Raw genomic sequence first — 57,671 nt, forward strand, 5'->3', positions numbered from 1 at the left:
TCAGTCCGCTCGACTTGCATGTATTAGGCACGCCGCCAGCGTTCGTCCTGAGCCAGGATCAAACTCTCCGATAGAAGTTTGACTTGCTCATTTGTATAAGAACCATGTTCTTACGTTGTAAATCTTTTAGAATTAACGTTGACGTTTTGTCTTGTTCAGTTTTCAAGGTTCAATGTGTCCGCTCCGTTTGAAGCGACTTTATTATCTTACCATCTCATAGTCATTTATGTCAACAACTTTTTTTGAAGTTTTTCAGTCGCCACTGACCGGTTTAAGGACGTCGTTCAGCAGCGACGTTTATTAATATATCAACTCTATTATTTAAAGTCAATACAATATTGATATTTTACTATAATTTTTTCTTAACTCGATAATATCGATGAAAAATCCCTTGTCCTTTTGTTTCTACATTCACGACTTCAATCACATTTTTTTCTGTCAGAAACTCTATTAGCATTCCTAAATCAACCGAGTAGTGTTTGATTTCTTCATGATTTTGCAGCTCTTGAAAACTCCATTGCTCTTTTTCCCTCATCACAACTAATAGATGTTCCACACTTGTATTTGTACGCGAATGGATTAAGAATTCACTTGCTATAAATAATAGCTCCAACCTTTTTTGCAGGTCTTCTTCGCTGCTTACCAGCTCTTCATAGAGTTTAAAGATTTCTGGTTCGATTTGTTTTACTTGATTCCATACCGTTACTTCAGGGTGGAAACCATTTTCGATTACGGCCAATCTTGCTAAATGATGGAGAGAATGAACAATGTGGTTATAGGCATCTAGATAATGTTTGTTTTCGAAAAAAACTTTTCCATCCATATATCTTCTTATTAGCTTTGCAAACTCCAAGCCAATTTTAATTTTTCTTCCATAGAAGGGAAATTCCCTGAGCTCTAATTTAAGGTTAGTAATATACTCATTGCGATCAAAGAGTATTTTTCCGTTAAAGATCCAATCGATGATTCTTCGATTGGAACCAAGAAGCATCCATTCTTTCAGTTGATCTTTACTGACAATATGCATGGCAGCTTTTTGATTTAGATAAGTGTAATGTTTAATGAATAGCGGCTGTTCCGCCTCTTTAACAATGATTAATAATACGATATCAAATGTATCTGTAATCGGGCTTCCCTTTTCTCTATAATCAATCATTAAAACTCCAAGAGTATTGGGGTGGCTCGCCCTTTCTTGATAGATAGGACGTAAGATATCCTCCATAAAATATTCCTCCACTCACTTTCAATCTTTCGGTTATTATTTCGACAGACAGTGAAAATATCCTTCTTACATTATAGTCAAAGTTCGACATTTGCCCACTTTTTATTCCAATAAGGACATAGAAATATGGTATAGTATTGGACTAGGAGGGACAATAATGGCAAAAAAATATTCAAGTAAAATTAATAAAATCCGCACATTCGCGTTAAGTTTAATATTTATTGGATTTATCATTATGTATGGCGGAATCTTTTTTAGAGAACACCCTATCGTTATGACGATCTTTATGCTTCTCGGACTATTAGCGATTATCGGGAGTACAGTGGTTTACTTTTGGATTGGGATGCTTTCGACTAAAGCAGTACAAGTCGTTTGTCCTAATTGCAAAAAGCCGACAAAGGTTCTTGGAAGAGTGGATATGTGTATGTATTGTAATGAACCATTGACATTAGACCCTAATCTCGAAGGACAAGACTTTAACGAGGACTATAATAAAAAGAAAAATCATTAAACACCAACTGACCCAAAGAAATGTATGGGTCAGTTTTTTCTTGTATTTGTGATGAAATCGATTTTTTAGTTGGTGGTACCCTCAAAAAAAAGAACTGCCCCTACAATGGACAGTTCCTATCATTATTAATGTTCTTTTTTTGTACTGCAGTCACCGCAGGTTCCGTAAATCTCCATGCGATGGTTATTTACCTTGAAGCCTGTTACATGTGATGCAAGATGTTCTACTTCATCGAGACCTGGATAGTGGAAATCTACAATTTTGCCACAATCTTCACAAATCACATGATAGTGTTCTGTCGTTACGAAGTCAAAACGACTGGAAGCGTCCCCATACGTGAGCTCTTTCACCAAGCCGACTTCTTTAAAAACACGGAGATTATTATAGACTGTAGCAACACTCATATTTGGGAATTTCCCTTCAAGAGCTTTATAAATATCATCAGCTGTAGGATGTGACATGGATTGAATTAAATACTCCAAAATCGCATGACGTTGAGGAGTAATTCGGACTCCCGTCTGTTTTAGCGTGTCAACAGCTTCTTTTAATTGAATCTCTGACATCGTCATGCACCTCTTTTCCATAAAAATTATTACTTTATAATCTTTATAAATAGTGTACTAATGAAACTTGCCTTTTGTCAATCATTCCTTATTTTTCGCTTTGTTCATGAAGATTTTTCTCTGTTTCACCTAAATGATGGTTGGTATATCGTGCTGCTACAAAAAGGAAATCAGATAGGCGATTTAAATAGGCTAAAACGAGTGGATTCACTTCATCTTCAATAGAAACAGCTTCTCTTTCCGCTCTACGGACTATTGTTCTTGCGTTGTGGAGTGCTGCTCCAGCAGGATGCCCTCCTGGCAGGATGAAATTTTTAAGTCCAGTAAGCTCTCGATCCCAGCTATCGATCACTTCTTCAAGATCCTTAACATCTTTCTCATCTACTTTCCACTTTACTTCTTTTCCAGAAGGAGTCGCGAGCTCCGCCCCAACATGAAATAATGCCGTCTGAATCTTGTGGAATTCTTCAAGAAATGAATCCTTTTGTTCGAAATACTCATTTTTTAAATAGCTCATTCCCAACCCTATCATAGAATTTGCCTCATCACATGTTCCATATGCTTCTACGCGTGGATCTGATTTGGATACTCTACTACCATACACTAATGAAGTGGTGCCTTTGTCTCCCGTTTTTGTATAGATCTTCATTTAATAACCCCTCTCCACATCAACAATGTTTATATAGTCTCCCTTATTATGAATATATGTACGGAGATTATGTTTTAAAATATCAAATGCTCTCGGCACGTACATTTTTGTAGTACTTGAGATATGCGGTGTGACGGTGATATTCTTCATTTTCCAAAAAGGGTGCCCCTCTTTAAGAGGTTCATCAATAAAAACGTCTAAGAAAGCATGCGTAATGTCCTGGTCTTCCATGACTTTAAGCAGTACACTTTCTCTTATAACATCTCCCCTTCCTAGATTAATAAAAACGCTACTGGCTTTCATCATTTCAAAGTGTTTCTTTTTTAAAATATACCTTGTTTTATTAGTACTTGGTAAAACAGATACAAAAAAATCAATTTCAGGTAGCAGCGATTCCAAATTTGCTATAGTCTCGATACGATCAAAATACTTAACTGGAGTACCGCTTGTGTTTACTCCAATGGTAACCATTCTAAATGCTTGAGCTAATCGAGCAATTTCTTGTCCTATTGCACCAGTTCCTAGAATCAGAATCGTTTGGTCACAAAGCTCACTTGTCGGTAACCGCCTGCTCCATATTTCCTCATGCTCCTGCTCGTTAAGCGGGATAAATTGTTTAGCATGCTGCAGCATAAGTCCAATCGTGAATTCAGCCATTGGGATCTTATGAATCCCTCTTGCATTGGTTACGAGGATTCCCTTTTCTTTAATTTTCTCAAAAGGCATCATTTCCATTCCTGCTGAAGTGACCATAATCCATCGTAAAGAGGTCGCTTCTTCAATATGATGATCCTCTAAATCCTCTCCCATTGTTACAATGACTTCTGCTTGAGAAAGCAGCTGACCTGCATCGTTTATTGTTTTCACAAAATCGTATTCACACTGCGGAAACGTCTTAATTAATTGGTTTCTTAATTCTTTTTCGGGATCAAATGTAAATAGAATCTTCATTAAGTGGACTCCTTATGAGATGTTTTACTTATTTTATCATTTCTAAAAACATTCAGACAATTATCACGAAACGATAAAAATGTCTGTTTTCTTAAAATTGGTGTTTTTTGCTGTCTGATTGGTTCATTTTAATACGATCAGACGGCTCATTGTTAGAGAATTCACACGAAAATCATTTTAGCTCACACCACGAATAAGGAGAATCATCTTTACCTTAACTTGAATGTAGTAATGCACAACTTTTTGATTTTTTGCATGAGATTGGTTTGAAAATGCACAAGAACCTAAATCTATACACAAAAATGACTTGAAATTGCACGAGGCCTCAAATTTATGCACAAGCTAATTGGGAGGGAACGTATCAAAATTTATTCTCCTGAAACCAGGGAGTCAGAAACCAAAGCTTCAATCCATGAGTGGTTCTTATCCCCTTTTTGAACAGCCCTTTCAATTCCGACCTCTCCCTTCTATCATTAAGCATTGAAAAGGATACAGCTATTTGCTCATAGCAGCAAAGTTTGCGAAAACAGCCATAAAAAAGAGGCCGACCATTGTCGACCTTACATCTAGACTTATATGAGGAGGTATGCCCTACTATAACGTATGAACGTATAACAAAAATGCATGGACAAAAGCCTCCTGTGATGCAAAATAGGCGAAAAAATTTTACATGTTTTCATGGATATATTCTAATGCTTCATCCACATGACCTTTTACTCGGACTTTTCGCCACTCTTTTACTAGATTTCCTTCTTTGTCAATGAGGAAGGTCGAACGTTCGATCCCCATGTATTCTTTTCCAAAATTCTTCTTTAGCTTCCATACATCATAATCTTCAGCAACTTTATGATCTTCGTCCACTAATAGCAAGAAAGGAAGACCATGCTTATCGATGAACTTCTGATGTTTGTCAACTGGATCTGGGCTAACCCCTAGAATTACCGCATTGACATCCTTGAACTCCTCATGCTTGTCCCTAAAATCGCAAGCCTCTGTTGTACAGCCTGGTGTCATATCTTTTGGATAAAAATAAAGTACGACATTTTGCCCTTGAAAATCGGATAGCTTAATAATTTCACCATTATTTGCTTGCATTTCGAATTCTGGTGCTTTCTTTCCAACTTCTACTGACATTTGAATACCTCCCTATTAGGTTTGTATTGTTAGACTACCCAATATAGAAAAGAAACTCAAACGTTAGCTATTTTTATCCATGAGAAATGTCTTCACGACAAAGGCTGCTGGAATTGTATAACCAAGCCAGGATTCTACCAACGCTATTCCGCGGCCAAATCCTACTGGTGATAAATCTCCATATCCAACTGAAAATAGCGTGATTCCACTAAAATAGATTCCTGTAAATAGATAATCAAAGAAATCACCGGTAAAAACTTCGCCATTTTCTATTAATATCGGCACTCCTTCAAGCTCTAGCAGGACATAAAGCAGACCAAACCCTATCATGATCACAATATATGAAATCCCTAGAAATAAGAAATTTTGGAAAGACAGATTTTGCTCTTTCCATGTAGGTAAAAATAATGTGATAATACTCATCATCATACATCCAATGATGGCCAGAACGATAAGATAAATCACCCGTATCACCCCTTATAGCTCGTCTTAACATTCTACGCTGTCATGGGCGAAAAAATGTTTGTATAAAAAGAAATAAAAAGGCTCGCTTCCATTTAAAGAAAGCGAACCATTCATTAATTCCCTGCCCCTCGATACCGCTTAACTCCTTCATTCCAAAGAAAGATGGAGAAAAAAAAGAAGGCGAATCCAATGAGAGGAGTCAGGAAGGAAAAATAATACCATTCTTCTTTCCCCAAAAAATAAGCTGACGGATAAACACCCACAAAGGCAAAAGGTAATATCCATGTTAAGACAAATCGAATCGCCTTATTATAGATATCTACTGGGTATCGACCATAGTTCCCGATATTGTACATCATCGGCATAATCGATGTTTTCGCATCAGACCAAAATCCGATACTCGCTAACGCTACAAATATCCCTGCATATACTAGTGTTCCGCCAATAACAAATAGAACAAACAAGATTGGGTCGAGCCAATTGATCGTTAATCCAAGCTGACTTCCTGAGTAGAACATAATCACTAAACCAGTGATGACTCCAAATAGAGATTCAAGTTCCATTCTCTCAAGGATGACCTGAAACAAGCTATGAATCGGTCTCGTTAAAATTCTATCCATTTCACCCTTTACAATATATCGCTCATTAAAATCCCAAATATTAAAAAACGAAGAAAAGAATGCATAGGGTACAAGGAAAAATCCATAAATAAAGATTATCTCATACTGATTCCAGCCACTTAATAATTGGGTATGCCCAAAAACAACTAAAATAAAGATTAAATTAACAGCTTGAAACAAAAGGTCCGAGATCATTTCTACAAATAAGTCCATACGATATTGCAGTCTAGTTTTCATATACTGGGCAACATATTGAAAGAAAATCGTCACGTAAAACATGTTCACCCTCCTTGAATAACCATTTGTTTTTTCGCCAATACCCACAGAATTTGAATGGGAATGAGTAATAAGATAGCCCATGCACCTTGAAGGAGAATGGCTTCCCACATCTGAGCCCCTTTATATCCCTCCGTAAAAATCATACTCGGAACATAACTGATGCTTTGAAACGGCAGAAACTTCATAATATCTTGTGCCCAAAGCGGGAAGAAGCTGATTGGCAGTAATAATCCTGAAAACAAATCGATCACGACACGCTTCGCCCGAATTAGCCCATCATTATTAAATAAGAAAAAAGTAGTCATACCTGTAATCAAGTTAATTTGCGTATTGATGATAAAGCTAAACACTAATGATAAAAAGAAAGTTCCCCACGTTACTAGGTTTGATGATAGTTCTAAAGGGAAAACGAGAGAAACAATGACCATTCCAGGCACAGAAAAGAAAAGCAACCGAAAGATCCCTTCTCCCAGCCCTTGCATCGTCTTCATCCCCAGATAGCTGTACGGTCTTATAAGCTCGACGGCTACCTTCCCTTCTTTAATCTCCATTGCAATTTCCCGATCAATATTATTAAAATAAAATGCTCTGGCCATCCAAGCGACAGCAACATAGGTAGTCATTTGGATAACCGATAATCCTTCAATATCTTCTTTCCCACTATAAATCGCTTGCCATAGAAAGTAATAGGCGCCGATATTAATACTGTATATTAAGATTCCGCTATAATAATTGGTTCGATACGCTAACATCATTAAAAACCGAATACGGATCATTTCAATGTATTTTGCCAATGAAATCCCTCCTTACCTGTGAGTTAATTGGAGGTGTCTACGAAAGGAATCACCACTTCTTTTAAGTCCTACAACTTAGCACCTGCATAATTTATTCCATAAGCCCTATTTATTTGTCCAAATAAGACTATAGATCTCGAACCGACATTGCTCTTCAAAATCCGACACAAATTCCAACAACTCTACACTGTCCCAACTTCATATATATTCCGAATAATTTCTTCAGTCGTTGTTTCTAGTATCTTCATATCTTTTACTTTATGAGTTGATACAACTTTAGTAATCAATGCAGAAATCCGCTCTTCATCTGCAGCAACAATGGCTTCATATCGCTGTTCCTTCGTATTGTACCCCCACTCTACTTCCATATCATTTGTAAGGTCTATTAAAGATGCAAGTGAAGTGTCTTCGAGAAACTGAAAGTGAATTTCCCTTTGGTCACCCCAATTTTCTTTCAGTCTTTTTAATGGACCATCATAAATGATTTTTCCTTCATCAAGCATGACAACTCGTTCGCAAAGTGCTTCAATGTCAGATAAATCATGTGTGGTCAGGAGAATAGTAGTGTTATATTTTTTGTTTATTTCTTTTAAAAATTGACGAATCTTCAATTTAACAAGAACATCCAGCCCTATCGTTGGTTCATCTAAGAACAGTAGTGGTGGATTATGCACTAGTGCTGCTGCAAGTTCGCACCTCATTCTTTGGCCTAATGAAAGCTTTCGAACAGGCTTGTCCAACAACGGACCAATATCTAAGGTGGATATGACATGATCCATATGAGATTTGTATTGTTCGTCCGGAACATTATAGACTTTCTTTAACAGCTGAAATGATTCTTGAACGGCGATATCCCACCAAAGCTGAGATCGTTGTCCAAAAACAACCCCAATGGACTTTACAAACTTTTCTCTTTCTTTATATGGAATCATTCCATTCACGACTACATTTCCAGATGTAGGTGTAAGGATGCCTGTTAGCATTTTAATGGTGGTCGATTTTCCCGCTCCATTTTCCCCAATGTAACCAACCATTTCTCCTTGTTTAACGGTAAAACCTATATTGTTTACTGCTGAGATTACTTTATAATTACGGGTAAATAAATCCCGGAATGCTCCTTTTAAACCTGAACGACTAGAATAGGATTTAAATTCTTTCTTTAAGTCTCTTACTTCTATTGCATTTGTCACCTGATTCACTCCTTCCTTTAGATGCCATTCAATAGTTTACCACAGTTAATAAAGAAATTGAGTTTGCTAGGCTTACAAGCTAAAAACAGGAAGTGTTGACTATTTGCGCAATGGGGATGGGAGTACTACAATGAACAATGAAAGTTCACTTAGAGGAGGAAATGATATGGATTTTCGTCAATCCGAGATTTTACATAATATGGCTCAAGAACATATAGTCGGGGGCGTCAATAGCCCATCACGATCTTTTAAGGCTGTCGGCGGCGGTGCACCTGTAGCAATGGAAAGAGCAAATGGTGCCTATTTTTGGGATGTCGATGGGAATCAATACATTGATTATCTTGCTGCTTATGGTCCAATTATTACAGGTCATGCACACCCTCACATAACGAAAGCGATACAAAAAGCAGCGGAAAACGGTGTATTATACGGTACACCTACTCCACACGAGGTACAGTTTGCCCAGATGATAAAAGAAGCGATGCCTAGCCTTGAGAAAGTTCGGTTTGTGAATTCTGGTACAGAAGCGGTCATGACAACGATTCGTGTCGCTCGCGCCTACACAGGAAGAGATAAAATCATTAAATTTGCAGGATGTTATCATGGCCATTCTGACTTAGTGCTCGTAGCAGCTGGCTCTGGGCCTTCTACACTCGGCACACCTGATTCTGCCGGTGTTCCAAAAAGCATTGCACAAGAAGTTATTACGGTCCCATTTAATGATATCGAACCTTTTAAGCAAGCCATGGAGAAATGGGGAGATGAAATTGCCGCAGTTTTAGTTGAGCCGATTGTAGGAAATTTCGGGATCGTCGAACCAAAGCCAGGATTTTTAGAAGATGTGAATAAGGTGACACATGATGCTGGAGCATTAGTAATTTACGACGAGGTCATTACCGCATTCCGATTTATGTATGGTGGTGCTCAGGATATGTTAGGTGTGAAGCCTGATCTAACCGCTTTAGGAAAAATAATAGGCGGCGGATTACCAATTGGAGCTTATGGAGGAAGAATCGATATTATGGAAAAAGTCGCTCCACTTGGACCAGCCTATCAAGCCGGAACAATGGCAGGGAACCCTGCATCGATTTTATCAGGGATTGCCTGCCTGGAAGTTCTAAAGGAAGAAGGCGTTTACGACTATTTAGACCAATTAGGAGCTCAGCTAGAAGAAGGAATTCTCCAAGCTGCTAGAGACTATGAGATTCCGATTTCGATTAACCGGCTAAAAGGTGCTCTTACACTGTATTTCACAAATGAAACGGTTGTGAACTATGAACAAGCAGAGGCCACAGATGGCGAAATGTTTGCGAAATTTTTCAAGCTTATGCTGAATAAAGGAATTAATTTAGCACCATCGAAATACGAAGCTTGGTTTATTACCATTGCCCATACAGATAAAGATATTAAAGAAACCATTAAAGCAGTTAGAGAAGCTTTCCAAGAATTGAATAATGTATAATAATTCATTTGGCGCAAGAGGCTATTAGCCCTATGCGCCTTTGTTTATGAATTTCATGTAAACGCTTTCAATTTAACTCTTTATGTATATTAATGAATATTCATACTAATGAATAAATAATTGAATTCAGAAAATTCTTATGATATGATTATATTATTGTACAGATACTTTAATTAAAGCAAAAAAGCGCCCTTTGTAAGGAAATAGTTCCTTGCGGGATATTTATATATTTCTAAGAGCGGGCGCTATTTTGGCCAAAGCCATAACCACTTTAAAATACATTTCATTTTTTGAGCTCTATGACTGATTCCATCTCATTACTCTTCTATCATTCTCCCATTTCATTCATTTTTAATTTCTCGGAGGTGTTTTATTTGAAAAATGCAAACCAAAACTTTGGACCACATCTGTTTAAAGACTTCCACAAAGACGTTCATGATGCGTGTGGAATTGTCGCCTCAATTGAAAAAGCAAAGCATCCTACTAAAGAAAATATTGATCGTTGTATTCAAGCTTTAATAACCATGGATCATCGTGCTGGTTTTATCAACGGTGAAGGTGATGGCGTTGGTATTCATGTCGATGTACCTAAAGGACTATGGGAAGAGAAATTATCAAATGTAAGGAAAAACCCCTCGGTTGTCCATTCTTCTCGCTTTGTGGTTGGGCATTTTTTTATTCAGAGAACGTTTAATGTGGACAATGGTGAAAAGGAAATTCTAACAAAGCTTCAAGAAGAAGGATTTGAAATCCTTCATGTTGTGAAGGATTCAGCGAACCCAGAAAGCTTAGGACCTATTGCTCATCAAGAAAATCCGTATTTCTTTCAGGTTGCTTTGCTAGCGCCTACGAATAAACCACAAGAAATATATTCAAAAACCTTTAAAGCAACTATTCATATCGAAGAAAATGAAAATATTCACGTAGCTTCTCTAAGTCCCGATTACGCTGTATATAAAGTCATGGGCGCAGGAGATATTTTACCAAAATATTACCTGGACCTGACACACCCATTAATGGCCTCTACTATGACTCTCGGACATAACCGTTATTCTACCAATACATTATCAAACTTTTTCCGTGTACAACCTTTTAGTGTTCTCGGCCATAATGGTGAAATCAATACGATTTCTAAATTGCGGGATGAAGCGGAAATGATTAGTATCCCACTTGTTAAGGGTGGTAGTGATTCACAGGACTTGAACCGGATCATGGAAACACTGATTGCCCGCGATGGCTATTCATTATTTGAAGCAATGGAGCTAATCTTTCCTCCGATTGTGAACGAAATCAAACAATACCCTTCAGAATTACAGGATCTATATACTTATCTTCGAGAAGCATGGGGACATTTCGCACAAGGTCCGGCAGGTATTATTTCCCGTTTTGGAGATGAGGCCGTCTTTAGCGTAGATTCTCTTGGTCTTCGTCCACTTTGGATGATGGAAATTGAAAGCTCCTATGTCTTTGCATCTGAACCAGGCGTCATTCCTTCGACTACATTTATCAATGACCCTAAACCACTGGCACCTGGAGAAAAGGTTGGATTTAAATGGGATGGAAATTCGGTTGTACTTTTCGATTACGATCACTATCAGAAAGAAGTCTATAAGCGTTTTTCACATAAAATAGAATTTAAGGGACACAGGAAGCACTTAGCTATCCCGAAAATCGAGAAAAATATTATGATGAGTTATCCTTCCAAAGTTGAAAATGGACAATATAATGCTTTCGGCTGGGAACGAGATCAAGTCCAGCTTGTTGAACAGATGGCAGAAAAAGGAGCAGAACCTATCCGTTCTCTCGGGCATGACTCCCCACTAGCAGCCTTTAATCCAAACAGAAAAAATGTTGCTGATTTTATAAAAGAAAGTGTTGCAGTAGTTACAAATCCAGCGATTGACCGCGATCGTGAAACAGAGCATTTTTCAACGAGATCGATTATTGGTAAGCGACCTTCTTATTTGAAAACAACAGAAAGTAGTCCGATTCTTGAATTGCAGTCTCCTATTTTAATAGAAGGTAAAGTAGGCTACGAATGTTCTGAAACTCTTGAACAACCTAGCTACGATCAGTTAATAGGATATTTTAATAAACATGATCTCACTCATCATCTCTCCGTTACATTTTCGGAAGATGAGAGTATTAAGAATGCACTAAGTCGTTTATCAGATGATGCTGCTAAAGCTGTGCAATCAGGTAAAACGATCATCGTTTTAGATGACGGTAATTCACATCAGGAGAATAAATATTGGCTCGACCCACATCTAGTCCTTTCTGCCATTGATCAGGAATTAAATCGAAAATCATTAAGACGGGAATGTTCCCTTGTATTAAGGTCTGCAGCGATTCGTTCATTACACGACTTAATCCTTGCCTTTGGATTAGGAGCAAACGCCATTAGTCCTTACTATATGTTCTTGACGATATTAGAAGATGACACTGACGAACCAGTTCTTAATCTATACAGCGCTTTACAAAAAGGGCTAGAAAAAGTCATTTCTACCATTGGCATCCATGAGCTTCGCGGATATGGAAGACTCTTCTCAAGTATTGGATTAAATAAAGAAGTTTCAGATGTTTTAAGTATTGTAAACTTCTTTGGAGCAGAGAATTTGCAATACAATTTCTCAAAAATGAAAGAAGATGCCATTCAAAGGGCAAAAGATTATCATGATGAGAAACAACGAATCGCCAAAAGCTTCAACCTCTTCCCAAGAATTTGGAAGTCTATCGGAGATGTGGCTGCATCTGGTAAATACGATGAATATCGTGAAAAGATTACGGAACAGGAAGAATCAAAGCCTGTTACACTAAGACATCTTACTGCATTGAAAACGGCAGATAAACCAGCTGACAGCCAAAAAATAGATATAAGTGTCGGTGCTCATGACCTCCCATTCGTTATCGCTTCCATGTCATTCGGCTCTCAAAATGAAACGGCATTTAGAGCCTATGCTGAAGCGGCCGAGCGATTAAATATGATTAGTATGAATGGTGAAGGCGGAGAAATCAAAAACATGCTTGGAAAATATCCCAACACTCGTGGACAGCAAATAGCTTCAGGTCGTTTCGGGGTTAACGCTGAATTGTTAAACTCCTCCAATTTACTAGAAATAAAAATTGGCCAAGGGGCAAAGCCAGGTGAAGGTGGTCACCTGCCAGGCTCTAAAGTAACAGCCAAAATTGCAGAAGCACGGAATGCAACCATTGGTTCTGATTTGATTTCACCATCTAATAATCATGATATCTACTCCATAGAAGATTTAGCTCAAATGATTCATGAATTAAAAACAGCTAATGACCAAGCAAAGGTGGCTGTTAAAGTACCTGTTGTCCCTAATATAGGTACGATTGCTGTTGGAATTGCGAAAGCAGGGGCTGATATTATTACGCTAAGTGGATTTGATGGCGGAACTGGAGCAGCAAGAATTCATGCCCTGCAGCATGTTGGTCTCCCTGTTGAAATTGGTGTAAAATCTGCCCATAACGCACTCATTGAATCAGGCTTACGAAATACAGTCGAGATTTGGGCGGATGGCGGAATTAAAAGTGTTCAAGATATAATCAAAGTCATGCTCCTTGGAGCCAATAGAATTGGATTTGGTACATTATCGATGATTGCTATTGGCTGTACAACTTGCAGAGGCTGTCATCTTGATACTTGCCATGTAGGGATTGCTACTCAAATTGAGTCTGAAGCCCAAGCGAAAGACCATGGCTTGCGTCGTTTCGTCCCACGTCAATTTGATTTAGCTGTTCAAGGATTGATGAATTTATTCACTGCTTTTGGGAATGAATTAAAAGAACTGACTGCTTCACTTGGTGTCGAGCGTCTTCAAGATATTGTCGGACGTTCTGACCTACTGGATCAAGTAAAAGGCAAAGAACAAATAGATCTATCTTCCCTGCTATCTACTCTTGAGGTTGGCCAGTTCATGAAAGAAGCGGCAGTGTCAAAGGAGGAACCCTCTATATCAATAGCAGCAGGTGCTGAGTATTTGGACCATTGTATCGATGAGCTTCACACCTCCAGAGAGTTTTCAAATGTGATCTCAAACCAACGGGTCCTTGGAAGCAGGGTTTCCTGCCACCGTGTTAGAGGAAGACTAGATGGTACCTATCGCGAGCTTCAACCTGTAACACTTTCCTATAAGGACTCGTCGATACCAGGTAATGGTCTTGGTGCTTATAATTCCGAGGGGATCAACATCATAGTAAGTGGAGGAGCACAAGACGGAATTGGAAAAACATCCTTTGGCGGCAGTATTATTGTAACGAAAGGGAAAAGCAAGACAAACCAATTTTTCAATGGTGCTGTTGGAAAAGGGTTTGGATATGGTGCACAAAAAGGATTATTAGCCGTTCAAGGGAATGCTGACGCACGTGCTGGGATTCGTCTATCAGGAGCCGACATGATCATAGGTGGACTCCTCAAGAACCCGATCCCAGCCAATGAGTTTGGAAATATCGGATCAAAGGCCAACATAAAAGGTTTCGCGTTTGAATATATGACAAACGGACGTGGCCTAGTCTTAGGAGACCCAGGACCATGGATTTGTGCCGGTATGACAGGTGGAGTGGTGTATCTAAGGCATCAGCCTGAAATGGGATTAACGAAAGATGCCTTAACCCGAAGAATTGCTAAGGGTGCAAAGGTTTCCCTTGAAGAACTAAATCTACAAGGTGTAAAGGATATTAACGAATTATTAAGTCGCTACATCGAATACCTTGAAGAAGAACAATCAAGTGAAGCAGAACAGCTTAGATTACTGCTTGAAAATGTTGAGGAGCATTTCTTGCAAGTGATTCCTGCTAAGGAGCAAGCAGATCCTTCTGTATCGACGGAGTAAAAGTTATAAATTAAGAAAGAGATTCCAAACGTAGCTGTCCCATAAGGAGTCCGGAACCTATATAGTTGACCATATAGAGAAGATGTCCGTGAGCTTTTCTTCTATATATGGAAGCTGTAGTTCCGGACTGCTTGTTTTTTTAGACAGTCTCGTTTTTTATCTCCTCTTTATCTTATATGGCTTTCAAATCACAAAACTTGTGTTACAATCCTACTTGATAGAGTAGGTTTAGACTTTTGCCGTGGAATTTAACGTTGAAATTCATATGATGGTTACGCTAGAGTGCCTGAAAATATTGCTTGATTCTTATTTTCAATCCATACTAGGAATACTATTGATGAAAAAATGTGCCATTTACACTATTTCACTTGTAATTTTTAAATTGTATAGTACATTATTGTTTAACAAAAAAACATATGTGTTAAGATGTACAGAAGAAATTACACAAAGAAAGGATTTCAACGAAATGAAGCTTGGAGCCCGGATCCTTAAAACGGGGATTGCCATTGTTTTAGCTTTACTTGTTTCACAACTTCTGCATTTACCGACTCCGGTATTTGCAGGAATCGCTGCTGTTTTTGCCGTTCAACCTACTATTTATCGCTCTTATTTATCGATTATTGAACATATTCAGGCAAATCTAATCGGCGCCATCACAGCAGTATTATTTGTTCTGTTATTTGGAAATAATGTTCTAGTTATTGGTTTAGCTGTCATTATCGCCATAACAATCATTTTAAAATTAAAATTAGAGAATACAATTGGGTTAGCCCTCGTGACACTAATCTCGATAATGGAATCGCCACAGGATGATTTTATACAATTTGCGGCCATAAGATTTTCAACGATTATGATTGGGGTATTTTCTTCTTTTATTATTAACCTAATTTTTCTTCCACCTAAATATGAGACAAAGCTTTATTATAATATTTCTGATGTTACGGAAGAAGTTTTGAAATGGATTCGTTTAAGTTCTAGGCATGCCTCTGATTTTCATTTACTCAAAAAAGATTTAGAAAAAATGAGGGAAAAGCTAACTAAAGCTGAATCTGTTTACTTGCTTTATAAAGAAGAGAGAAATTATTTTAAGTCAAATAACTTAGCAAAAAACCGAAAGCTAGTGATATACAGGCAAATGATTTCATCAGCACGGCGCAGTTTTGATATTTTAAGAAGGCTAAATCATTATGAAAATGAAATGGCTCATTTACCTGAAGAATTACGCTCATTAATCCAGGAGCAGTTAGATTGGCTCCTTACCTATCATGAGCAGCTTCTTTTAAAGTTTATAGGAAAAATGCATTCACAATCAGAATCAGAAGTTCCTCATCATGTTAGCTTAAATAGAGGCGAAATGATGAAGTTATTTATGGAAGAGTTTAAACATTCGTATCAGGAGGAAGATCTAAATACGTTTCATCTTCTATACATCTTCTCAGCGATCTTTGAGTATGATGAACAGTTAGAACATCTAGAAAAGCTTATCACGAGCTTCCAGTCTTATCATATTGAAGATAATGAGGTAAAGATTGATGATGAAGAATAGCAAAAAGCTCCCATGCTGGGAGCTTTTTGCTATTAGTTCTTCATTTTAGGGTCGAGAGCATCACGTAATCCATCACCCATTAAATTAAAGCCTAATACCGTTAGCATGATCGCAAGTCCCGGAAAGATCATTGTCCACGGGGCTTGTAATAGAAATGAGCGGGCATCGGAAAGCATTTTCCCCCACTCTGGAGTCGGAGCTTGTGCACCTAAGCCTAGAAACCCAAGAGCTGCCGCTTCAATGATAGCGGTTGCAATCGCTAACGTTCCTTGAACAATAATGGGTGCCATACTGTTCGGAAGAATATGACTGAATAAAATCCGCTTGTCCTTCATTCCTATAGCTTTAGCAGCCATGACGTATTCTTCCTGTTTTACACTGAGGACTCTTGATCTGATAAGACGCCCGAAGTTCGGAACATTGATAATGGCAATCGCGATTAAAGCATTTCTTAGAGATGGCCCTAAAGCTGCCACAACTGCAATCGCTAATAAAATACTTGGAAAAGCCAGCATAATATCAAATATACGAGAAATGATCGTATCGACCCATCTTCCATAGTATCCAGCAACAATCCCTAAAAGACTTCCAACAGCAGCTGATCCAACCACTGCAAAAAATCCAACCCAAAGTGAGATTCTCGCTCCATGAATAATCCTAGAAAGAATATCCCTTCCAAAGTCATCAGTTCCTAGCCAATGCTCCCCAGATGGAGCTTGTAATCGTTTTGAGAGGTCTTGTTCATTGATACCTTGTGGAGCAATGACGGGAGCAAACAATGCAATAATAATAAAGAAAAGAACAATCCCTAAACCAACTAATGCTATTTTATTTTTACGGAAGCTTCTCCAGGCTTCTCTCCAAGGTGATATTGTCTCTTCTTGTACATTCTGCTTAACATCGCCTGTATTTGGTGCTAGTTCTGCCATGTTAGTCACCTCTTACTTCCTTAGTTATACTTAATTCTTGGATCTACGGCTGCATATAGTAAATCCACGATTAAATTAATGGTTACAAAAATGGTTGCGACTACAAGGATTCCAGATTGGATGACAGGATAGTCACGATAGCTAATGGCATCATAAATATACCTACCGATTCCCGGCCAGCCGAAAATCGTTTCTGTTAAAATCGCTCCTCCCAGAAGTAACCCCATCTGTAAGCCGATTACCGTTAACACTGGTATAACGGCATTTTTTAAAGAATGTTTGTAAACGACTAAAAACATTCTTAACCCCTTCGCACGTGCTGTACGGATATAATCTGAACGCATGACTTCCAACATGCTTGAACGTGTCATACGGGCAATAATCGCCATTGGAATCGTTGCTAAGGCAATTCCAGGTAAAACAAGATGTTTAAGCACGGCTCCAAGCTGATCAAATCGCCCTTGAATGATCGTATCGATTATGTAAAGATTGGTAATCGCATTAACCGGGTCCCGAATATCTTCTCTACCAGTCGTTGGCAGCATATCGAGCTTGATTCCAAACACCCATTGTTCCATTAAACCTAACCAGAAGATTGGCATCGATACACCAATCAAAGCAAGAACCATGGCTGTATAGTCAAACCAGGAGTTTTGGAACCATGCACTAATGATGCCAGCATTTACTCCGATCACAACTGCAATGATGATCGCTACAATTGAAAGTTCAAATGTTGCCGCTAAATATGGCCAAATTTCTTGAGCCACTTCTGTTTTAGTTCTAATGGATTCACCAAGATCTCCTTGGAACAATCCTTTTAAATAATCAAAATATTGGATATACCAAGGGTTGTCCAATCCTAATTTTGAACGTAACGCCGCAATCGCTTCTTTTGAAGCCTGCTGCCCAAGAATGACCTGTGCTGGGTCACCGGGAATGGCACGAATGATAGAGAAAACGATTAGCGTCATTCCTAGTAATACAGGAATTAACTGAAACAACCGTCTTACGGTGTACTGAAACATGTTTATTCACCTCATTGGTAAGGTTTTTTCTAAGAGGTTGTAAAAAATGAATGATATAGAAAGGGGAGAAATCAACGAAATCTCCCCCTTATTTCTTTTTATTCAAATTCTACTTCACCTAGTTTGTCTGAACCTGTTGGATGTGGATAGAAATTCTTAATATTTTCTTTACCCGCTAATAATGGAGTAGAGTGCGCGAGTGGAACCCATGGTGCATCAGCATGAATGATTTCCTGAGCTTTTTTGTATAGCTCTTTACGCTTTTCTTCATCTACTTCAGATTGAGCTTCGATTAAAAGCTTGTGCAGCTCATCATTGCTGTAGTAAGTGTAGTTATTGCTTCCGATATTGTCTTTATCTAATAGAACGTATAAGAAGTTATCGGCATCTCCATTATCACCTGTCCAACCAAGTAAGAATGCGTCCGCTTCTCCTAAACGAGCTTTCTCAAGATAGGTTGCCCACTCATATGAAACGATTTCTGCTTTAACTCCAATCTTTGCGAAGTCAGCTTGAATCGCTTCTGCCACTTTTTGACCATCTGGCATATATGGACGAGGAACTGGCATTGCCCAAAGTTCCATTTCAAATCCATCAGGGAAGCCTGCTTCAGCCAGAAGCTTCTTCGCTTTTTCAGGGTCATATTCATACCCTTCAATATCGTCGTTATAACCTGCAATTACTGGCGGCATTGGATTTTTCGCTGTTTCAGCTTTACCCTCGAAGAAAGCATCGATGATCGCTTGCTTGTTCACTGCATGATTTAGTGCTTGGCGTACTTTCGGATTATTAAATGGTTCTCTTGTAGTTGTCAATCCTAGGTACCCTACGTTCATAGAAGGACGCTCAAATAGCTTTAATCCTTCTGCATTCTCAACTTGTTCCGCATCACTTGGATTAACACCATCAGCTAAATCAATTTCCCCTGAAATTAGAGCATTTAAGCGTGCAGAGTTTTCAGGAATTGATTTGAAGATAACTTGCTCAAGCTTTGGATATCCTTCTTTCCAATAGTCTTCATTTTTCTCAAGAACGATTTTGTCGTTACGCTTCCACTCAACAAATTTAAATGGACCTGTACCAGCATCTTTCGGGTTTTCAGCTAGCTTATCCCCTAATTCTTCTAGAGCTTTTGGACTTACAATCCCGAATGGACTCATTGCAAGGTTTTTCAAGAATGGTGCTTGTGGACGTTTTAGAGTGAATTCAACTGTATGCTCATCAATAGCTTTGACCTCTTTGATGACATGTCCCTCATCACCTTTAAAGCCTCCAAACATCGAAGCATAATAATAGAATTCGTCTTTAGTTCCATTCGCCCATCTTTCAAAGTTTGTTACAACGGCATCAGCATTGAAATCTGTACCATCTTGGAACTTTACCCCTTTACGAAGCATGAAGGTGTAAGTTAAACCATCTTCAGAAATCTCCCAGTCTTCAGCGAGTGCTGGGTGAATTTCGGTATCCTGTTGACCGAAATCAACAAGGGTTTCAAATATGTTCTTCGTTACTTTAAATGATTCACCGTCAGTAACTTTGATTGGATCTAGACCAACAGAGTCTCCACCACGACCAAAAATAAGCGTTTCCTGACCGCCTTTACTTTCTCCCCCACTATCGTTGTTTCCGCCTGAAGATTCAGATCCACAACCATAAAGTGCTGTAGAGACAACCATTAATAATGCAAATACGATTGCCCAACTTTTCTTTCTCAAAATGAACCCCTCCTAGTATCTTTTTTTAAAATATATGTCTCTGCCCCCTAATAAAGGTGGCAAGCTACATAATGCCCCTTAGATTGTTCTTTAAATTCTGGTGTCTGCTGCTTACAGATCTCTGTCGCATGTGGACATCTCGTATGAAATGCACAACCACTAGGTGGATTTGATGGGCTTGGAATATCTCCCTGCAACAGGATCGTATCCCTTTCAAACTTAGGGTCTGGGATCGGGACAGCAGAAAGCAGTGCTTGTGTATAAGGATGTAGAGGCTTATCATAAAGATTTTCACTCTCACTAAGCTCTACCATCCTACCTAAGTACATGACTCCTACTCTGTCACTTATATGACGAACAACTCCTAAGTCATGTGCGATGAAGAGATACGTTAAGCCAAATTCTTTCTGTAAATCCTGCATAAGATTTAATACTTGAGATTGGATCGAAACGTCTAAAGCTGACACCGGTTCATCTGCAATAATCAACTTCGGCTTCGTCATTAACGCCCTAGCAATACCGATCCGTTGACGCTGACCACCACTAAACTGATGAGGATAACGTTTGGCGTGATAACTGCTTAATCCTACGATTTCTAATAATTCATGAACACGTTTTTTTCTCTCTTGAGGAGAGCCAATCCCGTGAACAATGAGAGGTTCTTCTAGAATTTTCCCAACTGTATGTCTCGGATTAAGGGAAGCAAATGGATCCTGGAACACCATCTGCATATCCCGTCTCAATTTGCGTAATTCAGAGTTTGATAGTTTTGTAACTTCCTTATCTTCGAAACTAACTTTTCCTTCTGAAGGTTCGATCAGCCTTAGAAGCATTCGCCCAGTAGTTGACTTACCACAACCACTTTCCCCTACTATTCCAAGGGTCTCACCTTTTCTTACTTCAAAAGAAACTCCGTCAACTGCTTTAACATGACCGACTGTCTTCCCAAGGATCCCCCCTGAAATCGGAAAATGCTTTTTTAGACCTTCAACCTTTAGCAATGTTTCTGTCATAGGCTATTTCCTCCTTGCTGTCATACAAAAAGCAACGAGTGCAATGACCCTCTGCCGTTTGATAGAGTTCAGGCGTTTCTACCAAGCAGCGATCAAATGCATGCTCACATCTTGCTGCAAAACGACAACCCTCTCGAATCGATCCTGGCTTTGGTACATTTCCCGGAATAGAATACAATCGTTGCTGCTTATATCTCATATCTGGTACAGATGAAATGAGACCCTTTGTATATGGATGTTGAGGATTATTGAATATATCCTCGACCTTCCCTTCTTCTACCACCTTGCCTGAATACATGACAACTAGTCGTTCACAGGTTTCAGCTACTACTCCAAGGTCATGGGTGATAAGAAGAACTGCCGTGTTCAACTCTTTATTCAATTTTTTCATAAGCTTTAAGATTTGTGCTTGAATCGTTACATCAAGAGCTGTCGTTGGCTCATCTGCTATCAGGACTTTAGGGTCGCAAACCATTGCCATGGCAATCATGACACGTTGCCTCATGCCGCCAGATAACTGATGAGGATAATCTTTTAATAATTCTTCCGCTCTCGGAAGACCGACGAGTTTCATTATTTCAATAGCTCTTTCATTCGCTTCTGTCTTATTACATTTTCTATGTATGCGAATCGCTTCCGTTAGTTGATTTCCTATTGTAAATACAGGATTTAAAGAGGTCATTGGTTCCTGGAAAATCATCGCAATCTCATTTCCTCTGATCTCTCTCATCCTTTTCTCTGAAGCTGTGGTTATGTCTTCTTCTCCAAAAAGGATCTTTCCCCCTACAACTTTTCCAGGAGGACTTGGCACTAACCCCATAATCGATAAAGACGTAACACTCTTCCCACAACCTGACTCCCCAACAATTCCAAGTATTTCCCCTTCGTTTACATGGAAGTTGACATTATCTACAGCAGGAACTTCTCCATCATCTGTAAAAAAAGATGTCCTCAAACCCTCAACCTTCAACAGAGGTGGCTTTGTACTCATAGTTGCTAACCCCCAAACAACATTTTTTATTTTTTCTAAACACTCTTTAATTTCAGAATATTGTCCGTATTCTATTATTACATCTTGTCTAACAATTATCAATATGCAAAAAAGAAACTTAATAAAACGAAGAGAGATACCGTATAAAAAGGATTGAATCACACTCTCTTCAAAAAACTCCTCTTCTCTAACGTGGTCCAGTACTCTCACGTCATAAGCATAGGGTCCGTCACTACTTAAAAATCCTATTATTTTAATTTATATGAGTTACAATCCTATTCAAAAATACGCGCCTTTGATGGGAGCGACTGACACCACGATCTTGAGGAAAAACACTCACTTAATGAATTGCAGAAGAGTTCAAAACGCAGATAGATTCCATATAAATGGCATGCAACACATACACTCTTCAAAAACCATCCCTCCGATAACAGGGTCCAGCACTTCTACGTCATAAGCATAGGGTCCGTCGCTACTTAAAAATCCTATTATTTAATTTATATGAGTTACAATCCTATTCAAAAATACGCGCCTTCGATGGGAGCGACTGACGCCATGGTTTTAAAGAAAAGGCATTTTTGTTTCCTAAAACCTCGCTATCTCTTGTCGAAATTTGTACAGAAATCGATAAATACCTTAAAGTTGAAAATGAACTCTTGCCAGAGAACAAAAATTGATGAAAATACTTTTCAACAATTTTAATGCTATTTGAGTGTACTTTCTTAAAAAAAGGGATTAATATCATAAAAACAAATAATGTCAGCCTTTTTATCTCCCGCCAATGTAAAATAATTCAAAAGGTAAAAATAATCCCATGTTACACGCACCTTTCAAAAGTACGACCTCATTCGGCTCCTTGGAGGACGTCATTTTTGCTTTTCTGGATTTTCACGACCTCATACGACTCCTTGAATTTTACATTCCTCCATAAAAAGGATCAGTTCACTCACTATAGAAGCATAGGGCCGTATTATCAAAAAGATTAGTTATAATTAAATAAGTCTTATCCAAAAATCTGCGCTTCGATGGTAGCGCTAACACTACGAACTTAAAAATAAAGAATACGCCCATTAGCGGTACAAAAAAACGACCCCGATAAAGAGTCGTTCCATTCATCATCCATCTAACTGCTGTACTTGAAATAATTTATGATAATGCCCTTGTTTGTACATAAGCTCTTCGTGCGTTCCCATCTCCACGATTTCTCCATACTCCATCAATATGATTCGATCTGCATGGGTTATGGTAGATAGTCGATGAGCCACAATAAAGGTAGTTCGGTTTCTAGCTAGTTTTTGCATGGCCTCTTGAATAAGGTGTTCACTTTCAAGATCTAAAGCAGATGTGGCTTCATCTAATATTAGAAGTGGGGGATTTTTCAAAAATACCCGGGCAATGGCAACTCTTTGCTTTTGTCCGCCTGAAAGTTTGACGCCTCTCTCCCCAACTTTTGTATCGTATCCATCTGGAAGATTGAGAATGAATTCGTGTGCATTGGCTGCTTTTGCGGCAGCAACGACCTCTTCTTCAGTAGCATTAGGGTTTCCAAAAAGGATATTACTTTTTACCGATTCACTAAAAAGGATATTATCTTGTAATACCATTCCAATTTTGTCACGGAGGCTTCTTACTTTAAATTCCTTAATATTTGTGTCGTCTAAAAGGATTTCGCCCTGTGTCACATCATAAAAACGCGGGATCAAACTAACAAGTGAGGATTTTCCTCCCCCGCTCATCCCAACCAGAGCTACTGTTTCACCTGGGTGAATTTCAAGGTTTATATCTCGAAGAACCTTTTCTTCCTCTTCATTATATTGAAAATAGACATTTTTGAAGTCGATTTTCCCTGCAACCTCTTTGCATTCCTTCGCATTTGGTTCATCGTCCACATCATATTTTTCATCAATTAGTTCAAACACACGATCCATCGAAGCGATTGATTGGGTCAGTGTTGTCGATGAGTTAACAAGTCTTCTAAGTGGATTATATAGTCGATCAATGTATGCAATGAAGGCTGCCATGACACCAATGGTCAACTCACCTTGAATCACTTGATAACCTGCATAACCGATGACAATTAGCGGGGCTATATCTGTGATCGTATTTACAACGGCAAAAGCCTTTGCGTTCCAGCTTGTTTGAGTTAACGCTTTCTCTAGGAAATTAGAGTTATGTCCTTGAAATTGCCCTTGTTCATGGTCTTCTACGGCAAAGCTTTTGATCACTGCCATCCCTTGAACCCTTTCATGCAGATAACTTTGGACCTCTGCCAATGCCTGAGATCGGTCTCTTGTTAATTGTCTGAGATGACCGAAAAAATACTTTACTGAAATCGCATAGAACGGAAATGCAATCAAGGATACTATGGTAAGACTGATATCGTATGTAAACATGATAGAAACAGCAATAATGATCGTTGCAGCATCTAGCCATAAGTTCATTAAACCTACAATTACAAAGTTTTTTGTTTGTTCGACATCATTTATGACCCTGGAAATAATTTCTCCTGCCTTAGTATTTGAATAATATTTAAAGCTTAACTTTTGAATATGTCCAAAGAGCTTATCTCTTAGATCATATAGAATCTTACTCGCCGTCCATTGGGCAAAATATTGGCGATAATATTCAACTGGTGGCCTTATTAAAACAAATAATACAATCATTGCCCCCATAATGGTGAGGAGCTTTGATGTTTTATCTTCTGTCGTCATACTTGAACTACCAAGTATATCATCAATTACATATTGAATGAGAATCGGGATTAATAGGGGGATGATGAATTTTATTATTCCAATGATTAGTGTTCCAATGATTTGTAGTCGATAAGGTTTAACAAATTTCATATATCTTTTAATAATGCTCATGTTTTTCCTCCTCTCTCTTATCTTTCCTTTTTAAAAGGTTATTTTCGTTGCAACGAAAGGATGCTCACATACCGCGGGGCGGGCGGTAAGCCTCCTCATTTCCTTGCCCCAGCAGAGGTTTACCTGTCCCGCTACTTCCGCAGGAGCCTCGCACCTGCAGCGGAGGAACAACCTTGTTACAAAAAGAATACAGCCTTTAAAAATTAAAAAACCTGTTGAAACATTTCCAACAGGTTTTTTCTAACCTCTGTAAAATAAAAACCGTTCATACCAAATATCAATGAAATCTGGGGCAAATGGACCTTTTCTTTGTCTTATCCATCTTACGAGCTTGTCTACATTTCTTTGAAGAATTTGATCAATGACATCAGGGTAACCCATCAATTTTCCGTGTGCCTCATACTCATCTTCATCTAGAAGAGTATAGGTCATATCAGGGAATACCTTAATATCTAAGTCATAATCAATATATTTAAGTGCTTCGTGGTCATAAACAAATGGTGAGCTTAAGTTACAGTAGTAATAAATACCGTCTTCTCTAATCATGCAAATTATATTAAACCATAGTTCAGCATGAAAGTAGCAGATCGCTGGCTCACGCGTAATCCAAGTTCTTCCGTCAGATTCCGTCACCATTGTTTTGTCATTCCCGCCGATTACAAGGTTTCTAGTTCCTTTTAGAACCGTCATCTCATCCCAGATTCTATGGATATTCCCATCATGTTTATAACTATGTATTTGAAGCTTTTGACCTTCATTGGGAACCGCCATGGATATCCCCTACTTTCCTTGCAAAATTATCTATTTTATCATTATAACGTTTTCATGAAGAATTTAAAACAAAAGAGGCTGAATCTAAATAAAGTGTCTGAAATCACAACTTTAAAAAGATAAAAAAAAAAGTTAAGGCTGCGATTAATATTTGAATCATTTTTGTTCTTTCAGACACTTTAGATTCAGATTTTCTACATGACCATTTTTTTCTCATGGTAAGAGCGAATCACTTCATTCGTTTGTTCTTGAAACCTTTCCTGAACCTGCTTCAGCTCTTTTTTCATTTCAAGAATTTCTTTTGAAATGGAACGAAGCTTCTTGCTTTTCTCTTGAAGTCCGATGAGCTCCTGTTCAATTTTCTGACAGCGCTCAATCTCCGACTGAAGGAATAACAGTTTATCCATAGTCCTCATCTGACTCGTTACCAGCTGCTCAAATTTTCCCAACACCTTCACCGTCCTAATTAGGTTCTCCTCTACCTAAATTCGATGAAGACTCCTCAAACCCTTTGACTACTTCTGTCGTAATCCCACCACTTTTGTCGTGACACATTAAAGCACTAAGGGACGGTTCTCGATCGCGTTAAAGCATTGAGGGACGGTTCTCGAATGCTTCACAGCTGTGAAGCATTCGAGAACCGTCCCTCAGCTCGTTAAAGTGATAAAGGCACCCCCGGTTGTTAGGGGTGCCTTGTTTGTTTGTAATTAGCGTTGTTGACCTTGGTTTTGACCACCAGAAGCTTGAGCTTTCTTAGCTGCTGATTGTTGGTTTTGTTGTTTTACTTCTTGAGCATTTGTTTCTGATGCAAACTCAGTACCGAATTGTTGCTGAGCTTGACCAGCTTGAGCGTTTTGTTGTTTAACGTGTTGAACGTTAGTACCAGCTTGAGTTTTGTTTGGTTGTTTTGCCATTGTAATCACCTCCACGCTAGTTAATGTAACCAGCGTAAAAGGTTATTATCCAAAAAAGTTCAGGAAATTTTTTCTTATACTAAAAGTGAACGGCCACCATCGACAATAATCGTTTGTCCTCTAATCATCGACGCTTGGTCTGATACTAAAAATAGCACGGAGTTTACAAGATCTTCAATCTCTACCATTCTTCCTGCGGGTGTGTTCTTTCTAGCATCTTCAAGAAGCTCTTCTCGATTCGGGAAGTGTTTTAACGCCTCAGTATCAATGGCACCACCAGATACTGCATTTACGACGATATTTTTAGGAGAAAGTTCTACTGCTAAATAGCGTGTAAGTGCCTCTACTGCTGCTTTTGATACTCCTACAGTTGTGTAGTTATCCAAGTATCGAATCGATCCTAATGAACTGATGCTTACGATTTTACCACCTTTGTCCATTAATTTAGCCGCTTCTTGAGCACAAAAAAGCAAAGCCTTACTATTTATATTCATTGTCCAGTCCCAATGAGATTCTTCTAATTCCATTGCAGGACGGAGAACACCAGAGGCTGCATTAGATATGAATACATCTAATCGGCCGAATTCTTCTGTTATCTCGGCAAACATTCCTTTAATTTTCTCTACATCTCCAACATTTGCTCTGACAAGCATCGCTTTTTTTCCAAGCTTCTCAATTGCTTCTACTGTTTCCAAGGCTGCTTTCTTACTACGTGCATAATTCACAACAATATCATAACCTTGTTCTGCTAATCGAAGCGCAATAGCCTTTCCTACTCCTCTACTACTTCCTGTTACTAATGCCACTTTTTGAGACATGTTTAAACATCCTTTCATTCCATTGTTCATTGTTTATTCGAGCATAAACAAGCTGTAATTACAAACACTATAAAAAACTACAAGGAGTGATTAATATGTACGTTGGAAGAGACATGACTGAGTTATCGATGATGTCTAAACAAGAATGGAAAAGTAGTGAATTGGCCTTTTTCCATCATGCACTCCAACAAGTTGTCCCTTACTTAAACAGTGAAGGACAAACCATCCATAGAGAAATTGTTGAAGAAATCGAAAACCGTGGCGGGTTAAATCATGGTGAAGCCGATTATACACACGGTACCAAAATTTCATACGACTAATTCAAAATAAGATATTCGTCCGGAACCACATAATGTTCAATATGTAGAATTTTACTAACTTTCATCTATATAATGATGTTGTGGTTCCAACCCTAATTCAGGATGCCTCTTTCGTCTACATAACACTTCCAAATTTTTTGATGTGACACAGGGAAAGCATATTTTGCAAGCTCTTCTTCTGTTACTATTTCCATTGAAGAATCGTTTGGTTGGTCACTCTGATTTATTTTACCGAAATATACATTTATATTCCATTTAAGATGTGAAAAGATATGGTCAATTTTCGTTTTCACACCATTTTCCAAATCTACTTGCAGCCCATATTCAGTTAGAAGGAACTGTTCTAATTGCTTTCTGGCAGTGGAAAAATCGCCTATTTCACAATTTGGAAATTCCCAAAGATTCGCTAGAAGGCCTGTACTAGGGCGCTTATGGATAAGGAATTCACCATTTTCGTTTACAAGGACTGCTGCTGCTAATGACACCGATCGAGTGCTTTTCTTTTTGGTTTTGATCGGAAGCTCATTCTGAACCCCTTCATGGAATCCATGGCAATGTTCACGTACAGGGCAGAGTAAACATTTTGGAGAAGTGGGAGTACAGATTAAGGCGCCTAATTCCATTAAAGCTTGATTAAAAAACGATGGGTTCTCATGTGAAATCAATTTACGAATGGCCTCTTCAAATACTTTTCGGGAGGAAGGTTTTGCAATGTCCTTCCAGATGGAAAGAATACGTGACAAGACTCGCATGACATTTCCATCTACAGCAGGCTCAGGTATCCCATAAGCAATACTTAAAATGGCGCCTGCTGTATAGGGTCCTACTCCTTTAAGTTTTGATATTTCGTTAGGAGTATTAGGCACTTGACCATTATACTGTTCATGAACTTCTTTTACAGCACTTTGTAAATTTCGTACTCTTGAATAATACCCTAGCCCTTCCCACGCTTTTAGAACTTCCTCTTCTGGTGCAGCGGCTAGTGTAGCAACTGTTGGAAACTTATCAATAAAATTCAAAAAATACGGAATGACCGTATCAACCCGTGTCTGCTGGAGCATGATTTCTGATACCCAAACTTTATAGGGATCTTGGTCTTTTCTCCATGGAAGGTCTCTCTGTTCCTCTGTAAACCATCCAATAAGATCGGATTGGAACTGAGTAATATCCGTATGTTCTATATGTTTTAATGTATTTTCTTTCAATTTTGTACCTCCAAAATGTTAAACCACTTCGAATTTAGGGAATATAATATAATACTTTAGTTTTTATAAATGTCTGTCTTATGTTGTTTTTAATAAGCGGGGAGATTTCTAATAAAGAAATTGGCATTTCACCCATTTCACTCGAGTCCGACCTCTCCCTTATGACATCAAGCACACGAATGATTTAGGAAATACACTTCCTGACTAGCAGTAATTTAATTTGCGAAGTCATTCTTAAACATAGACATTTGTAACGAAATAGTCATTGTAATCTTCTCCTTTTTACCATATCATGTTCAAAAACAATACAAAAGCGGAATTATATTAGGAAAAGGTAGAAAAGTAAAGATATTCAACAATAAAAAATAGACCTTAACTAAAGGAGGATCCCTATTTGGATACTGGTACACATGTCGTAATGGGCTTTGCTATTGGAGGGCTTGCGACATTAGATCCTGTAGTAGCTGAAAGTACAGCTACATCACAAAGTATTTTAATTGCAAGCCTTATCGGCTCTCAGATTCCTGATATTGATACCGTTTTAAAACTAAGAAATAACGCTGTTTATATACGCCACCATCGCGGCATTACCCATAGTATACCTGCCGTAATACTCTGGCCATTAGTTATATTAGCCGTTATCTACCCATTCTTTCCTGAAGCAAATTTGCTTCATTTATGGTTATGGACATTTGGTGCCGTCATCCTGCATGTATTTGTAGACATATTTAACGCATATGGCACGCAAGCATTACGACCATTCTCGTCTAAATGGGTTGCGTTAGGTGTGATCAATACGTTTGATCCCTTTATATTTGGAATTCATATCGTTGGTTTAATTCTTTGGGGATTCGATTTTCACCCGGGTTATACCTTTATAGCGATATACTTTGTGATATTCATTTACTATTTGATCCGTTTTCAGGTTCAACATGCAGTCAAAACAGCTGTAAAAAAGAGAATCCCAAATGCTGAAAAAATTATTGTTTCTCCAACGATTAAATTTTACCAATGGAGACTAGCAATTATTACCAGGGAGCATTTTTATGTCGCCAGAGCTTATGGAAGATCGATTACCATCTTTGATGAATACAAAAGAGTAGAGATCCCAGATCATGCAGTCATCCACGCTGCTAAACACGACAAAAACCTGGCTGCCTTTCTATCCTTTTCACCTGTATATAGATGGGAAATTGATGAATATGAAGATTTTTATGAAGTTAAATTTATTGACCTAAGATATAGAAGTAATGGGCATTATCCATTTGTTGCGGTTGTTCAATTGGATAATGAATTTAATATTGTCGGTTCATATACCGGTTGGATTTTTAGTGAAGAAAAGTTAAGGAAGAAGTTGGAAATCATTCCAGATTAAAAAACACCAATGGGACATTCCCCACTGGTGTTTTTAATGTTTTAATTCTTCATCGTCAGTCAAAAGATGCGCATATTTTGGATTTAACGCAGCGAATTCATGGAGTTTGCTCCCATATTGAGTAATCCATTGTCTTACGACTTTTTCTGTCACTTCTTTTCCTTTGTATTGATAGCCTGCTTTAGCATAAGTGGTTTCAAAATCTTCCCAAAGTAATTCTACCCATGTTCGTGCACGTTGTTCATTTATATTTCGATTATGCTGAAGTAATAAATTAGTTAATGACTCAAAAACCTTCTCCATTTTATCCCCTCCATTCCCATAATTTAATGACTTCCACTTGTGATAATAAACATTAAATATATCATACTAAAAGTACGTGATGAAGTTTTTTACCATGACTTCTTCACGATTTTCTAAATTTCTTGTCTAGTTCCAGTGCCTATATTGATCCAGGCATCTCCACTTTTATTTTTAGGAGGCTAATCATGAGAAATAAAGTAAAAGGTTTTCCAAATCAAAACAATAACAAATTTGAAGGAGAACCAAGAGCCAAAGCCGAATATGCCTCTAAGCGTGCAAATGGGACCACCAATACTCACCCACAAGAGCGGATGCACGCATCGAACCAGAGAGAACACGATTCCATTTAGTTTCTTTAAGATCATGTTTGAAACCTAGTCTTCCACTAATGGGAAGCCTAATGATTTAATGAATTAAAACATTAGGGGGTAATCGTAATGGGTAACATGAAAAATAATTTTTACAATAATAAATACAGCAGCCCCTTTAACAAAGGCTGGTATAACCCAAAACATGCTCACTCTCAAGCGAATGGGCAAACGACCCAATCTCAAGATTTGATTATACTTGAGGCACAAACAAGAAAAAGATCATAAAACGGAGCGGCTAGATCTTGCCGTTGGAGCTAGATGCAGAAAGTAAACAAAAGCTAAAGAAACAAGGTGGAATTGTCCCCTTGTTTCTTTAGCTCATGATGATTTTTTTCTAGTTAAAAGTGAAATGGGCAGCGCCTCTTCTTTTCCATCCCCACCAAGACGGTATCCCCAAGCAAACACTCCATTTAAATAGTCTATTTTAAAATAAGTTCCAGGATCCCCTTCAATGCCATAAATTTCACCTGCTGAAAAATCATTGGGATCTAATAAATAGGCTTCTGCCATAAGTGCTTTACGTTCTAATACAGCAAATTCATTTACAATGCCAAGTTGCTCCGCTTTACGAGCTTTCTCTTTAAGCTCTGCAATTTCTTGTTTTAATTGGTATTCAGTTAATTCACTATATCTTTTTTCTTGTTCCATATTGATCCCTCCATCAGAATAAGTATAGAGAAAATGATAAAATAAAAAAAGGTTTTAAAATTGAAAGGATGAGAAAAATGAAGTCTGTCGTAATCTCTGGTGGCGGCTCAGGGCTTGGCAAAGAGCTTGGTGTCCTGCTTTCGAAAAAAGGTATGCAAGCGATCCTTCTGGGTCGAACAGAAAAAAAACTTTTAGAGACTAGTGAAATCATAAAAAAAAATGGCGGAGAAGCAAGTTATTATGTTTTAGATATAACGGCACATGCTGAAGTGAAAAAGACAGTATGTGAAATCAACGAGAATCATGATGTAGAAATGCTGATAAACAATGCTGGTGTTGGTTATTTTGGTCCAATTTTAGAATCCACTGATCAACAACTCCTAGAAATGTTCCAGACGAATGTATTTGGATCAATTTATTTAACCAAAAGCTTTTTACCGATGTTTTTAAAAAATTCAACTGGCACGATTCTAAATATTATCTCTACAGCAGGACTGCGCGGAAAGAAAAATGAAGCCTTATACGTATCGAGCAAATTCGCTTTAAGAGGCTTTTCCGAGAGTTTACAAAAGGAATACGAAGGTGATGCATTAAAAATTGTGAATGCCTATATGGGTGGAATGGACACGCCATTTTGGGATGAATCAGATCATATCACTGATAAAAGTCGAATGCGGACTCCAAAAGATGTTGCTGAAATGATTTTAAAAGAGCTCCCTATGAAGGACAAGATTGTAATTGAATCGAAGAAATAGAAATGTTGCTTTTAAAGAAAGACCTTTTTTGAGACAACTTAAAGCGTTCATAGCTCATATGAAAGACCATTCTATAATTGCTCGACCTTAGTCGGGCCTTCATCACTCTAATGAACGACCTTTTTCTTGAGTACCGACTTTTTTTGGGCGTTCATAGCTCTTATGAAAGACCTTTTTCTGGTTGCTCGTCCTCATTCGGGCCTTCATTACCCTAATGAACGACCTTTTTCTTTCGTACCGACTTTGTTTGGGCGTTCATAGCTCTTATGAAAGCCCTTTTTCATGTTGCTCGACCTCATTCGGGCCTTCATCACCCTAATGAACGACTTTTTTCTTGCGTACCGACTTTGTTTAGGCGTTCATAGCTCTTATGAAAGTCCTTTTTCTTGTTGCTCGACCTCATTCGGGCCTTCATCACCCTAATGAACGACCTTTTTCTTGCGTACCGACTTTGTTTGGGCGTTCATAGCTCTTATGAAAGCCCTTTTTCTTGTTGCTCGACCTCATTCGGGCCTTCATCACCCTAATGAACGACTTTTTTCTTGCGTACCGACTTTTTATGGGCGTTCATAACTCTTATGAAAGCCCCTTTTCTTGTTGCTCGATCTAATTCGGGCTTCCTTACTCTAATGAAAGACCTTTTAGCCGACTTAGTTTCACCTATTTTTCGAAACAATCAAAATAAGAGAGGGAAGACTCTCAAAGTCATTCCTCCTCTATTTCGTCTAATACTTTATCAATGCTCTCTAGGGGAAAACCTTTTCGATATAAAGTCTGTTTCATTTTTTGCTTATATTCAAAGCCGGTAGCTTTTTTACTAATACGTTGATGTGCTTTCTGTGCTTGTTTATAAAGGGCTTCCCACTCTTCATCCGCATTTTTTTCTGTAGATGCCTCCTCCCAAGCCATTCTAATGATCGAGGAGGAATACCCTTTTCTTATAAGATTTTGCTCGACTTTTTGTTTTGCTTGTACTGAAGACTCTTTCTTGTACTTCTTCACTAGTTTTTCCGTTAAATCTATTGCTTTTTCAATCTGAAGTTCTTCAGGATAACTTCTCAAAACCTTTTCAATGATTTCTTGATGTACACCTTTATTCACCAGTTCTGTCTTGACCCAATCTGGTCCCTTATCAGAAGTTCGTATGTATGTATTTAAAAAAGATTGGGCAAAATCTTCATCATTAAGATATCCGTATTCATGAAGCTTGTGAATCACTTCTTGAACAAGTGTTTCTTCGACCTCTTTTTTCATTAGGTACTCTTTGACTTCTTTTTCCGTTCTCATCCGAAAAGAAAGATATTGGATGGCAGAATGAAATCCCTTCCTAATATCATCCTCATATTGGATTTCAGCTATCAACAAGTCGTCAATCTCTTTTCCCTTTAGCAGCCCGTAGCGAGCAAGAACTTCTTCATCAACACTAAAAGCGTATTGATTATCGATAAAAATATTATATCTCTCATCATTTTTAACCTGTTTTGTCATTTTCGTTATCGTTTTCAAATGCCTTCACCTCATTTTTACTTTAACATAGTGATTAGATAAATAGATATCAACTGGAGGGATGAAAATGAGAGTTGTCATTTCAGGTGGAACGGGATTTATTGGGAATGCATTAACAGAGGAATTAATCTCATATGGGCATGAGGTTTTTATTCTTACTCGTAGTCCAGAAAAACAGAATGATTCAGAAAAGGTTCACCATATTCAATGGGTAAAAGACGGAGCTAAACCAGAGAAAGAACTTGTAAACATTGATGCATTTATTAACCTTGCCGGAGAATCAATTAATAGCGGAAGATGGACGGCTAAACGAAAACAACGAATTTTAGAAAGTAGAATTGAAGCGACTCGAGAAATGATTCGATTGGTAAAAATCATACAACCACATACGTTTATTCATGCAAGTGCAATTGGGTATTATCAACCATCGAAATTAATCACCCATACAGAAACATCTCAGGACATAGCTAATGACTTCCTTGCTCAGACCGTAAAACGATGGGAAGAAGAAGCAAGCGAAGCCATTAATTTAGGAGTACGAACGGTATATACTCGGTTTGGGATCATTTTAGGAAAAGAAGATGGTGCACTTCCACGAATCGCTATCCCTTACAAACTTTTCGCCGGAGGAACAATCGGTTCAGGAGAACAGTGGGCGAGCTGGATTCATCTAAAAGATACAGTTAGAGCCATTAGGTTCACACTTGAAACGAATGATATTCAAGGTCCAGTAAATATTACTGCCCCTTCACCTGTTACGATGAAAGAACTTGGTCAAATCTTAGCTAAAGTTATCAATAGACCTCATTGGTTTCCCACTCCTTCTTTTGTAATCAAAGCTGTATTAGGGGAAATGAGCACGTTAGTTTTGGAAGGTCAAAAAGTTATTCCTTCAGTACTGATGGATCATGGATTCTCATTCATGTATCCATCCCTTGAAAAGGCATTAGTAAATATTTATAAGAATCAAGATTGAAGTATGAACTTTTTTCAGTAGGGAAAAATAGAAATATATCCCACTGATGAAAGGATGTGTTCTTCAATGGAGAAAAAGAAAAGAGATAAGGTAAAATCTGTATTGTCCAGTGCTCAGGAAGTTACCTATTCAAGAGAATTTAAATCCGCGGACAGAGCTGGCGGTTATACGAACAAAAAGCATTAAAGTTTTTCATAAAAAAAAGATATTCTACAGATAATAAAGGTACGAAGAGCAATGATTGCTTTTCGTACCTTTATTATCTGAGAGGGGTCGGTCGTATTGGGTAGAGCACATGGACAAAAAACGCGTGACAAAAATAAAAACAAACTTCCTCAAGTTCCTAAACAATTAAAGTCGGATGGGATTGACGAGGAGTATTCTAGAGAACTTGCAGACCAAGAAGATCTAGAAGCTCAAGCACGAGCCAATGCAGCCAATCAGCGTCAGAGTACTCGCAGGAAATAAAGAAGATAGATGACCTAAAGTGCCAGGTTGAAGTTCCAGCACTTTAGGTCACTTTTTTTACAGAATCAGGGACCTACTTAATAATTTGTCCATTTTGGATGATCATTTGTCCGAAATAGTGTTTTATCATCCGTTATTAGCGGTTTTTTGTCCGTTGAAGGCAATATATTGACCATTCGACAAAATACAGCATTTTTTTCGCCAAAGGCAATATTTTTCCTATACACTCTCCTAACAAAAAAGGACCGCACTCATCCATGCTAGTCCTCCTCAGATTGATCAAAAAATGTCCGGAACCATTGACTTGTTCTATTCTCAATAATTCAGGAAGAGGGCTCATCCATTTTTCGAAGTCCTAGTTCTTGACACTTTTTTGGGGATCAAATCCTTCTTATGCATCGTAAAAACCTCTAATTAATACTTTTTTAATCTCATTTATTTCATTCTTCAGTTTTTCATTTTGTGCGATTAAATCATCAAATGAAATATTTTTTGTGATTTTATTATCCTTTACTTTTTCTACCATCGGTTCAATAGATACATTTTTCTTAAAGTTCGTAAGTCCACCTTTGGGTAGAGTTGTTTTAATTTTTAATAATTGATCTAACATATCTTCATCAAACATAGATTTGAATTTATTTAGAAGCGCACTCATATCAACTGAATTGAATTGGCCAAGAATTGAGCTAATATCGATTGATTTTACTTGTTTCAAAAGCGAATTAATATCGTTTGAATCTAATTGATCCAGAATCGATCCATTATCCTTTGTATTTAATTTTCCAATAATCGAATTGATCTCCTCTGTATCTACTTGCCCTAAGATTGAATTGACAATATTTGAATCTAAATTATTTATAACCGAATCCAAACCATTTGAATTTAATTGTCCCATAACAGAATTTAAATCCAACGAATCAACTATATTCTTAAGTGCATTTGTATTCGATGAATTAGATTGTCCTAATGCAGTATCAATCCCCATTGATTTCACAAGATTCATGATCGATGTCGGGTCTGATGCTATGTTATTATGTTTTATAAATTTCATGGCAAACCCTTTTATTAATTCACCTAGATTTCCGTTATTTCCACTATCTGAAGGTGTCATCTTTTTACCCTCCTTACTTGTTAAAGTAGTAGTTTCGATAAATACATAGTAGAAAACCCTAGAGAATTATCAATATACTATAATTCCCCAGGATTTCATTATTCCTTAGAATTAGCTAGTAACAAATTTTTAGATTAACTAGTTTTATTAGTCATTGAAAATTTGATTTAAAACTAGCAACACTAGTAATACAAGAGCAATAATAATTGAAACAATAGGTTCAATTGCTAGGAAAATAAAGAAAGCAACTAGTAATAGGACTAATAGGAGATCAAAGAAGTCAAAGCCTCCATTGCCTCCTCCATTTCCTTTATTTCCAGGAGAATTTTTTGGCATATCATTACACCTCTTTTTAAATTTAGTAGTAAAGTACTTTACAAAATATTCTATGTAGAGTCGTTGGGCATGCTTAATACAAATGCACACCTACTATTAAAAAGGGCAGCCTAAATAAAAGATTGCTAGAATCTCATCTTACATGAGTGTGAATGACTTCTAGACTAGACATATAAACCAAAATAAGGAAGAAATGTTGTCGTTAACACTTATAGCTACTATATTGATGGATTAATAGAAGGGAGAGTTGCTTTTGTATAAAATGATCTGGTTGAGGATGATATAAAAATAGCAGAATTGCTTCAATCTCATATTTCGAAATATGGGTACGATTATCCAAGTGATTTATTTCTTAACCATTCGATCCTCTTATTTTAAAAATGTAAAGGATAGTTTGTAGTTTTATTGGGGGTTGTCCAAAGGCGCTTGGACACCCCCCTAAGTCTTAGGTCTTACAAAAAATCTGTCTGTGGTTCGATATGAAGATTATAAAATCAAGATATGATGGTTAGTAGACAATTATGTAAAAAATGGTAATATTCTTACCGAAATTTATTATTTTTTTACATTATATTGGTTTTTAAATCCAATATTTGTATTATAATTGGGTCTTGGGTGCTATGAAAGTATTGAATGCTAGAATCAAAGGAGAGTTGAGATGGGTCTGTTTAAATTTATTGTTCAAAGGAAAATCTTAATTAGTTTAATCGTTGTTCTGGTTTTAATGGTTGGAAGCTTTGCCATAGTAAAACTTGATAAAGAACTAATGCCTTCTGTAAATATGGATGGTGCTTTTGTTGAAATCAATGCAGGTGAGATGGCCGCAATTGAAGTCGAACGAACCATCACTACCCCATTAGAACAAAAGATCCAAGGGATTGATGGTGTTGAAGATATTAAAACGACTACCTTAATTGGGCGAAGTACTTTCATGATTACACTTGAACGTGGGCGTGGAGAAGAATTATTTAAAGAAATTGAAGCTTTAGTTAACTCTACCACTTCAGACATTTCCGGTATAGAAGATGTAATGGCCATGCAGTACGGAACTAGTCAAAGCTATGAATTGTTCATGGATGTATCTGGTGGAGAAATGGAGAAAATGACGGCATTCTCTAAAAATATACTAGAACCAAGATTAGAAGCATTACCTGAAGTAAGAGATGTCGATCTATCTGGAATCCAAGAGCATGAAATGTCCATTGTGTTTAACCGAGGAGAAATGACTAAAAAAGGTCTAGATCCTTCACAAGTCATTGCTGCTATCCAGCAGACTGATACAGAATCAACCATTGGAGAATTTAGCAACGACAAGGGTTCTCCTTCGGTTCGTTGGAGCACGAAGTTAGCTACAATTGATGATGTTAAAAACATTCAAATCCCCACTCAAAACGGATTTATTGAGTTAGACGAGATTGCAAATGTTTCTTTAGATCCTATTGAAAGCTCTTCATTTGCATGGAAGAATGGCACAAAGGATTTTGTCCTAGTTCAAGTTGGCAGGAATTCAGATTATACACAAATCGAGATGACTGAAGCAGTTAGAGAAGAACTAAAAGACATTCGTGATGAGGATTTAATTAAAGGTTTTGATGTAAATGAAATAGTAGCTCAATCTGACTATGTAAAAGAATCAATTGATGGGGTTACCTCTAATATTATCATTGGGGCGGTTATTGCCTTTGCCATCCTTTTGATTTTTCTACGTAATATCCGAGCGACCATCATAGTAGGGATTTCGATACCTACGTCTGTGTTACTAACTTTTTCAACAATGTGGTTATTGGATTACAGTTTTAACATGTTAACCTTAATTGGTTTAGGATTAGGGATTGGGATGATGGTAGACTCCTCTATTGTTATACTTGAATCCATTTATCGAAAGAAAGAACAAGGTTTATCAAAGCTTGATGCCGTTTTAGAGGGTACAAAGGAAGTTTCATCTGCCGTTATCGCATCGATGTTAACGACCATTGTTGTATTCTTACCGATTGGAATGCTCGGTGGAGATATGGGTCAATTCATGATCATGCTGTCTGTCGTTGTAGCTATTACCCTCATAAGCTCAGTCATTATTTCGTTCACACTCATTCCATCACTATCGGAAAAATTCTTAAAAATCCGCGAACAAAAGAAAGCTCGTAAAGAAGGAAGATTTATTCGGGGGTATAGAAAACTAATTTCATGGATTGTGAGGAAAAAACGTTATAGTATTGCTGTTATCACCATCTTTTTCCTCATGTTCGTTGGTTCTTTATTACTGGTTACGAAAATCCCTATGACTATCATGCCAGATATGTTTAATCGCTACACGGAGGTTGCCATCGACATTGAGAGCGGCATTTCATTAGAAGAAAAAGAAGAAATGGTACAGGAAATTAATCATTCACTTAAATCGGTTCATGATGTCGAGTCAAATTATGTCTTAGATAATGGAACCTCCCTCTATACCATTATTAATATGACAAAAGGCGATGACATTACAACCGGTCAGAAGGAAGTAAATGAAGACATTTCTAAAGCTTTACGGAACCTCAAAGAAACCCAGCCAATTGAGGCAGTCCAATCCGCTATGGCCGGCGGCGGCTCCCCTGTTCAAGTGAATATTAAAGGGGAAAGCTTTGAGGAGCTTAAAGTTATTTCAGATCAATTTATAAATGAACTAAAAGGAATTGAAGGAATTGTAGGGGTCACAAACACTATGGAACGCACTTCCGTAGAACAAGTAATTGAACTAAAAGCGAAAGAAATTGAAAAGGCAGGATTGTCACAATCACAAATCAAACAGTTTATGGAGCAAGCATTTTTACAAATGCAGGTAAGTGAAATGAATGTGAATGACGAATCCGTTCCATTAATGGTGAAATGGGATAAAAAAACCGATACACAGTCAGCTCTACTAGACTTAATGGTGCCAACACCGAAAGGCGAGAAAAAACTCTCCACTTTTATCTCATTAAATAGTGTCGATACACCAAATGAAATTACCCATACCGATGGTGAACGCTTTATCTCTATCTCAGCAGATATTGAAGGAAGAGACTTAGGGGCCATCAATCGTGATGTTCAAAGAGTGATAGACGAATTTGATACACCAACTGGATATACCGTATCAGTTGCTGGAGACCTTGAGCAGCAGCAAGAATTAATCCAAGAAATGATCATCATTTTGGCAATTGCGATATTCTTAGTCTATTTAGTAATGGCCGTTCAATTTAACCACCTCGGTCATCCACTCATCGTTATGTCCGTCATTCCGATGACATTAGTAGGAGTCATTCTTGGATTATTTATGACACAGCGTGATCTTAGCATCATGTCTGGAATGGGAATTGTGATGCTAATCGGGATTGTCTTAAACAACGCTATCCTGCTCATTGATCGTACGAATCAGTTACGAAAAGAAGGCAACTCTATTCAGGATGCTCTTGTTGAAGCAGGTAAAAACCGGATTCGCCCAATTTTTATGACCACCCTAACAACAGTAGGTGGAATGCTGCCATTAGCACTAGCAACCGGCTCATCTGGTAACTATCAGGCACCAATGGCAACAGCCATCATCGGTGGTTTACTATTTGCAACCATTATTACTCTTTTCCTAATCCCGGCTGTTTACCGACTGTTTTCAAAGAAAACGAAAGTACGGACTGAAATCGAAAGTGAATTCGCCGAAAGTAACATTGAAGTTAGTAAAAAATCCAAAGTGGTCATTTGATTTTTGATGAAAAACCCCATTTCGATAGCGAATGTGCTGTCGAAATGGGGTTTTTAGTTCCTATTCTTGCTGAGAGTAATTCTCCGCCCCATATTCTGTCTATCTTCGTGGTTAATTTGTCCATGATTGGCTATTATTTGTCCATAACCTATAATAATTTGTCCAAAACAGTAAATATATTGACCAAACGACAATTGTCGACATATTTTTTTGAGTTAAAACAAGATTACTTTATAATACAAACACACTAAAATAGACCTCCTCATATTCTAAACAGAAGATAAATTGGAGGTACTTATGATAATCGATCCTTTTAATCCATCTAGAGATGTTTTTTTCCCAATGAAGCTTTATCGCAATTCGGTGTATAACATTATCCTAAAATATCCTTATCATTGGACAAAGATTCCAGGATATGATGAGAGATACGGTTCCTATGATGGTTTTTTTCAAATATCCGCTCTATCAAGTGGTGGTGCAAGTATTGATCAACTGGCTTCACAGGAAGCCTTCCATCAATTAAATCCTTATGGTTCTAGACCATTCATTTTCCGTTCAAGAATGGCTGGACAAGAGGCAAGGTTTATTTTCCCATCGTCTGATCAACCGGCAGAGATGTTCCGACAGGCAGCTTTAATCGTTAGATACCCCCGCCCCATTACGATCTCTGGTAAAACGTATGATTACTTTATCTTGTGGTCAGATAATTTTTATATAAAGTTCATTGGTCGGAGTTTGAGGTTTTTAGTATGGTAATCTTAGTGTAATTTTGTGCATAGTGCAAAGATGTTCATTATGGCACGAAAAATATTTATTAACAAACGCCCCTTACGACCAAGGGGTATTTATTATGTATAATAGTTTTAATAGAAACTTCTATTAAAGGGGGATACCATGGGAATAAATAGTTCAACAAACTATGTATTACATGCTACTAGCAATGAATTCTACTGGGAAGGTGATGGGCAACTTTCTCTTAAAACGTTTGCGAATGGCCATGCTCATTATAAAACCAGTAAAGGCTTTTTTGCCGTTGATGAGTCTAGGTATCTTTTACTTAACGAGGGGCCGTATACGATTTCTATTGAGGATAAAAATGTAGTGGAGTCTTTTTGTATTTTTTTCAAAAGCGGGTTTGCTGAACAAGTGTCAAGGAGTCTAGAAGATTCCCCAGATGCACTCCTTTCAGATCCATATAAGAGAAGACGCTCTATTGGCTTCTTTGAAAAAACATACCAAGAAAGTTTACTGCTTACATCTCAATTACAAAAGTTAAAAACTAGCATTCCTTTCTATCAGGACGATCTTCTATGGAAAGAAGAACAATTCCATAAGATTATGCAAACAATCCTCCATATACATAATGATACCTTAAGAGAAGTTCATTCATTAAAAGCACTTCGATTTACAACTCGTGAAGAATTATACAGACGAATTCACACAGCACATGATTATATTCGATCGTTCTACACACAGCAAATACAATTAGAAGATATTGCCCAGATTGCCTGCTTATCTCCAAACCATCTTTTAAGAAACTATTCTAACATCTTTGGAAAATCGCCTCATCAGCACATTATGGAATTACGCGTTTCAAAAGCCATTCAACTATTAAGTAATTTAGATGACAACATTACAGACATTTCTTTTAAAATAGGCTACAATAATCCCGTTTCGTTTAGCAAAATGTTTAAACAGCATGTAGGATTATCTCCATTAGCATTTCGAAAAAAAGTGATTTTGGATAAGAAATAATCGTCATTTTGTTTTACTATTAAATTGAAATTTAACAAAGGGTGTGATGATTTTGGAGAGAAACACAATTGAAAAAGTTGGTCAAATCGGGATTCCAGTAAAAGATTTAAACAAAGCCATCTCATTTTATAAAGATGTATTAGAACTACAGCTACTATTTAACACAGATAACATGGCGTTCTTCGAATGCAATGGGATTCGCCTGCTCCTTAGCCTGCCTGAAAAGGGTGAGTTTGCTCATTCAAGCTCTGTTATCTATTTTCAAATTGACAACATAAAGGAGAAATATCAGGAATTGATAAAAAAAGGCGTTTCGTTCATTGATGAACCTCACATAGTGGCAAAAATGGGACAAACTGAGACATGGATGACCTTTTTTAAAGATACAGATGGGAACACTCATGCTTTGATGAGTGAAGTACAAATATAATAACAAAATAGGTCCTTACGAAAACCAAGATGTCAGGAACCACAACTTGAATCTATAGAAGAAACCCTCAAAAGATACACAAGCAAAGTGGTTCCGGACCTCTTACGGGAAAGCCTCTCAGGATCCCTCCCCATCATTTCTCCACTTTAACATTCTTCGTTTTTGCCTCCCCACGCACTGGTTTAAATGGAGCTAATAGCATCATAATCAATCCCGCTAATCCAATATAGCCTAGGACTCCTATACCTTTATCTAATGGGTTTACCCCAAAGAATAATACATCTTTAAAGGCTTCGACACTAAATCGGAATGGCACCCAGGAATACAGCCAATCCTTTGTGATATCTGGTAGCATTTCCGGTGGCAGAGTAAGGACTGGCATCGAGAAAAAGAAGAGTAACACGAATATCGGAGCTGCTGCATAGCCAATCCAGTTTAATAATCCACCCTGGATAAAGAAGAACATCATCCCTATGAACAACAGAAGGGCAAACATGTCACCACCGTTTGGAATCGAAACATCTAGGACACCATCAGCAAACCAAAAAACAAGTCCGCAAATTGACACAACGAAAAGCAGCCCGCCAAGGATTTGGCTAGTGATTGACGAGATCGTCCATTTTGCCAACCCAAGTTTTTTTATAGCTGTAAAGAGAATCATCGACCCTATAAATGTTGTTAACCAAAGAATTTGAGTAAACAATGCAGGGGTATTCCCATTAGCGTTATGCTCTCCTACTGAATTCAATGTTCTAGTAGTAACTTGAATGGGTAGGGTTAATAATTTTGACTTTTCTACTGATAATGGAATTTGTTGAGACTCAACCTGTTCATATAAATTATTCTCTACTTGGGTATTTAAATTCGATAGGATCCTACTCGCCATCTGCCCAGCCATTTTAGCCCCTGTAGCATTCATTCCTTCGTTAACCAGGATTTCGACTTCAGGCTTTTCAGAACGCTCGGTTAACAATGAAAAAATATTTTGAGAAAGACTGCTTGGGATGACAATGGTGGCATAGTATTCTTTCTCGTTCATCCCTTCCACCGCTTTTTCCCGACTATCTAAAAACGCCCAGTCAATTGACTCGTTATCGTTCTTTTTAACTTGCTCTAGAAATCGTTTACCGAAGTTCAATTGTTGACCATTCGGCAAAGCCACACCATCATCTTGAACAACAATAGCAAGCGGAATTTCTTTTGGTGTCGGATTTACCGTCGATCCCATAAAAGCAAAGGTGAATAGGATAACCGCAATCAGAATACCAACGAATCCACCCCAAAATAGTTTCTGTTGAAAGAAGCTTTTCATCATAAACAACACTCCTTATTTTTTGACAATCTGTTGATTAATTAACAACTTGTTGTATATGATGTAATTATAAAAGAATTTTCCTGCCATTCAATATCCAATAATGATGATTATGTTCGATATACGACAACTATTTAGGGTTATGTTGTTTAATGAACAAAAAAAATGAGAGGAGAATGAATGATGACCAAAAAACCGGACCTACGCGTAATAAGAACTCGGAAAAATATCAATAAAGCATTTCTAAAATTAATTCAACAAAAAGGCTTTGACTCCGTGACCATTCAGGATATTGCAGATGAAGCTATCATCAACAGGGCAACCTTTTATCTTCATTATGAGGATAAGTTTGATCTCCTTGAAAAAATGAGCAACACGATTATCGAAGAATTAATGAATGCCATAAATCCTGCCTACCACATCGAGGATAAAGAAGTCAAAATTAGAAAACTACAATCAACCATTAAAAATGTCTATGAATGTGTGGAGAAAAATCATGCATTCTTCAAAGTGATGTTCGGAGAGCATGGTGTCTACAATTTTCGTAATGATCTCGAAGACATGATTCGAAATAAGTTCAGTAAAAATATGACGGACTTAGGGGTACATTCCTCTGACTTCGAGATACCAAAAGATTTAATAGTCCATTTTATTTGCTCCGCTTTTGTCGGTGTCATTCAATGGTGGTTAAAGGAAGACATGAAACCCTCCCCTCAAGAAATGGCCTTACAGCTTTCTAAGATTGTGACACTGGGACCTATGAGGGCAGCGGGGATAAAAGTTGGGAAAATGTTTGAATAATAAAAAGGGCCTATTCCAGAGCACGTTAAAGTACCATGGATAAGCCCTAACACCTACTTTGGTATCGACTTCTCCGCATTTATATACCCTGCCCCATATATATTAGGGTCACCTTCTTTCCAGGAATCTGAATGGATGATTAATAATTCTTTTACCATTTGAGGTGTCGCATCTGGTTTTTGTTGTAGAATCAATGCCGCTACCCCGGCACAAATCGGGGTTGCCATCGAAGTTCCAGATAATGTTACATAATCTTCACCCACCCGGCTTTCTTTCTGGATTTTATCAATATATGAATTGGGTGATCTTAGTGAAACAATATCAACACCTGGAGCTAAAAGATCTGGTTTAATTAATCCATAGATGGTTGGTCCCCTACTTGAAAAGCTTGCAACGTCATCATCAGATTTTGTTTCAGGTGTATTATTATCATCTAATGCTCCGACTGTTATCACTTGATTACTAATTCCCGGACTAGAAATCGTTCTAGGATCTGGACCTTCATTCCCAGCCGCGACACAAACGACAATTCCTTTCTGCCAGGCTTGCTCAACAATCTGCACCATTGGATCAGCATCTTCATTCTCATATTGTTGAGCTGTTGACCCTAATGACATACTAATGATATCAATTTTGTCGTCAGGATTTGCTTCATTATAGTTGATACACCATTCTACACCCTGCATAACCGTCTCTAATGAACCAGAACCTTGTTTATCTAATACTTTTACCCCTACGACATTCGCTTCTGGTGCAGGTCCCATATACTGCCCTGACGAAGCGGCACCATTTCCTACAGCATCACCGGCGCAATGAGTCCCGTGACCATTATCATCATATGGATCCGTTTTTTGATTAATAAAGTCTACGAAATTAGTAATCCTTCCTGATAGATCCTTATGTGGGTATATACCTGTATCAATAATGGCAACCGTCACACCTTTTCCTGTTAGCTTAGTTCCATTTCTAATAACGTTGTTTGCATTTGCTGAAACAACAGCTGTATCTAGTAATGCTTTGACTTCACTGTTTAAATAAATCTTTTTAATATGATTACAGCTAGAAAGAACATCCGCTAATACAGTTGGAGTGATATCCGCGCTGCAACAAGAAACACTAGAAAACTCATTTCTTATTTTACAGCCTCTTTTTTTCGTGAATACGTGATCGACTTCTTGACATCCTTCATGATGGCAACCTTTCTCAAATTCTATTATGATAGACAATTTTTTCGTCTTCTTAATATATTTATCAGATATCTTGTGAAACACACAGGGTGTCCACTTAAAGGGTTTGTAAAGGTTTAGTACTTTATCTCGCAATGGCTTGTCTAGCTTATGAGCATGGGTACGCACCATTTGGATCATAGAATATTCAAACACCTTGTAAACCTCCTTAAACTAGGATGTAATATCCTATGAAACTGGTTAGGAAAGGTAACGGTGCTTGTCCCTTTTTGATTAAAATAGAGTAGAATGGCTTATTGGCTACTTCTATTCATTTTTTATTTAGGCTGTTTTCGTAATCATTGCTGTTATTTGTAAAGGAGTTAGGGTTGGTTGGAGCGGAAGGATCTCGCTTTAAGCGGTGCTTCTGGCGATCCAACCAACCTTTTACAAAAATTTAGGTTCTTAAAAATCAAATAAAGGCGGTGTTTATATGATAGATTTTGATAAAAAATACCATTTGCATGTTGGTTATTATAATAATAATTTTGATTTTGAAGCGTTTTTTATAAAGGAATGAATGAAAACGAGTGGGTTCTGTTTTTTTGAAAGCAGCTTTTAAAAACTCAATTTATTGAGAATATTGTTATGGTTTATTAATCGGAACTTATGATAAAGAAGAGATCAGCTATGATGAGGGGTTTCGTTATTAATTGACTTTTTGAAGGATAATAATATTATCTCTTAGATGTAGTATCTATAAGAGACAGTCTTAAAACGCTACTAGTCTCGTTCAAATTATGATACATTAATTAAGATATACAAAATGAAGGGAGTCATTTCAATTGACTAATCATGGAGCACAAAATGAACTACCACCAAAAACTTGTACTATTGATAGGCTTGTTACTTTGCCCGAAGATGTTCAAAAAGTCATCGAAGGCAAGAAAACTGCCACACGTAGAAACGGAAGATATGCTGATGTCGGTGAGATCATGGTATTAGAGGATAAACAATTCAAGGTGGATCGAGTTTATTCTCAATCGCTAGGTGAATTGACGAATGAACATGCTCGCCAAGAGGGTTATGACACAGTTGAACAATACAAAGAATCGATATTATCAATGCATCCTGGAATGCCATGGGTTCCAAAAATGAGAGTCTGGGTACATGAGTTCAGTCAAGTTAACGAGTAACAGGCAACTGAAATGGACTTTTTATTGTACCGCATTCTAATATACATACATGTTATTAGCGTAATCGTATCCATTGGCCCATTCTTTATTTTATTGCCACTTGTAAAAAAATTACTTCATGCAAAAGATACGGAGATGAGAGCCTATCTGGATACATTTCGATTTGTTGTTCGACTAGCAAAGCATTCTGGTCATGTACTTGTTGTGTCTGGTATTCTGCTCGTCATTTCAGGACCTTGGACTTGGAGTACACCATGGCTAATCATGACACTTATCGTCATGGGCTGTTCACTATTTTTCCTAGCCCGTGCCTTTTCTCCCAAACTCCGTAAGTTTGAAGAGCAAGACCAGAATAAAGAAGTGTTGGCAGCTAAACTTAAAAGGTCGATTTGGATATACATCATCCTATTAATGATTATGCTATGGTTTATGGTTGGTAAACCGACTTTATGGGCTTAGAATCATAAACGTATTTATTCATCTATGAATGGGGCTTTCTAAAAAGGAACAGGAACCATATGTTCGTTAAGAGATAGAAAACACTCCTGAGGTTTTCTTCTATCTCTTGAAGTAATGGTTCCTGTTCCCTTTTTTATTCGTTTCCTACATGCATAAATTCGAAATCTCGTGCATTTACTTCTCGTTTTCGTGCATAAAATCGAAAAGTTGTGCATTTTCCACATCAAGACAAAGAAAATGGGGCTGTCCGAACAAGGACAAATTCAGAAAATGGAAATAGAATCATAAATTATCTGTTTTATAATCAAAATGAGCCATCGATAGTCTCTTTTTATTTATTTTCTTTCTCTAAACTAAGCTTAGATGTATCTTTAATCGTTTTGATCTTACAAAAGAAATAATAATATTTATAGATTTCCATTAAAATCAGGGCAATCTTTACGCTGATTCTGTCCGTTAAAAAGAATGGAAAGGCGATCATACAATCAGATAATAAGACCGTTGAGATTTTCTGCTTTAATGTCATCGCTCTCTCATTGACAAATTCCTCTAAATACTTTTTATAAACCTTCGTATTTTTGAACCAGATTTCAAATTTTTTAGATCCTTTAACAAAAAAGAAGGATGCCAATAGCAATAATGGCGTTGTCGGTACTAACGGCAAAACAATTCCTATAATCCCTATCCCCATAAATAGAAATCCCAAGAATATATATATAAATTTCTTTATATTTTTGATGATCCTCACTCCCTGTGAAACCCTTTAACTTCCCAATTATATGATAGGTGAGGATGCTTGTAAAATGTTGGTGAAGTTAAATTGATTACATATCTTACTCCACCAATTTCAAAAAATAATAAGAAAATAGGCGCAGTCCTTTTAAATGAGGTCACTGCAAAATGGTAGTTTAAGAAATATGATGATTCTAGGGGGTACAAAAATGTCTCCCTATATGCCAAACGAGCCTTAGAAACGATTCTGGGCTCGTTTTCCATTTACCATTTTTCATTATTAATAAATTGTATTTTTGCAGTACCCTCTTTTAAATAGGAGTACGCCTTTCTTAATTTATTTTGCTTACTACAAACACTACTACTTGCTTGAGGCTTGAGAATGGTAAAATTCAATCTCGTTACAAAATAATGTATTTTATAGCCACTTCTCCATCAATGCTCTTGCTTTTACTTCTAAAACGTCATGCGCTTCTTGTGAAATAAATCGTTGCATGGATCGCTTGTCAACGTATGTGATGAATTTTTCTAATTCTTTGATTGCTTTATCTTCTGAGTTTTGATTAAAATGATGTTCTGCCATTTTCAAACGGCTGGATAACCCTTTGTCTAATGGTTTTTCTACATCACCAGAATTCACATAGTGATTTAGCACATTTTGTATTTCGTTCATTGTGATTAGGGTTGTTGATGTGACCCGGTGAAGGGCAGGTGGCTCAATGACCTTCTGGTTTTTAAGATAATCTAGGAATACCCAATAATCTCCCCCTACTCGAACAGGGTCACGATATTCCTTAAATGTTTCATATCCGTCAGCTCCAATGACTATATATGCGAGGGCGGCCACTCGATAAGTACGTTCGAGGTCAAGTGGTTCTCCATTAATCAAGAAATAATCTGGGTTGATGCGATGATTTAGTTCTTTATCCACATTGTATGTGTAATGGACATTTTGAGAGACTGCTAGCGGGTGAAAACTGACCGAGCCATCCGGTTTTAAACGCCATTGTTCTTCAAGAATTTCTTTTATCTGTTGTCCTTTGAATGTAACAACTAATACAGGGTTTGCGTAGCCATGTGCATGCCATTGTTCGCCAAATAGTATTTGTCCATCACTGTCAGCAGGATTTTTCCCTTTGTTGTACAAGAGATCACCACGTAATGGACTTGCAGCCGTGAGAGCAAAGTCTGCTGGATTGGCAGCTTTTTTCCCAGCTGCAAGGTGTGCGTCTGCAGCGACATTAGCAAGCGTGCTTTCTCCCTTGTCATTTCGAGCTCGAGTTAAATCATCTGTTTGTCTAGCTATAGGCTTTGCCCAACGCTCCTTACCTTTATCATCCCAATAAGCGACCATTTTTGAAATCACTGGATCAGCTGGTACATCTCGGGTCACAGGATGGTTCAATGATCTCGACATTTCACGTACTACGTCCTTACTAACTGGATCAATAGATAGGTTTATCTCACTAATTAGACGACCATGATTTGCCCCTTCAATGACTGGACGTGGATTCCCTTCAGGATCGTCAATGGAACAGTTAAACTTTGCATGCCAATGACCACCGATAATCGCATCGATTTCAGCTGAAGCTTGTTTAGCAAAATCAAAGATAGGGCCAAATGGGCGATCGCAGCCGTTAAAGTCGATAGCATCACTCTTCGTTGAACCACCTTCATGAACGACTGCAATAATCGTTTTGATTCCCATTTCCTTCAGCACTTTTGCATATTTGTTCGCTGACTCTAAAAGAGGGTCATTCGTTAGAGCGCCAACCTGGAAGGATGTTGACCCTTCTACTGTTGTAGGGGTTGTCAGGCCTATAAATCCAACAGGAATTGTATTACCTTTCCCATCAGGAATCTGTTTAATAACGTATGGCTTTAACACCAGATTACCTGAATCTGCCTCACGTACATTAGCAGATATGTATTCATAATCCGCACCTTGAAATCGCTGACCTGTAGAGTCGTTAAAGCAACTATCTTCATTAATAACCCCAAAACATTTTCCATTCATAATATGGTTCTTTAGAAAATCACTGGATACATCGAACTCATGGTTTCCTGCTACAGAGAAGTCGAGTCCGATTGCATTCAAGAATTCAATTGTAGGCTCTTCACGGTGAGCGGCTACCTCGAACGGCCAACCACTAAAATCATCACCAGCTGAAAAAAGGATTGAATTTTCCTTTCCTGCTTTAAGATTCCGAAGGTGTGTCGCCATATAGGCTGCACCACCAACAGTTATCGGCCCATCGGGGGAATTGATTTGACCATTGTTCTTATCGTTTAATGCTTTAAGATACCCGTGAAAATCTGTTAACCCTAGGATTTGAAGTTCTACAAGATCCTCATGATTCAATTCTTCCTTTGACGATGGTCCACCTTCAGTATGAGTTAGAACTGGAGATTGTCTCGCATGAGTAGACGCGAAGGCTTCCAATGAACCCATTAAACCATTTCCAACTAATAACACAAATACGAGCAATAATAAAAGATGTTTTCTCATTTGCTTCATAGCCATTTCCTCCCCATTCTTGATCATCAAGAATTAGAATAGAGAATAAGTGTGAAATTGAATTTGTGTTTAGGTCAATTTTTCGTAAAGATTCTATTCACTATCTTTGCCGGTCAATAATCGGTGCACTGCATGATTTGAAATTGGAACACACCTTTTATTTCTCCCCTCTTCCTTCTTTTTTATTCCAACTATGACTTTATGAATAATTGAATTTACTTTTATTGGTATTCATCCCCTATAAAACATTTTATTAATGAAAAAGAGACAAGATTGTGATCCCTCCACACATCTCGTCTCTTTCTTTTTATCACGCACTGGAAATATCTACAAAAAACAGGGAATTCTATCATTCTATCCGGTCCATCTATTCATTATAGTACATTTCACTTTTCTAAATCTCTTCTATAATTCCTGAATCCACATATTCAACCTTACCAGTATGTGCATTTATTGTTTTAATATGGCCGTTCGGACCTGGAAAATCGACGATATAAGATAGGCCGTAAACGGAAGGCTCTTCAAAATTTTCGACAGTGCGTTTAAGCTTCATCTCCATTTGCTTAAAATAGATTTCTTCCGCTTCTTCAAGGGATACTTTTGGAGATAAGTCAAGGGCATCTAAGGCCTGTTCATCAAGTGTAGCAATTTCACTACCTCTAATGATCCCCGAATAGATTCCAACATCAATGGTTGCCTTAAATCCCTCTAATTTCATTCCACGATGCTGACGAATAAATGTAAACACTCTTGACGGTTCAAACAGATCCTCCAATTCCTCATCATCAGATAGATCATCCTCTTCTAGTTCTATTAACTGCTCTTCTAACCAATATTTTTCATGAATATCTCCTACCACTGCCTCTAAAAATGCTAAAGCCTGCCTCTCTAAGAACTCTTGACTTAAGGGTTGATGGCCTTTTGACCAATCAACATTTGATTCATAAAACTCTCTTGAACCATCCTTTTCAATCAATATTGTTGCTTCCATTTCCTCTACATTTTTTTCTCCAATTAACGCCTGCTTATCAATCCAACGTTTTAAAAGACCATTATCTTCATGTAACTCATGAACCGATGTCAAACCTAGCATATCCTCAATAGTTTCAGTCACAAATACTTGCTTAATTGAGGTATGAGGGGCATCTTCTACCCCCATATATTCTGATACTGTTTCAATTTCACCATTAACACTTACTCCCATAATCTCATGATTGGGATGATAAACAAGGTTAATCTCTTTATCAACATCAATCGCTAATTGAAGCAGTGATTCTGTTTTTAAGACTTGCTTTGCTTGATCTTTATTTATTTTCACATCCGGATAGGAAAGGTGATACATTTTTTGTCCTAAAGTAGCAGATTCGATATCACCGAATTGATTTAATGAAACGCTACAACCCGTATGAGGAATGGAAAGGTTTAATGTTTCATCTCGTTCTTCAAATATAACCGTATAACTGTCTGAACTCCATTCTATTAATGCATTAAAATACGACTTTCGGTAGCAAAAATCTTCTGCAAAACGCTGAGCCATCTCGATCAATTGATTGCTAGTCACTTCGCTTTTCCTTGCATTCCTCATAAACTCTAGTTCTTTATTTGGGTCCAAATCGATCGTAAAACTACTAAAGGAACCATCTTCTAAAAATTCTGCAAAACCGTAAACAAAATCTGAAAATTCATCGACGATTTGTGCCATTTCTGGTACACATTCATCCTCAACAAATTTAATATTTGGTTTTCCAGACAGATAATTTTTTAATTTACTCGCTAGATCATTCATGTTTCTTCTCCTAATGTTCTTATATGTACTTTTCTTCGTTGTCCAATCACAAATACGGCTTTATCCTCGGAAACACCTTCACCGCCGTCTTATAAAATACATCCTCATGGTATTCTGCTGGAATGATTTCCTTTATAAATTCAATATACGGCTCGATTGGAACAAGCGGCCAGTCTGTCCCGAACAGGAATTTTTGATAATTGTCGGTGAAGGTTAATGCATGCTTTAGATGATTGAAAAAACGTGGTGAATCTTTATACCGTTTAATATCCCCCGCCGTTCCAACCACTAATCCCGATAGGTCAGCATACATATTACGGTTTTTATAAACGACCTCTGCTCCGTCCAATGTCCAGGGATCCCCAAAGTGAGCCATCATAAAGTTAATATCCCGGTGTTCTACAGCCACCTCATCAAGTGTTAGGGGATGGGAATATTTCAATAGTCCCCTCTCTGAATAGGTATCTCCTGTATGAAAAACAACGGGTAGTTCATATTTAGAAGCAAGCTTGTATACTGGCTGGTACACTTCATCATAGGCATAGAATGGATAGTAACCTAAATACATTTTGATTCCTACAACTCTTGGATTTTGTAACGTCTTTTCTAGCTTCTGTAATGATTGTGAATCGAGATTATATGGGTTAATCCCTGCACAATAAACTACAGGCGGCGGAATACGTTCATCAAGGTCTAATCCCATTGGAGTAGGGGCAGAAGGGTCCGGAAACCCTTCTACTTCTTTTTCCACTAAGCCCATTCCAATTCCTAGAACGACATTGGCTTCTTCATACTCTTTCAAAATACCATTATAGGAATAGTCTAGCTTAGACTGATTTATTGCTGTTTCTTTAAAGCTCTCAATATTTGAAAAATGCATATGTGCGTCAATTATTTTCATTTTGTTCCTTCTTTCTTAAAAACGAATAGATTTCAAGCTGGTCAATGCTGTATCAGGTATCGTCTTATTATTCAGCATAAAGAAGACAGGTGTTGTAAACATTCGTTTCCCGTTCTCGAGATTTAATTTCGAATGAATACTAAAATGCATGATTTCTTTATTAATATAGGATTTAAGCTGGAGATCATTTTGATCGGTTATGACCTGTAGCTGATCCTCATGATGATCTGACCCAAATGCAGCATTTCGGCCAACGATCATCTCCTGTTCCCCTTTCCCACCATAAATTTTTTGCCGCTCTCCCGTTATGCTTTGAAAATTCCCCCAACCATCGGCAAGATCTTGGCTCGGTTTAAAGAAGCAATTTGTATCCCATTTTTTCATACTGAGATATCGGTCTGAATGTTGAATGACCTCTGTTGTCTGGCATAGGACAGATGACCCAGGTAAGAGTAAGAAATACTGGTGATATTCAAACCCTTTATATTTTTCATGCTCCTCTAGTTTAACGATAATCTTCAAACCTTCCCACTTATTCCCTTTCGAATCATTTAATGATACGAATGTAGCTTGGCGTTTTTCCTTCAAAATTGAATTTGGACTAACCTCACGGATACCGCTGCTGATTCCCCCTGGCCAAGGATTCCACCACGATTTCGGTGTTACTTTTGGAAAGGATGAATCCAACCACTCCCTCCCGTTTGCTCTTAGTGAGAATAGACTTGGATAAAATTCTGGTGCAGCCGAAATTTCCAAATGACTATTATGACAGGTAAACGTTTCTACTCCATCCTTCATATGAGTTTCAAAACGAATCGGTTCGCTTCCTTTTCTCACATATAGAGATGCCTGTTCTGCTTCAATTGAATCCAACTTCATTCTAGTAGATAGTAGACCAATAGGATCAAAGTTCTCAACATTCACTTCGAACTCTCCCGTTTTCACCGCATCCTTTGTATTAAAACTCTTGCTGCTTAGTACTGTATCCCCTGATAAAATTTCGATTGTTCCATTGAAATAGGATGCCTTGTAATCTGATATACTAGCATGAATGTCTGATTTAGAAATAAATGGATTGTGATCATTCACAACAAATTCCAGATGCTCTGTTAGTGCTTCTTGCTCAACTTGCTGCTGCATTGAAAATTCTCTAAATGATGGCCAATCCTGGAAAGCACCAATAGTCATAAAAAATGGCTTTGTCTTAGTAATCTCTCTTCCTTTTAATCTACCAATATGGTGTTCAAAATAAACAAACCAACTGCCGAAGTTAATCTTTTCTTCTTTTGGCCAACAGATGCCTCGTGGAGATTGATGATCCCTAGAGAAAATCCAATTCTCTGTTACAGAATCGCCCTTCCAATATGATAGGAACGAACCAATGGAATCCTTCATTTCAATGAACTTATTTTCATAAGGGATAATTGCTCTTTCAAGGGTATGGTAAATAGGAATGTTTAACCACATTTCTTCTGAAAGCGCGTTTACTTGTGTATTTTCCACTTCATAATGATGCTCGATTAACCCTTCTCCATATAATTTCGCTACTGCATGTAGCTTTACATCCGGGAATGCTTTTGATTGATAGGTTGCCCGATAACCAATTGAACGAGCATCTTCGATAAACTCTACTTTCTCCGCTCGTATCTTTGAGAACTCTTCGGAAAAAGGCTTTCCTAATTTCGGATACATAAAAGCAGATTCCTGCTCGTCGGTTTTTTCTTTCCCTGGTACGAGCCAATTATCGAATTTCTCCAGCCACATATGATATTGACCATTATAGACGTGGTACCTTTCCTCACACTCACCTGAAAACTTAGCCCCGATCCCTTTGAATGCTACTCCGATTTTCTTCGTAAACTTTATAGTGGACTGGTCTTGTTTCACAGCTGTAATTTCCACTTCAGGTGAATAAAATCCATGGCTCTTTAATGTGTAAGCAACTGGAATGGATCGCCTTGATTTCGGTTCTAATGTCACTTCAATCGCATTGTTCTCTAACTGCAATAAATCACTTTCTGGTAAAGTGAACGAAAACGTAATCGTTTCATTAAAGTTATTCTCTATATCAATATATAAAGAAGATGATCTTCCAATGTATGCTAAGGTTCCAGGTGTATGGCATGTAAGGTTAGCCGGGAATTTGGGTAATAGCCCTACTTTAAATAAGGCTTCTTTTCCATTGATTGTAACCAAAGTGTTAACAGTTGGATGTGTTCTCCAAATACTTTGTTCTTCGTCGATTCGATCGACATAGAAAGGAGCCTCTATCTTTATTTCATCCTTTATTTCGACCAATTCCTGCTGGAAGGCAAACTGAATGTTTTTATTGTTTTCACCTTTAAGAGAGATCGCTAGAGGCTGTCCTGTTTTATTTTTTATGTGATAACGAATTTTGTATTCTGATCCAAATACGAGCTTAAAGTCTTCAAGAGTTGCTGATATTCGATAATCATCTGTCTCAATCAAGCGAAGTCCTCTTCCTGAACGTTCGAATTCCACTTTAAGACTTCTCCCGTTATTCGACCATGAATACTCGTAATCACGGAATTCATTTTCTTTTGTCCCATCTGGTTTTACCTCAATAGTTCTTGTGCTCGCTTCATACCAATTTAAATCTTCAAAAAAGTCCTTAACGGCATCGGTATGTAAGACGGTTGGCATAAAGTTCATTAAATGAGTCGCATCATCCCGCTCTTCCCAAAAGAAGCCACATTTCTTGTATAGAGGGACTGCTTTCGTATTGCCTGGCCATGTATACAAATCAAGACGCGGCCATTTCATTTCAACCGCACGTTCTAATGCTTTTAATACAAGCAATTTACCGATTTTCTTACCTTGATAATCTCCCCGTACGTTTAATAAAGGAATATAAAGGGCCCCTTCATCCTCACGATATTCACCAAGACTGCAATATCCAACCACTTTCTCCCCATCCAATGCTAAAAATAGATGAAGATTTGTTGAATTTGCTTCTTGCTTTAGGACCTGTTCTGCTGTTTGAACAGTATTCCCGCCACCCCAGCCGTCCTGGCTATTGTTCCACATTTCCGCAACAGCTGCTGCATAGCTTGGATCGTATTCTACGATTCTTATCTTTTCGACTGCTTGATTCATCCCTTATCCCCCTGATTCTCTGTCCAACTTTTCAATTTTTGTTTACATAAAATTCAGACTATTAGTATTAAAAAATGATGAGGCTGTCCAGAAGGGGGCCAGAACCACAATGATTGTCCAGACTTTCTTCTATCTATTGAAGTTGTGGAACCTGACACCTTGCTTTTTGGACAGCCCCTAATAATAAAAAATGTTCACAACCAAATAAATATTCCAAAAAAATCTTGTAGTAAAATTATATCATTTCCATCATTATTTGGAAAATGAAAGGAAGTCAAATTTAAAGGCCTTATCATATGTAAGGCCTTTTACTATTTCTATCCTCATTTGGTTTCTGTTCGTTCTGTCAGCAACTCGCTCGATTAACATTTCGCCCATCCACTGTTAGCTTATGAAGAGTAAAGCACGTATTTATTTCTCCCACTCTCACATCGCTGTCATTATGAATGACGGAAGGACGTAAGGAACGGAGAGATTGGATGGTTTTTTGATTGGAGTAACCTATTTGTTCTAGAATAGAGGCTACTATATTGGGCCAAACACTTTCAGAACCACTTAACACCTTCAAGGCGAATCCAAGCCTCTCATTTTTTAGACCAAAACAATAAACCCCTTGCGCTCCACCTTTTGCAACAATATTCGGATCTTGTAATAATATTGAACAAATAAAATGATCAGATGCGACCATATTGTAGTGATGATTCATGATCCTTGTCATTTTTTTTACGGCTTCTCGAAGCTTTGAGTCTTTAATCAAATCTGGACAAGCCAATTTCAAATAGGTAATGGCCATCCGATCTATCGAAATTGCGGAAACCGGAACACCGCATCCATCTACACCGTTTTGTATACTTGATAACGGAACTTCTGCTAAAGTGGAAAGAATCGTTAAAATATCTTGTTGAAGGGGATGGTCCACTTTCCAATACCCCTCTATTGGATAGCCTAATTCACGGCAAACTGTTATAAACCCCATATGTTTACCTGAACAATTATGGAATAATCTCCTTTTTCTTACTCCCTGTCTAATCATTTCTTCCTTTGGCTCTAAATTTAAAGGATAGGAGGGGGGGCAAAATAATTCTCCCTCATCTACAGGCAGCTTGTTAAGCATCGATTCAAGGGCAGCA

Annotated in this window: 52 protein-coding genes and 1 rRNA gene (1 of these 53 running past the window's edge); 19 read left to right on the top strand and 34 right to left on the bottom strand. The window is 37.8% G+C overall.

Going from position 1 to position 57,671, the window contains the following annotated elements:
* Positions 1 to 74, bottom strand: a 16S ribosomal RNA gene (locus JOC86_RS17695); the annotation flags it as partial.
* A 275-nt stretch (positions 75 to 349) separates the two neighbouring features.
* Positions 350 to 1,222, bottom strand: coding sequence for a nucleotidyltransferase-like protein (locus tag JOC86_RS17700; protein WP_205174282.1), 873 nt, complete (start codon positions 1,220 to 1,222; stop codon positions 350 to 352).
* 157 nt (positions 1,223 to 1,379) lie between these two features.
* Here JOC86_RS17700 and JOC86_RS17705 point away from each other — a divergent pair, with 157 nt between their 5' ends.
* A complete protein-coding gene (locus JOC86_RS17705; RefSeq protein WP_205174283.1) occupies positions 1,380 to 1,733 on the top strand; it encodes a YgzB family protein in 354 nt (117 codons plus the stop codon).
* Positions 1,734 to 1,858: 125 nt separating this feature from the next.
* Here the strand turns inward: JOC86_RS17705 and perR are convergent, their stop codons facing one another.
* The 8 genes from perR to JOC86_RS17745 form a co-directional block, all read right to left on the bottom strand.
* Entirely contained in the window at positions 1,859 to 2,296 is a 438-nt protein-coding gene (gene perR / locus JOC86_RS17710; RefSeq protein ID WP_205174284.1) for a peroxide-responsive transcriptional repressor PerR, read from the bottom strand.
* An 88-nt stretch (positions 2,297 to 2,384) separates the two neighbouring features.
* The gene (locus tag JOC86_RS17715) at positions 2,385 to 2,945 is read right to left on the bottom strand and encodes a cob(I)yrinic acid a,c-diamide adenosyltransferase (protein WP_205174285.1); all 561 of its coding nucleotides are present in this window, start codon (positions 2,943 to 2,945) and stop codon (positions 2,385 to 2,387) included.
* Positions 2,946 to 3,896: a D-2-hydroxyacid dehydrogenase gene (locus JOC86_RS17720; RefSeq protein WP_205174286.1), complete on the bottom strand. Its 951-nt coding sequence runs from the start codon at positions 3,894 to 3,896 to the stop codon at positions 2,946 to 2,948.
* A 666-nt stretch (positions 3,897 to 4,562) separates the two neighbouring features.
* Positions 4,563 to 5,030 (bottom strand): thioredoxin-dependent thiol peroxidase, encoded by a 468-nt coding sequence (gene bcp / locus JOC86_RS17725; RefSeq protein ID WP_205174287.1) that lies wholly within the window; start codon positions 5,028 to 5,030, stop codon positions 4,563 to 4,565.
* Between the two features lie 63 nt (positions 5,031 to 5,093).
* On the bottom strand, positions 5,094 to 5,495 hold the full coding sequence (locus tag JOC86_RS17730) for an ion channel (protein ID WP_338021777.1): 402 nt from the start codon (positions 5,493 to 5,495) through the stop codon (positions 5,094 to 5,096).
* Positions 5,496 to 5,608: 113 nt separating this feature from the next.
* Complete coding sequence (locus JOC86_RS17735; RefSeq protein ID WP_205174288.1) at positions 5,609 to 6,394, bottom strand: ABC transporter permease; 786 nt, start codon at positions 6,392 to 6,394, stop codon at positions 5,609 to 5,611.
* 2 nt (positions 6,395 to 6,396) lie between these two features.
* Positions 6,397 to 7,188 (bottom strand): ABC transporter permease, encoded by a 792-nt coding sequence (locus tag JOC86_RS17740; RefSeq protein WP_205174289.1) that lies wholly within the window; start codon positions 7,186 to 7,188, stop codon positions 6,397 to 6,399.
* Positions 7,189 to 7,370: 182 nt separating this feature from the next.
* Positions 7,371 to 8,378, bottom strand: coding sequence for an ATP-binding cassette domain-containing protein (locus JOC86_RS17745; RefSeq protein WP_205174290.1), 1,008 nt, complete (start codon positions 8,376 to 8,378; stop codon positions 7,371 to 7,373).
* A 166-nt stretch (positions 8,379 to 8,544) separates the two neighbouring features.
* On the opposite strand from JOC86_RS17745, the gene JOC86_RS17750 reads away from it, so the two are divergent.
* The 3 genes from JOC86_RS17750 to JOC86_RS17760 all read left to right on the top strand — a co-directional run bounded on the left by JOC86_RS17750 (position 8,545) and on the right by JOC86_RS17760 (position 16,239).
* Entirely contained in the window at positions 8,545 to 9,840 is a 1,296-nt protein-coding gene (locus JOC86_RS17750; protein ID WP_205174291.1) for a glutamate-1-semialdehyde 2,1-aminomutase, read from the top strand.
* Between the two features lie 365 nt (positions 9,841 to 10,205).
* Positions 10,206 to 14,693 carry a glutamate synthase-related protein gene (locus tag JOC86_RS17755; protein WP_419096121.1) on the top strand — a complete coding sequence of 1,496 codons (4,488 nt, stop codon included), beginning with the start codon at positions 10,206 to 10,208 and terminating at the stop codon, positions 14,691 to 14,693.
* A 466-nt stretch (positions 14,694 to 15,159) separates the two neighbouring features.
* Positions 15,160 to 16,239: an FUSC family protein gene (locus tag JOC86_RS17760; RefSeq protein ID WP_205174700.1), complete on the top strand. Its 1,080-nt coding sequence runs from the start codon at positions 15,160 to 15,162 to the stop codon at positions 16,237 to 16,239.
* 32 nt (positions 16,240 to 16,271) lie between these two features.
* On the opposite strand, the gene nikC is transcribed toward JOC86_RS17760, so the two are convergent.
* The 10 genes from nikC to fabL form a co-directional block, all read right to left on the bottom strand.
* Entirely contained in the window at positions 16,272 to 17,168 is an 897-nt protein-coding gene (gene nikC, locus JOC86_RS17765; protein WP_205174292.1) for a nickel transporter permease, read from the bottom strand.
* A gap of 20 nt (positions 17,169 to 17,188) precedes the next feature.
* The gene (locus tag JOC86_RS17770) at positions 17,189 to 18,193 is read right to left on the bottom strand and encodes an ABC transporter permease (RefSeq protein WP_205174293.1); all 1,005 of its coding nucleotides are present in this window, start codon (positions 18,191 to 18,193) and stop codon (positions 17,189 to 17,191) included.
* Between the two features lie 98 nt (positions 18,194 to 18,291).
* Positions 18,292 to 19,869, bottom strand: a complete 1,578-nt coding sequence (locus JOC86_RS17775; RefSeq protein ID WP_205174701.1) for an ABC transporter substrate-binding protein — start codon at positions 19,867 to 19,869, stop codon at positions 18,292 to 18,294.
* Between the two features lie 86 nt (positions 19,870 to 19,955).
* Positions 19,956 to 20,921, bottom strand: coding sequence for an ABC transporter ATP-binding protein (locus JOC86_RS17780; protein WP_205174294.1), 966 nt, complete (start codon positions 20,919 to 20,921; stop codon positions 19,956 to 19,958).
* Entirely contained in the window at positions 20,896 to 21,912 is a 1,017-nt protein-coding gene (locus JOC86_RS17785) for an ABC transporter ATP-binding protein (RefSeq protein WP_205174295.1), read from the bottom strand. The genes JOC86_RS17780 and JOC86_RS17785 overlap by 26 nt, the downstream gene beginning before the upstream one ends.
* Before the next feature lie 1,115 nt (positions 21,913 to 23,027).
* Positions 23,028 to 24,776 carry an ABC transporter ATP-binding protein gene (locus JOC86_RS17790; RefSeq protein WP_239587690.1) on the bottom strand — a complete coding sequence of 583 codons (1,749 nt, stop codon included), beginning with the start codon at positions 24,774 to 24,776 and terminating at the stop codon, positions 23,028 to 23,030.
* Positions 24,777 to 25,016: 240 nt separating this feature from the next.
* Entirely contained in the window at positions 25,017 to 25,547 is a 531-nt protein-coding gene (gene ntdP / locus JOC86_RS17795) for a nucleoside tri-diphosphate phosphatase (RefSeq protein WP_205174296.1), read from the bottom strand.
* A gap of 194 nt (positions 25,548 to 25,741) precedes the next feature.
* Positions 25,742 to 25,996: a YgaB family protein gene (locus JOC86_RS17800; protein ID WP_205174297.1), complete on the bottom strand. Its 255-nt coding sequence runs from the start codon at positions 25,994 to 25,996 to the stop codon at positions 25,742 to 25,744.
* A 258-nt stretch (positions 25,997 to 26,254) separates the two neighbouring features.
* Complete coding sequence (locus JOC86_RS17805) at positions 26,255 to 26,461, bottom strand: gamma-type small acid-soluble spore protein (RefSeq protein WP_205174298.1); 207 nt, start codon at positions 26,459 to 26,461, stop codon at positions 26,255 to 26,257.
* 74 nt (positions 26,462 to 26,535) lie between these two features.
* Positions 26,536 to 27,279, bottom strand: coding sequence for an enoyl-[acyl-carrier-protein] reductase FabL (fabL, locus tag JOC86_RS17810; RefSeq protein ID WP_205174299.1), 744 nt, complete (start codon positions 27,277 to 27,279; stop codon positions 26,536 to 26,538).
* 95 nt (positions 27,280 to 27,374) lie between these two features.
* Here fabL and JOC86_RS17815 point away from each other — a divergent pair, with 95 nt between their 5' ends.
* Positions 27,375 to 27,599, top strand: a complete 225-nt coding sequence (locus tag JOC86_RS17815; protein WP_205174300.1) for a hypothetical protein — start codon at positions 27,375 to 27,377, stop codon at positions 27,597 to 27,599.
* A gap of 92 nt (positions 27,600 to 27,691) precedes the next feature.
* On the opposite strand, the gene mutY is transcribed toward JOC86_RS17815, so the two are convergent.
* Positions 27,692 to 28,804 (bottom strand): A/G-specific adenine glycosylase, encoded by a 1,113-nt coding sequence (gene mutY / locus JOC86_RS17820; protein WP_205174301.1) that lies wholly within the window; start codon positions 28,802 to 28,804, stop codon positions 27,692 to 27,694.
* Between the two features lie 394 nt (positions 28,805 to 29,198).
* On the opposite strand from mutY, the gene JOC86_RS17825 reads away from it, so the two are divergent.
* Entirely contained in the window at positions 29,199 to 30,179 is a 981-nt protein-coding gene (locus JOC86_RS17825; protein ID WP_205174302.1) for a metal-dependent hydrolase, read from the top strand.
* 33 nt (positions 30,180 to 30,212) lie between these two features.
* Here the strand turns inward: JOC86_RS17825 and JOC86_RS17830 are convergent, their stop codons facing one another.
* The gene (locus JOC86_RS17830) at positions 30,213 to 30,482 is read right to left on the bottom strand and encodes a YfhJ family protein (protein WP_205174303.1); all 270 of its coding nucleotides are present in this window, start codon (positions 30,480 to 30,482) and stop codon (positions 30,213 to 30,215) included.
* A 185-nt stretch (positions 30,483 to 30,667) separates the two neighbouring features.
* Here JOC86_RS17830 and JOC86_RS17835 point away from each other — a divergent pair, with 185 nt between their 5' ends.
* Both JOC86_RS17835 and JOC86_RS17840 read left to right on the top strand, forming a co-directional pair.
* The gene (locus tag JOC86_RS17835) at positions 30,668 to 30,832 is read left to right on the top strand and encodes a small, acid-soluble spore protein K (RefSeq protein ID WP_205174304.1); all 165 of its coding nucleotides are present in this window, start codon (positions 30,668 to 30,670) and stop codon (positions 30,830 to 30,832) included.
* An 87-nt stretch (positions 30,833 to 30,919) separates the two neighbouring features.
* Entirely contained in the window at positions 30,920 to 31,078 is a 159-nt protein-coding gene (locus JOC86_RS17840; protein ID WP_205174305.1) for a YpzG family protein, read from the top strand.
* Between the two features lie 93 nt (positions 31,079 to 31,171).
* Here JOC86_RS17840 and JOC86_RS17845 read toward each other — a convergent pair whose 3' ends face one another.
* Positions 31,172 to 31,501, bottom strand: coding sequence for a YfhH family protein (locus tag JOC86_RS17845; RefSeq protein ID WP_205174306.1), 330 nt, complete (start codon positions 31,499 to 31,501; stop codon positions 31,172 to 31,174).
* Positions 31,502 to 31,578: 77 nt separating this feature from the next.
* Here JOC86_RS17845 and JOC86_RS17850 point away from each other — a divergent pair, with 77 nt between their 5' ends.
* Positions 31,579 to 32,256, top strand: coding sequence for an SDR family NAD(P)-dependent oxidoreductase (locus JOC86_RS17850; protein WP_205174307.1), 678 nt, complete (start codon positions 31,579 to 31,581; stop codon positions 32,254 to 32,256).
* A gap of 705 nt (positions 32,257 to 32,961) precedes the next feature.
* On the opposite strand, the gene recX is transcribed toward JOC86_RS17850, so the two are convergent.
* Positions 32,962 to 33,762 (bottom strand): recombination regulator RecX, encoded by an 801-nt coding sequence (recX, locus tag JOC86_RS17855; protein WP_205174308.1) that lies wholly within the window; start codon positions 33,760 to 33,762, stop codon positions 32,962 to 32,964.
* A gap of 67 nt (positions 33,763 to 33,829) precedes the next feature.
* Here recX and JOC86_RS17860 point away from each other — a divergent pair, with 67 nt between their 5' ends.
* From JOC86_RS17860 to JOC86_RS17870, 3 genes are all read left to right on the top strand, one after another.
* A complete protein-coding gene (locus JOC86_RS17860) occupies positions 33,830 to 34,738 on the top strand; it encodes a TIGR01777 family oxidoreductase (protein ID WP_205174309.1) in 909 nt (302 codons plus the stop codon).
* A 66-nt stretch (positions 34,739 to 34,804) separates the two neighbouring features.
* The gene (locus JOC86_RS17865; protein WP_205174310.1) at positions 34,805 to 34,924 is read left to right on the top strand and encodes a YfhE family protein; all 120 of its coding nucleotides are present in this window, start codon (positions 34,805 to 34,807) and stop codon (positions 34,922 to 34,924) included.
* Between the two features lie 96 nt (positions 34,925 to 35,020).
* A complete protein-coding gene (locus tag JOC86_RS17870; protein WP_205174311.1) occupies positions 35,021 to 35,206 on the top strand; it encodes a YfhD family protein in 186 nt (61 codons plus the stop codon).
* Between the two features lie 391 nt (positions 35,207 to 35,597).
* On the opposite strand, the gene JOC86_RS17875 is transcribed toward JOC86_RS17870, so the two are convergent.
* On the bottom strand, positions 35,598 to 36,317 hold the full coding sequence (locus tag JOC86_RS17875; RefSeq protein WP_205174312.1) for a hypothetical protein: 720 nt from the start codon (positions 36,315 to 36,317) through the stop codon (positions 35,598 to 35,600).
* A 147-nt stretch (positions 36,318 to 36,464) separates the two neighbouring features.
* A complete protein-coding gene (locus JOC86_RS17880) occupies positions 36,465 to 36,653 on the bottom strand; it encodes a hypothetical protein (protein ID WP_205174313.1) in 189 nt (62 codons plus the stop codon).
* A gap of 658 nt (positions 36,654 to 37,311) precedes the next feature.
* Here JOC86_RS17880 and JOC86_RS17885 point away from each other — a divergent pair.
* From JOC86_RS17885 to JOC86_RS17900, 4 genes are all read left to right on the top strand, one after another.
* Entirely contained in the window at positions 37,312 to 40,368 is a 3,057-nt protein-coding gene (locus JOC86_RS17885; protein WP_205174314.1) for an efflux RND transporter permease subunit, read from the top strand.
* 297 nt (positions 40,369 to 40,665) lie between these two features.
* On the top strand, positions 40,666 to 41,124 hold the full coding sequence (locus tag JOC86_RS17890) for a peptidase M56 (protein ID WP_205174315.1): 459 nt from the start codon (positions 40,666 to 40,668) through the stop codon (positions 41,122 to 41,124).
* Positions 41,125 to 41,262: 138 nt separating this feature from the next.
* Positions 41,263 to 42,123, top strand: a complete 861-nt coding sequence (locus JOC86_RS17895) for a helix-turn-helix domain-containing protein (protein ID WP_205174316.1) — start codon at positions 41,263 to 41,265, stop codon at positions 42,121 to 42,123.
* A gap of 52 nt (positions 42,124 to 42,175) precedes the next feature.
* Positions 42,176 to 42,553 (top strand): VOC family protein, encoded by a 378-nt coding sequence (locus tag JOC86_RS17900; protein WP_205174317.1) that lies wholly within the window; start codon positions 42,176 to 42,178, stop codon positions 42,551 to 42,553.
* 133 nt (positions 42,554 to 42,686) lie between these two features.
* On the opposite strand, the gene JOC86_RS17905 is transcribed toward JOC86_RS17900, so the two are convergent.
* Positions 42,687 to 43,868 (bottom strand): YhgE/Pip domain-containing protein, encoded by a 1,182-nt coding sequence (locus JOC86_RS17905; protein WP_205174318.1) that lies wholly within the window; start codon positions 43,866 to 43,868, stop codon positions 42,687 to 42,689.
* 180 nt (positions 43,869 to 44,048) lie between these two features.
* Between JOC86_RS17905 and JOC86_RS17910 the strand changes: the two genes are divergently transcribed.
* Entirely contained in the window at positions 44,049 to 44,666 is a 618-nt protein-coding gene (locus JOC86_RS17910) for a TetR/AcrR family transcriptional regulator (RefSeq protein ID WP_205174319.1), read from the top strand.
* Between the two features lie 53 nt (positions 44,667 to 44,719).
* Here JOC86_RS17910 and JOC86_RS17915 read toward each other — a convergent pair whose 3' ends face one another.
* Positions 44,720 to 46,048 carry a S8 family serine peptidase gene (locus JOC86_RS17915; RefSeq protein WP_205174320.1) on the bottom strand — a complete coding sequence of 443 codons (1,329 nt, stop codon included), beginning with the start codon at positions 46,046 to 46,048 and terminating at the stop codon, positions 44,720 to 44,722.
* A 629-nt stretch (positions 46,049 to 46,677) separates the two neighbouring features.
* Here JOC86_RS17915 and JOC86_RS17925 point away from each other — a divergent pair.
* Together JOC86_RS17925 and JOC86_RS17930 are read left to right on the top strand one after the other, a co-directional pair.
* The gene (locus JOC86_RS17925) at positions 46,678 to 47,028 is read left to right on the top strand and encodes an ASCH domain-containing protein (protein ID WP_205174321.1); all 351 of its coding nucleotides are present in this window, start codon (positions 46,678 to 46,680) and stop codon (positions 47,026 to 47,028) included.
* 12 nt (positions 47,029 to 47,040) lie between these two features.
* Positions 47,041 to 47,487, top strand: coding sequence for a hypothetical protein (locus JOC86_RS17930; protein WP_205174322.1), 447 nt, complete (start codon positions 47,041 to 47,043; stop codon positions 47,485 to 47,487).
* 331 nt (positions 47,488 to 47,818) lie between these two features.
* Here JOC86_RS17930 and JOC86_RS17935 read toward each other — a convergent pair whose 3' ends face one another.
* The 6 genes from JOC86_RS17935 to JOC86_RS17960 form a co-directional block, all read right to left on the bottom strand.
* Positions 47,819 to 48,235 carry a YbaN family protein gene (locus JOC86_RS17935; protein WP_338021778.1) on the bottom strand — a complete coding sequence of 139 codons (417 nt, stop codon included), beginning with the start codon at positions 48,233 to 48,235 and terminating at the stop codon, positions 47,819 to 47,821.
* Positions 48,236 to 48,637: 402 nt separating this feature from the next.
* Positions 48,638 to 50,737, bottom strand: coding sequence for a bifunctional metallophosphatase/5'-nucleotidase (locus JOC86_RS17940; protein ID WP_205174323.1), 2,100 nt, complete (start codon positions 50,735 to 50,737; stop codon positions 48,638 to 48,640).
* 394 nt (positions 50,738 to 51,131) lie between these two features.
* Positions 51,132 to 52,523 (bottom strand): hypothetical protein, encoded by a 1,392-nt coding sequence (locus JOC86_RS17945; protein WP_205174324.1) that lies wholly within the window; start codon positions 52,521 to 52,523, stop codon positions 51,132 to 51,134.
* Positions 52,524 to 52,569: 46 nt separating this feature from the next.
* Positions 52,570 to 53,424: an amidohydrolase family protein gene (locus tag JOC86_RS17950; protein WP_205174325.1), complete on the bottom strand. Its 855-nt coding sequence runs from the start codon at positions 53,422 to 53,424 to the stop codon at positions 52,570 to 52,572.
* Between the two features lie 15 nt (positions 53,425 to 53,439).
* Positions 53,440 to 56,541 (bottom strand): GNAT family N-acetyltransferase, encoded by a 3,102-nt coding sequence (locus JOC86_RS17955; RefSeq protein WP_205174326.1) that lies wholly within the window; start codon positions 56,539 to 56,541, stop codon positions 53,440 to 53,442.
* A 346-nt stretch (positions 56,542 to 56,887) separates the two neighbouring features.
* Positions 56,888 to 57,671, bottom strand: partial view of an asparaginase gene (locus tag JOC86_RS17960; RefSeq protein ID WP_205174327.1) — the 3' portion only. 260 nt of this gene lie beyond the right edge of the window; only the last 784 of its 1,044 coding nucleotides appear in the window; the start codon falls outside the window, past its right edge; it ends in the stop codon at positions 56,888 to 56,890.

It is taken from the genome of Rossellomorea pakistanensis, assembly GCF_016908495.1.
Classification (GTDB): Bacteria; Bacillota; Bacilli; order Bacillales; family Bacillaceae_B; genus Rossellomorea; species Rossellomorea pakistanensis.

Coding starts and splice junctions, on each gene's coding strand:
- JOC86_RS17700 (WP_205174282.1), bottom strand. CDS start 1,222: ATGGAGGATATCTTACGTCCTATCTATCAAGAAAGGGCGAGCCACCCC.
- JOC86_RS17705 (WP_205174283.1), top strand. CDS start 1,380: ATGGCAAAAAAATATTCAAGTAAAATTAATAAAATCCGCACATTCGCG.
- perR (WP_205174284.1), bottom strand. CDS start 2,296: ATGTCAGAGATTCAATTAAAAGAAGCTGTTGACACGCTAAAACAGACG.
- JOC86_RS17715 (WP_205174285.1), bottom strand. CDS start 2,945: ATGAAGATCTATACAAAAACGGGAGACAAAGGCACCACTTCATTAGTG.
- JOC86_RS17720 (WP_205174286.1), bottom strand. CDS start 3,896: ATGAAGATTCTATTTACATTTGATCCCGAAAAAGAATTAAGAAACCAA.
- bcp (WP_205174287.1), bottom strand. CDS start 5,030: ATGTCAGTAGAAGTTGGAAAGAAAGCACCAGAATTCGAAATGCAAGCA.
- JOC86_RS17735 (WP_205174288.1), bottom strand. CDS start 6,394: ATGTTTTACGTGACGATTTTCTTTCAATATGTTGCCCAGTATATGAAA.
- JOC86_RS17750 (WP_205174291.1), top strand. CDS start 8,545: ATGGATTTTCGTCAATCCGAGATTTTACATAATATGGCTCAAGAACAT.
- JOC86_RS17760 (WP_205174700.1), top strand. CDS start 15,160: ATGAAGCTTGGAGCCCGGATCCTTAAAACGGGGATTGCCATTGTTTTA.
- nikC (WP_205174292.1), bottom strand. CDS start 17,168: ATGGCAGAACTAGCACCAAATACAGGCGATGTTAAGCAGAATGTACAA.
- JOC86_RS17770 (WP_205174293.1), bottom strand. CDS start 18,193: ATGTTTCAGTACACCGTAAGACGGTTGTTTCAGTTAATTCCTGTATTA.
- JOC86_RS17775 (WP_205174701.1), bottom strand. CDS start 19,869: ATGGTTGTCTCTACAGCACTTTATGGTTGTGGATCTGAATCTTCAGGC.
- JOC86_RS17780 (WP_205174294.1), bottom strand. CDS start 20,921: ATGACAGAAACATTGCTAAAGGTTGAAGGTCTAAAAAAGCATTTTCCG.
- JOC86_RS17785 (WP_205174295.1), bottom strand. CDS start 21,912: ATGAGTACAAAGCCACCTCTGTTGAAGGTTGAGGGTTTGAGGACATCT.
- JOC86_RS17790 (WP_239587690.1), bottom strand. CDS start 24,776: ATGAGCATTATTAAAAGATATATGAAATTTGTTAAACCTTATCGACTA.
- ntdP (WP_205174296.1), bottom strand. CDS start 25,547: ATGGCGGTTCCCAATGAAGGTCAAAAGCTTCAAATACATAGTTATAAA.
- JOC86_RS17805 (WP_205174298.1), bottom strand. CDS start 26,461: ATGGCAAAACAACCAAACAAAACTCAAGCTGGTACTAACGTTCAACAC.
- fabL (WP_205174299.1), bottom strand. CDS start 27,279: ATGTCTCAAAAAGTGGCATTAGTAACAGGAAGTAGTAGAGGAGTAGGA.
- JOC86_RS17815 (WP_205174300.1), top strand. CDS start 27,375: ATGTACGTTGGAAGAGACATGACTGAGTTATCGATGATGTCTAAACAA.
- JOC86_RS17830 (WP_205174303.1), bottom strand. CDS start 30,482: ATGGAGAAGGTTTTTGAGTCATTAACTAATTTATTACTTCAGCATAAT.
- JOC86_RS17835 (WP_205174304.1), top strand. CDS start 30,668: ATGAGAAATAAAGTAAAAGGTTTTCCAAATCAAAACAATAACAAATTT.
- JOC86_RS17840 (WP_205174305.1), top strand. CDS start 30,920: ATGGGTAACATGAAAAATAATTTTTACAATAATAAATACAGCAGCCCC.
- JOC86_RS17845 (WP_205174306.1), bottom strand. CDS start 31,501: ATGGAACAAGAAAAAAGATATAGTGAATTAACTGAATACCAATTAAAA.
- JOC86_RS17850 (WP_205174307.1), top strand. CDS start 31,579: ATGAAGTCTGTCGTAATCTCTGGTGGCGGCTCAGGGCTTGGCAAAGAG.
- JOC86_RS17860 (WP_205174309.1), top strand. CDS start 33,830: ATGAGAGTTGTCATTTCAGGTGGAACGGGATTTATTGGGAATGCATTA.
- JOC86_RS17865 (WP_205174310.1), top strand. CDS start 34,805: ATGGAGAAAAAGAAAAGAGATAAGGTAAAATCTGTATTGTCCAGTGCT.
- JOC86_RS17875 (WP_205174312.1), bottom strand. CDS start 36,317: ATGACACCTTCAGATAGTGGAAATAACGGAAATCTAGGTGAATTAATA.
- JOC86_RS17880 (WP_205174313.1), bottom strand. CDS start 36,653: ATGCCAAAAAATTCTCCTGGAAATAAAGGAAATGGAGGAGGCAATGGA.
- JOC86_RS17885 (WP_205174314.1), top strand. CDS start 37,312: ATGGGTCTGTTTAAATTTATTGTTCAAAGGAAAATCTTAATTAGTTTA.
- JOC86_RS17890 (WP_205174315.1), top strand. CDS start 40,666: ATGATAATCGATCCTTTTAATCCATCTAGAGATGTTTTTTTCCCAATG.
- JOC86_RS17895 (WP_205174316.1), top strand. CDS start 41,263: ATGGGAATAAATAGTTCAACAAACTATGTATTACATGCTACTAGCAAT.
- JOC86_RS17905 (WP_205174318.1), bottom strand. CDS start 43,868: ATGATGAAAAGCTTCTTTCAACAGAAACTATTTTGGGGTGGATTCGTT.
- JOC86_RS17910 (WP_205174319.1), top strand. CDS start 44,049: ATGACCAAAAAACCGGACCTACGCGTAATAAGAACTCGGAAAAATATC.
- JOC86_RS17930 (WP_205174322.1), top strand. CDS start 47,041: ATGGACTTTTTATTGTACCGCATTCTAATATACATACATGTTATTAGC.
- JOC86_RS17940 (WP_205174323.1), bottom strand. CDS start 50,737: ATGAAGCAAATGAGAAAACATCTTTTATTATTGCTCGTATTTGTGTTA.
- JOC86_RS17945 (WP_205174324.1), bottom strand. CDS start 52,523: ATGAATGATCTAGCGAGTAAATTAAAAAATTATCTGTCTGGAAAACCA.
- JOC86_RS17950 (WP_205174325.1), bottom strand. CDS start 53,424: ATGAAAATAATTGACGCACATATGCATTTTTCAAATATTGAGAGCTTT.
- JOC86_RS17955 (WP_205174326.1), bottom strand. CDS start 56,541: ATGAATCAAGCAGTCGAAAAGATAAGAATCGTAGAATACGATCCAAGC.